Source organism: Mycolicibacillus koreensis (assembly GCF_002104795.1).
Taxonomy (GTDB): Bacteria; Actinomycetota; Actinomycetes; order Mycobacteriales; family Mycobacteriaceae; genus Mycobacterium; species Mycobacterium koreense.
The window spans coordinates 56,823-100,121 of sequence record NZ_NCXO01000009.1; the positions used below are offsets into that span (position 1 = coordinate 56,823).

The following is a 43,299-nucleotide window of genomic DNA, read 5'->3' on the forward strand; positions in this document are numbered from 1 at the left end:
TGACGGCCCAGCAACACCAGCACGCCGTAGGCCATCACCCCGGCGAGTACCAGCGACAGCGCGGTCAGGATCCCGAGCACGCGGTAGTAGATCAGTGCGTAGATCAGCACCAACACCAGCCCGATCGCGCCCGCGAGCAGCCCGGCCTCCATCGCCTGTAGCCCCATCGACGCCGAAACGGTCTGGGCCTCGGAGGCTTCGAACGACAGCGGCAGCGAGCCGTATTTCAGGGCGTTGGCCAGCTCGGCGGCGTCTGATTTGGTGAAGTTCCCGGTGATCTGGGTGCGCCCGCCGGGGATGGCTTCGCGGATCACCGGGGCGCTGACCACCTGGGAGTCCAGGGTGAACGCGGTGCCGGTGCCGATGTTCTGGGCGGTGAACTTCGCCCAGGTGTCGGCGGCCTCGCTTTTGAAGCTGACGTCGACGACATTGCCGCCGCCCTGCGGATCCATGCCGGAGGTGGCGTCTTTGATCTGGTCGCCGCTGATGATCGACGGGGCCAGCAGGTAGGCGGTCTGCCCGTCGGTCGAGCAGGTCACCAGCGGCAGCTCCGGGTCGTCGTTGCCGGCGAGCACGTCCTCTTCACCGCAGCGCTGCGCCTGCGCGAGCAGCGCCTGGATCTGGATGAACTGGACGTCGCTCTGGCGCACCTTCTTTTCGATCTCGATGCGTTTGGCCAGCGCTTCACGTTTGTTACCGGGGGCCGCCGGCTCGTCGGTCGGTTGATCGCCGGGGTTCTTCTCGTCGCCGGGCTGCTTCTCATCGCCGGGCTTTTCACTCGGCGCCGGGCTCTCCGCGCTCGGCGACGGGCTCTCCGCGCTCGGCGACGGGGTGGGGGTCGGCGGCGGCGGATCGGCCGGGAAGGGCCGCGGCTGCGGAGCGGGGGTCTCCGCACCCGGAACTGCCGGGATCGTCGGGGTGTCGGCCGGGGCCTTCTCGGCCGGGGCGGTGTCGGCCGGGGCCTTCTCGGCCGGAGCGGTGTCGGGCAGCTCCGCGGCCGGCACATCGGCGTCGTCGGGCAACTCAGCCGGTGGCCCACCCGGCATTTCCTGGCCCTCACCCTGGCCCTCGCCCTGGTCCTCGGCGTTGCGTGCCGGGATCTGCTCCATCACCGGACGCACATACAGCCGGGCGGTCTGGCCGAGGTTGCGGGCCTCGTCGCCGTCGGTGCCGGGCACCGTGATCACCAGGTTGTCGCCGTCGATGACCACCTCGGAGCCGGAGACACCGAGCCCGTTGACGCGGGCTCCGATGATCTCTTGGGCCTTCAGCAGCGCGTCACGGGTCGGTTTGGACCCGTCGGGGGTGCGCGCGGTCAGTGTGACGCGGGTGCCGCCCTGCAGGTCGATACCGAGTTTGGGTTCGGGTTTTTTGTCACCGGTCAGGAACACCAGCAGAAAAGTGCCGATGAGCAGCGCCAGAAACGCCGACAAGTAGCGGGCAGGATGCACCGGCGCCGAAGGCGATGCCACGTTTTGCGTCTCCTCGCTTGACGATCAGTTCGACAGCACCCGCAAACAGTACGGGGCGCTGAGCCGGTTCTCAGTCCCTGGTCGACGGTTCGGCGTCGGAGTCGCTGAGTTCAACGGCCTCCGGGGCGGCGTCGGGCTCGATGCGGTCCCGGATCGCCAGGGTCATCCAGGTGGTCACGACCCCGGGAGCGATCTCCAGGTCGACGGTGTCGTCGGCGATCCCGGTGATGGTGCCCTCCAGCCCCGAAGTGGTGTGCACCCGGTCACCGATCCGCAGCGATTCGTGCAGATCGATGGTGGCCTGCATGGCGCGCTTCTGCCGACGAGACGCAAAGAACATGAACGCGCCCAGCACGACGAATATCGGCAGGAAGATGACCAGTTGATCCATGACGGCGACAATCTTTCAGGGTTGCTCTATTTCGACAGGTCACCAGTGTGCCATTACCGTCGGGCTCCGCCTGCGGGGACCGGCAATTCCGACGACCGCTACGCAGACGCGGCGGCGAGCTCATAAGCTGGTGCCACCACGGTAACCCTGGTTGGAGGCCCCCGATGACGCGATCACCGAAGCACGCCCCGTCCCGTACGCCGGTCTTGGCGGCCCTGGCTCCCCTGGTCATGGCGGTGCTGGCCCCGTTGGGCACAGTGGCCGTCGCCACGGCGCCCACCGCGTCGGCCGCCCCGATGAACTGCGCCCCCGGCGAGTGGTGGGACCCCACCGCCAACGTCTGCCGGCCCCTCGGCGTCGGCCCGCAACCGCTCAACTGTGCCGCCGGCGAATGGTGGGACCCCACCGCCAACGTCTGCCGGCCCCTCGGCGTCGGCCCGCAACCGCTCAACTGCGACAACGGCTGGTGGTGGGACCCGACGATCAACGAGTGCGCCCCGCCGGTGGTGCCGCCCAACTGATCCCCGCTCGGGCCGCGCACCCCGCACTGTGACGCGGGACGCGGCGTCGCACTGCGGTGGTGCAATTCACAGACGGCGGCGCCGGCGCCGCCGTTTCCAAATTAACTTAGTTTTGCTAACGTAGTTTTTGTTGGGCGCAGTGCAGAGCCCACCTACTTGCCCTTTGATCATGTTGAGGTTTTGTTATGTCTGTTGACGCTCACGACGAGGAACAACTCCGTCGCATCACCACCCTGGCCGACACCGACCCGCAGTTCGCCGCGGCCCAGCCGTCGCCGTCGGTCGCCGCCGCCGTGGAGGAGCCGGGCCTGACGCTGGCACAGACCATTCAGACGGTGCTCGACGGCTACGCCGACCGGCCCGCGCTCGGGCAGCGCAAGGTCGAGTTCGTCACCGACGCAACCGGGCGCACCGGTGTCGCCGCGCTACCGGAATTCGAGACCATCACCTACCGCGAACTCTCCGACCGCGTCGCGGCCGTTGCCGCGACCTGGCGCGCCGAGTCGGTGGCGCCCGGCGACCGGGTCACGGTGCTGGGGTTCACCAGCGTCGACTACACCGTCGTCGACATCGCCCTGGCCACGACGGGTGCGGTCTCGGTGCCACTGCAGACCAGTGCCGCGCCGGCCCAGTTGGCGCCGATCGTCGCCGAGACCGAACCGGTGGTTTTCGCCGCCAGCGTCAACAACCTCTCCGACGCGGTGCCCCTCGTGCACGACGCGCCGAGCGTGACCCGACTGGTCGTCTTCGACTACCTCGACCGGGTCGATGAGCACCGTGAGGCCCTGGAGTCCGCCCGCACCGGACTGGCCGACACCACCGTCGTGGTCGAGACGTTGGCCGACGTCGCCGCGCGGGGCGCCACCCTGCCGCCGGCACCGGCATCGCCCGCCGATGACTCCGATGATTCGCTGGCGCTGCTGATCTACACCTCCGGGTCCACCGGCGCCCCCAAAGGCGCGATGTACCCGGCGCGCAACGCCGCCAAGATGTGGCGGCGCTCCAACAAGGACTGGTTCGGCCCGAGCGCGGCGTCGATCACCTTGAACTTCATGCCGATGAGCCACGTCATGGGCCGCGGCATCCTCTACGGCACCCTGGCCAACGGCGGCACCGCCTACTTCGCGGCCCGCAGCGACCTGTCGACCTTCCTCGAGGACCTGGCGCTGGTGCGGCCCACCGAGTTGAACTTCGTGCCCCGTATCTGGGAGATGCTCTACCAGGAATTCCAGTCCGAGGTCGACCGCACCCTGGCCGCCGGCGGCGGGGAGCGCGCCGAGGTCGAGGAGCGGGTGCTTGCCGCCCAGCGAAAGGATCAGCTCGGCGGACGGTTCATCTTCGTGATGACCGGCTCGGCGCCGATCTCCGACGAGCTCAAGGCGTGGGTGTCGGCGCTGGTCGAGCAGCCGGTGCTCAACGGCTACGGCTCGACCGAGGCCGGCATGGTCACCTTCGACGGTGAGGTGCAGCGCCCGCCGGTGCTCGACTACAAGCTGGTCGACGTCCCGGACCTGGGCTACTTCGCCACCGACCACCCGTTCCCGCGCGGTGAGCTGCTGCTCAAGACGGAGAACATGTTCCCCGGCTACTACAAGCGCCCGGAGGTCACCGCCGAGGTCTTCGACGCCGACGGGTTCTACCGCACGGGCGATGTGGTCGCCGAGGTCGGACCGGACCAATTGGTCTACGTCGACCGCCGCAACAACGTGCTCAAGCTGGCCCAGGGTGAGTTCGTCACCGTCGCCAAACTCGAGGCGGTCTTCGGAAACAGTCCCCTGGTGCGCCAGATCTACATCTACGGCAACAGCGCCCAGCCCTACCTGCTGGCCGTGGTGGTGCCCACCCCGGAGGCTCTCGAGGCCCACAGCCTCGAAGACCTCAAGCCGATGATCTCCGCGTCGTTGCAGGATGTGGCGCGCGAGACCGGTTTGCAGTCCTACGAGGTGCCGCGGGACTTCCTCATCGAGGCCACCCCGTTCACCCTGGAGAACGGACTGTTGACCGGGATCCGCAAGCTGGCGTGGCCGAAACTCAAGGCGCACTACGGTGAACGGCTCGAAGCGCTGTACGCGGAACTGGCCGACAGCCAGGCCAACGAGCTCAACGAGCTGCGCCGCAACGGCGCCGACGCGCCGGTGCTGGCCACGGTCGGCCGGGCTGCGGCGGCACTGCTCGGCGCAGCCAGCGCCGACATCTCCCCGGATGCGCACTTCACCGACCTGGGCGGGGATTCGCTGTCGGCGTTGACCTTCGCCAACCTGCTGCACGAGATCTACGACATCGATGTTCCGGTCGGTGTGATCGTCAGCCCGGCAACACATCTCGCTGACCTCGCCGCTTACATCGAGACCGAGCGTCAGGGCTCTCGCCGGCCCACGTTCGCCTCGGTGCACGGCCGCGACGCGGTCGAAGTCGCTGCCGCCGACCTGACCTTGGACAAGTTCCTCGACGAGGCCACCCTGGCCGCCGCGCCGAGCCTGCCCGGCCCCGCCGAGCAGGTGCGCACCGTACTGCTGACCGGAGCGACCGGATTCCTCGGCCGCTACCTGGCGCTGGAGTGGCTGGAGCGGCTGGACTTAGTCGACGGCACCCTGATCTGTGTGGTGCGGGCCAAGTCCGACGAGGAGGCACGCGCACGGTTGGACGCCACGTTCGACAGCGGGGATCCGAAGTTGTGGGCCCGCTACACCGAGTTGGCCGCCAAGCACCTGCAGGTGCTGGCCGGCGACAAGGGAGAGGAGAACCTCGGGCTGCCGGTGGCCACCTGGGAACACCTGGCCGACACCGTCGACGTGATCGTCGACCCGGCCGCCCTGGTCAACCACGTGCTGCCCTACAGCCAGCTGTTCGGGCCGAACGCCGCCGGTACCGCGGAGCTCCTGCGGTTGGCGCTGACCGGCAAACAGAAGCCCTACACCTATGTGTCGACGATCGGGGTCGGCGACCAGATCACGCCGGGTGAGTTCACCGAGGACGCCGACGTGCGGGTGATGAGCCCGGTGCGTGCGATCAACGACGGCTACGCCAACGGGTACGGCAACAGCAAGTGGGCCGGTGAGGTTCTGCTGCGCGAGGCCCACGACCTGTGCGGCCTGCCGGTCGCGGTGTTCCGCTGCGACATGATCCTCGCCGACACCAGCTACGCCGGCCAGCTCAACCTGCCCGACATGTTCACCCGGACCATGTTCTCGTTGGTGGCCAGCGGGATCGCCCCCGGTTCGTTCTACGAGCTCGACTCCGAAGGCAACCGTCAGCGTGCCCACTACGACGGGCTGCCGGTGGAGTTCATCGCCGAGGCGATCACCACGCTGGGTGCCGGGCCTGCCGCCGGCGGGTTCTCCACCTACCACGTGATGAACCCCTGGGATGACGGCCTGGGCATGGACGAGTTCGTCGACTGGCTCATCGAGGCGGGCTACCCGATCACCCGGATCGCCGAGTATGGCGACTGGCTGCAACGGTTCGAGACCAGCCTGCGGGCGATGCCGGAACGGCAACGCAACGCCTCGCTGCTGCCGTTGCTGCACAACTACCAGAAGCCGGAGCCACCGATCCGCGGATCGATCGCCCCGACCGATCGGTTTCGGGCGGCGGTGCAGGAGGCGAAGGTCGGCGCGGACAAGGACATCCCGCATGTCACCCGGGCGGTCATCGTCAAATACATCACCGATCTGGAGCTGCTCGGACTGCTCTGAGTCCCTCACGAGCTCACACGGGCCCACGCGCCCCGATTCGGCGTTGAATCGGGGCGCGCGGGTCTGTTGGTGCGAGACGGACGCTGCGATCCGGGTCGGTGGGCGCCTCGTGGCGGGGTCGCTGCTGAAATCGACGCTAGATCCGGCGTTTTAGCCCGTTTTTCGGGCCTCTGTGTCCACCAGCGTGTCGATCTCAGCAGCCATCGCGCCGATTTTGGGCGTCCGCCTACTCGAATAGGCCCTGCTGGCCGGCTCCGGCCGGGGGCACCAGCCCCAGATGCGTCCAGGCCGCCGGGGTGGCCACCCGCCCCCGGGGCGTTCGGGCGATCATGCCGGCCCGCACCAGAAACGGCTCGCACACCTCCTCGACGGTGGCGGCCTCCTCCCCCACCGCCACCGCCAGCGTCGACACGCCCACCGGGCCGCCACCGAAACTGCGGGTCAGCGCTGTGAGCACCGCGCGGTCGAGGCGATCAAGACCGAGCTCATCGACGTCGTAGACCTCCAGCGCCGCCTGGGCCACCCCGCGGGTGATCACCCCGTCGGCGCGCACCTCGGCGTAGTCACGCACCCGGCGCAGCAGCCGGTTGGCGATCCGCGGGGTGCCCCGCGACCGCCGGGCGATCTCCGCACCGGCCTCGGTGCCCAACTCAATACCCAGGATGCCCGCCGAGCGGGCCAGCACCCGTTCCAACTCCGCGGGCTCGTAGAAGTCCATGTGGGCGGTGAAGCCGAACCGATCGCGCAGCGGGCCGGTCAACGCCCCCGAGCGGGTGGTCGCCCCCACCAGGGTGAACGGCGCCACCTCCAACGGAATCGACGTCGCCCCAGGGCCTTTGCCGACCACCACGTCGACCCGGAAGTCCTCCATCGCCAGATACAGCATCTCTTCGGCGGGGCGGGCGATGCGGTGGATCTCGTCGATGAACAACACGTCGTGTTCGACCAGATTGGACAGCATCGCGGCCAGATCACCCGCTCGTTCGAGCGCCGGCCCGGAGGTGACCCGCAACGAGGAGCCCAGTTCGGCGGCGATGATCATCGCCAGTGAAGTTTTCCCGAGACCCGGCGGCCCCGACAACAGGATGTGATCCGGTGTGCCGCCGCGGTTTTTGGCCCCCTCGATGACCAGTTGCAGTTGTTCCCGCACCCGCGGCTGGCCGATGAACTCCCCGAGCGAGCGGGGCCGAAGCCCGGCGTCGATGTCCCCCTCGCCGACGGTCAACGCCGGGGAGACATCCCGGTCCTCGGAGTCGGTGGGTTCGCTCATTTCTTGCCCAACAACGACAGCGCGGCGCGAAGCGCACCGGAGGTGGTGACACCCTCGGGGTCGTCACGCCAACTCGCCAGCACCCGATCGGTGGCGCTCTCCGCCTGTTTCGCCGCAAAGCCCAGGCCGACAAGAGCTTCCACCACCGGGGCGCGTACTCCGTGTGCCTCCGCAGCGGCGGGTTCACCGGCGCTGGGGACAGCGCCGACCTTGTCGCGCAACTCCAGCACCATCCTCTCGGCGCTGCGTTTGCCGACCCCGGGCACCCGGGTCAACGCCGCGATGTCACCGTCGGCCAAGGCCTGGCGCAGCGCCGTCGCATCGTGCACCGCCAGGGTCGCCAGCGCGATCTTCGGCCCGATGCCCGACACCGACAGCAACGTCTGGAACAGGTCACGGTGTTCGAGGTCGGGAAAGCCGTAGAGGGTCTGGGAGTCTTCCCGCACGATCAACGCGGTGATCAACCGGGCCTCGGTTCCGCGGCGCAGCGTCGACAGGGTCGCCGGAGTGGCGTTGACCTGGTAGCCGACCCCGGCGGCCTCGATCACGGCGTGGTCCAACGCGATCTCGAGCACTTCACCGCGCACCGAGGCGATCATGCGCGCGCCGCCTTAAGCCGGGCCTGGTACTTGCGGCGCTGCTCGGCGGCCAGCGCCTCCGCCGCCGCCATCCGGGCGATCATCGGGGCCCGCCAACAGTGGCAGATCGCCAACGCCAGCGCATCGGCCGCATCCGCCGGGGTGGGCTTTTGCTGGAGTTCCAGGATGCGGGTCACCATCGCAGTGACCTGGGCTTTGTCGGCGCGGCCGTTACCGGTGACCGCCGCCTTGACCTCGCTGGGGGTGTGGAAATGCACGTCGATGTCGCGACGGGCCGCCGCCAGGGCGATCACCCCGGCGGCCTGGGCGGTGCCCATCGCGGTGTTGGCGTTGGCGTTGGCGAACACCCGCTCCACCGCAACGACGTCGGGGCGGTGCGTGTCGAGCCAGTGATCCACGGCGTCGCTGATGGACAGTAGGCGCCGGTGCACCGGATCGGCGGCCGGGGTGCGCACCACGTCGACGTCCAGGGCGATGACCGCCCGGCCACGGCCGCCCTCGACCACCGAGAGCCCACACCGGGTCAACCCGGGGTCGACACCCATCACCCGCACGCAGCATCCCTTCACAAACCCGAGCCGAACACTCGTTCGAGAGTTTAGTGGGTATCGCCGACGACACCGGGCAGGGACACGCACCGGCGTGCCGGGTGATCGGTCACACCGCCCGCAGGGCCACGATCGTGCCGAGGGCCGCCGCGGCACACAACACCGGCCAGTACCAGATGTGCCGGCGCCTCCAGTGGCCCAGCCCCATGAGCAGGGGGTTGACCAGGCACAGCGCCAGGGTCAGCGCCTCCCAAGCGACGACGTCGCCGGCGGCCTCGGCACGATCGGGAAACGCCCCGGAAAAACTGATCGGCACCAGGGCCGCCACCCCCAGCGCGGCCGCGACGAGGGTGCTCGCCACCCAGCCGATCCAACTGAACGCCGTTTCGGCGCGACCGGGGCGGCGTCGGGCGGGCTCCCGCGCGGGCGGGCCGCCGAGGGTCACCTCACTGCTCGTCGAGCGCGGCGGCCACCTCGTCGGAGATGTCGACGTTGGTGTAAACGTCCTGCACGTCGTCGGCGTCCTCCAACGCGTCGACCAGTTTCAGCAGCTTGCGCGCGCCATCGACGTCGACCGGCACGGTCACCGACGGGGTGAATCCGGCCTCCGCGGAGTTGTAGTCGATGCCGGCGTCCTGCAGGGCGGTGCGCACCGCCACCAGGTCGCCGGGTTCGCTGATGACCTCGAACGAATCCCCCAGGTCGCTGACGTCCTCGGCGCCGGCCTCGAGCACCGCGGTGAGTACGTCGTCCTCGGTGAGGCCGTTTTTGTCCAGGGTGACGACGCCCTTGCGGGTGAACAGGTAAGCCACCGAACCGGGGTCAGCCATGTTGCCGCCGTTACGGGTCATCGCGACGCGCACCTCGCTGGCAGCGCGGTTGCGGTTATCGGTGAGGCATTCGATGAGCACCGCCACCCCGTTGGGGCCGTAGCCCTCGTAGGTGATGTTCTCCCAGTTGGCCCCGCCGCCCTCCTCGCCGGCGCCGCGCTTGCGGGCCCGCTCGATGTTGTCGTTGGGCACCGAGGACTTCTTGGCCTTTTGGATGGCGTCATACAGGGTCGGGTTCCCTGCCGGGTCGCCACCGCCGACACGGGCCGCGACCTCGATGTTCTTGACCAACCGGGCGAACATCTTGCCGCGGCGTGCGTCGATGACGGCCTTCTTGTGCTTCGTGGTCGCCCACTTGGAATGACCGGACATCGTTTTCCTGCCTCGCTCCGTGTGATGTTGCGTGACGAGTCTATAAGGAGCGCTGAGGGCCCATCGATCACGGCAGCTCAAAATGCTGGTAGTCGATCGGCGAGTGCCAATGCCCTCCCCAGACCCACCCGCGGTCGGTGAACGCCCGCACCGCCGGGTCCCCGTCGTGCAGCACACCAGGGTCCCTGCGGTCCCGGTCCAGGTACTCCGCGGCGTTGCCCGGCTGCACCCCGTCGCTGTCGATGTAGGGGTTGAGCAGCGGGTTGACGTCGATCGCCCGGCCGTAGGCGTGCAACGCCCAGTTGCCCGACCCGGGGATGCGCCGGCAGTTGAACGCCGAGGTGTTGTTGTCACGCATCGAGGCCTCATCGTCGGCGCCCGGATAGTTCGCGACGTTGCGCATTTTCTCGATCGGATAACCGATCCGGTACAGGTCGGCGAAGATCGCGATGACCTGTTCGACGAGGTCACGGTGCACGATCAACTCACCGCGACCGGTGTTGGCGTCGAAGTCCAGATAGTCGACCGTGACCCGGCGAAGCTGCGCGGGGTCGACCGGGCAGCCCGGCGCCCAGGTCGGGCCCAGCTCGGCGGCGTCGACCGCGGCGACCTCTGCCGGAGCCGGAGCCGGCGACGGTGTCGAGGAGAGCGGCGTCACCGGTGATCGCGGCGGGGGTGGCGTCGCGGGCGCCTCGCCCGGTGCGGCCGGGGTGCAGTGCACCGCGGCTGTCGCGCTCAGCGCCAGCACCGCTGCCAGCACGGCCCGACGTGGCCCGGTCCCCCGCATGAACGGGCCCCTACGGCGTGGGCACCGGATCGGAGTCGCCGCCGGTCTCCGCGCCCGCCGGGGTACCGCCGGGCGGGAAGAAGCCGGGCACCCACCGTTCGATCAGCGCCGCATAGTTGAGGGTGGCGTCGAGTTGCACCGCCACCCCGAGCAACCCGCCCAGGGTGCGCAGCAGCATCACGTAACCAGAGGGGATCGTCATCTGGCGGGCCATCTTGAACCGGTCGTTGAATCCCTCGTTGAACGGATCGGTGGTCGCCAGCGCGGACCGCTGGAACCAGGCGCGGGTGAAGTGGAACTCCCCGGCGCGCAACGGGTCGATGTAGGCCCACAGCGGCCCGAGGTATTCCTTGAGTTGGTCGGCGCTCAGCTCGTAGTGCTCGGGCATGAACTTGAGCTGCTTGAGCAGCCGGATCACATCGTCCCAGCGTTCGTCGCGGCCGCAGCACAGCAGTTCGCAGAACTCCGGGGGGATACCGCCGGGGTGAGCCGAGACCGCGCCGAAGTCGATGACGCCGAGGCGCCCGTCGGCCATGATCATGAAGTTGCCCGGATGCGGGTCGGCGTGGACCAGTCCCACCCGCGCCGGCGAGCTGAGGGTGAATTCCAGCAGCCGCGTGCAGGCCTCATCACGCTCCTGCTGGGAGCCGTCGGCGATGATCGCCGAGAGCCGCCGCCCCTCGGCCCACTCCGAGACGATGACCTTCGGGGCGCTGGCAACCACCAGCGGGACCAGGAACTTCTCGTCGTCGGCGTAGGCCTTGGCGAACGCCCGCTGGTTGTCGGCCTCCTGACGGTAGTCCAGTTCCGCCTCGAGTGTGTCGTTGATCTCGTTGACCAGCCGGTCCACGTCGGCACCGGGCGCGAGCTGTTTGAAGACCCAGGAGAACCGCTTGATCAGTTTGAGGTCGGCACGCAGCGCCTCGTCGGCGCCGGGGTACTGGATTTTGACCGCGACCCGCCGGCCGTCCTTCCACACCGCCCGGTGCACCTGGCCGATGCTGGCCGAGGCGACCGCGGTGTCGTCGAACGACTCGAAGCGGTCCCGCCACCGGGTGCCCAGCTGCGCGTCGAGGACGCGGTGCACCTTGGCCGCGGGCAACGGCGGGGCCTCGGCCTGCAGCTTGACCAGCGCCTCGCGGAACGGCTCGGCGAACTGCGGGGGGATCGCCGCCTCCATCACCGACAGCGCCTGCCCGACTTTCATCGCGCCGCCCTTGAGTTCGCCGAGCACCTTGAACAGCTCGTCGGCGGCCTTCTCCAGCATCTCCGCGTTGACCTCATCGCGGGACTTGCCGGTCATGCGTTTGCCTACGCCGAGCGCCGCGCGCCCGGCCACCCCGGCCGGCAGCCCGGCCAGCTTGGTGGCGCGCCGGAATGCTCCTCGCCTGATGTCTGCCATCCCCACATCATGCCTTGTCGGGTGACCGGCCCCACACAACGGTGGTGTGGCGCGCTCAGGCGCGCCCGGTCACGATCGCGACGAACAACGCGTGGATGCGGTGATCGGCGGTCACCTCCGGGTGAAACGAGGTGGCCAGCACTGCGCCCTGACGCACCGCGACCGGGTGCCCGGCAGCACGCGCCAGCACCGTCACGTCGGCGCCGACCCGCTCCACCCACGGTGCCCTGATGAACACCGCGTGGACCGGATCGTCGAAGCCGGCGACACTCAGGTAATCCTCGAACGAATCGACCTGGCGCCCGAACGCATTGCGCCGCACGGTCATATCGACCCCACCCAGTGGGACCGCGACCCGCGTGCCGCTGCCCGCATCCAAGATCTCCGAGGCCAGCAGGATCATCCCGGCGCAGGCCCCGTAGGCGGGCATCCCCGCGGCCAGTCGTGCCCGCAGCGGATCGGCCAGCCCGAGTTCGTCGAGCAGATAGCTGATCGTCGTGGATTCACCGCCGGGCAGGATCAGTCCGTCGACCGAATCGAGTTCGGCCCGGTTTCGCACTGTGACCGGGTCTGCGCCGACCGCACTCAACGCCCCGAGGTGCTCTCGGACGTCGCCCTGCAGTGCCAGCACACCGATGCGCGGTGCGCTCACCTGGGCGTGTGCCCGTGCGGGTAGCGGGTCAGGCCCTCCTGCATGGTGGCGGCGACCATCGCCCCGTCGCGGCTGAAGATCTTGCCCTGAGCCAGTGCCCGGCCGCCGCCGGCCGACGGCGAGGTCTGGTCGTACAGGAGCCATTCATCGGCGCGGAACGGCCGCAGGAACCACATGGCGTGATCCAGCGAGGCCACTTGCAGGTGATCGCGTTCTCCGGGGTGCGCCGACCAGGAGGTGCCCAGCAGGGTGAGGTCGCTCATGTAGGCCAGCGCGCAGATGTGCAAGACCGGGTCGTCCGGCAACGGCTCCCGGTGACGAAACCAAACTTGTTGACGCGCGGCTAATCCCGGGATCGGAGTGAGTTGATCGGCGGGAACCTGACGTAGTTCCCACTCCGCGAAAACCTTGAAGCTCTCCTCGTCGAACGATTTCATTCCGTCGAGGCCGGGCAGGTTCTCCGGATCCGGCGCGGTCGGCATGACATCTTGGTGACTGATCCCCTCCTGCGGAACCTGAAACGACGCCGACATGTGAAAGATGGTCTGACCGTGCTGAATTGCGGTGACCCGGCGGGTGCAGAACGATCCGCCGTCACGCACCCGCTCCACCAGGAACACCGTCGGCGCTTTCGCATCGCCGGGGCGCAGGAAATGACCGTGCAGGGAGTGCACACGGTAGTGCGGGTCGACGGTGCGCACCGCCGAGACCAGCGCCTGGCCGGCGACGTGGCCGCCGAAGGTGCGCTGGAAATGCTCGGTGGAGCCGAATACGGCACCCCGATAGATGTTGACCTCGAGTTGCTCGAGGTCGAGGATCTGCTCGATCGCCAATGGCTTACCAGCCGCGTTCGGCGAGACGGTGCGGTGCGGGCAGGTCGTCGACGTTGATGCCGACCATCGCCTCCCCCAGCCCCCGCGAGACCCGCGCGAGCACATCGGGATCGTCGTAGAAGGTGGTGGCCTTCACGATCGCCGCCGCACGCGCCGCCGGATCACCGGATTTGAAGATGCCCGAACCGACGAAGACCCCCTCCGCACCGAGCTGCATCATCATCGCCGCATCCGCCGGAGTCGCGATACCCCCCGCGGTGAACAACGTCACCGGCAACTTACCCGCACGCGCCACCTCAGCGACCAGCTCATACGGCGCCGCCAACTCCTTGGCCGCCACGAACAACTCGTCCTCACTCAACGACGACAACCGCCGGATCTCCCCGCCGATGGCCCGCATATGCGTGGTCGCATTCGACACATCCCCGGTGCCGGCCTCCCCTTTCGACCGGATCATCGCCGCCCCCTCGGTGATCCGCCGCAACGCCTCACCCAGATTGGTCGCCCCACACACAAACGGCACCGTGAACTGCCACTTGTCGACGTGATGGGCGTAATCGGCCGGAGTCAACACCTCCGACTCGTCGACGAAATCCACCCCGAGGCTCTGCAGAATCTGCGCCTCGACGAAATGACCGATCCGCACCTTCGCCATCACCGGAATCGACACCGCCGCGATGATGCTCTCGATCATGTCCGGATCACTCATCCGCGACACCCCGCCCTGAGCACGGATATCGGCCGGCACCCGCTCCAACGCCATCACCGCCACCGCACCGGCACCCTCAGCGACACGGGCCTGCTCCGGGGTGACCACATCCATGATCACCCCACCCTTGAGCATCTCGGCCATCCCACGCTTCACCCGCGCCGTGCCGGTTTCTGCGCCGACACCCGAGCCGTTGCGCGCTGCATTGTCCACTGTTGGTTCTCCTTGAGCCGAGTTCTGCCGACCAGTCTAGTGGGACGTTCCAACCGGGTTTTGGCCGCGCCGAACGGCCTCGCCGAAGGCGCCACGGCGCCCCGCGCGCACCCATTATGATCGCGATCACAGTCCCCCGACCGCGACGAACGGATCCCGCCAGTGTCCGCACCCGAGCCCCCCGGCGTCCCCGAACACCGCGATTGGCCGGCCGTGCTCGGCGCCTGGCGGTTTCTGGCCAACCCCGCCGGTAACCCGACGCGGGTCTTCGACCTCATCGTGGGGTTGAGCGCGCCGATCCTGGCCCGCGCCTACTACCAGGTGCGCGCACACCCCAACGGGCGGCGCCTGTTGGCCCACAAGCCCGACCTGTTGGCGGTGCTCTCCGACGACGAGTACCTGGCGTCGCTGCCGGCCGGTTCGCTGGGCCACGCCTACCGGTCGTTTCTGACCACCAACCGGCTCGACGCCGGAGTTTTCGACGTCGACACGGTGATCCGCCCGATCGCCGAACGCCGTGGCTGGGACGACGACTTCTTCTACATGGTCCGGCGTGGCACCGCCCTGCACGACATGTTCCACACCCTGGGCGGGTACGGCCCCGATCTGGGCGGCGAGTTCGGCAATCTGGGGTTCCACTGCGGACAGATGGAGCCGTCAGCGGCGTTGAAGACGCTGGCGCTGGCCACCGCCGGCACCGTCATCCCCGCGGCGCCGTGGCGCAAGCTGAGCTACTTCCGTCAGGCGGTCCGGCGCGGTCAGCGGGCCGATCTGCTGATGGCCGCCCCCTACGAGGAGTTGCTGCAACGCCCGCTGGCCGAGGTGCGCGACGCGCTCGGTGTCACACCGACCCGCGTCGCCCATCCGCAGGGACACCTGTTCACCGCGTGGATGCCGCCCGGGATGAAACCCCCGACGCGCTGGGATTACGACGCGATCCTCGCTGCGGCATAGCGACGGTTCGGCGGCGGCGCCGCAGCACCCGGCCTATCGTAGTGAGCCATGCGCACAGCGTTGGTCGTCGTCGGCGGGGTCCTCGGGTGGCTATGCGGCGCCTCGGCACTGCCGATCGCCAACGCCGACCCCGCCGCCGGCACCGACAGCGCTGTGGACCCGTATCTGCGCCACACCCCAGACGGGTCGGCGATCATCGAGTTCTCCACCCCCGACGGGGTGCGCTGCAACTTCCATCCGGCCAGCAGCCTGCCCGACGACACCAGCAGCCAGGTGCTGGTCTGCCGTGGTGAATTCCCCGGCGTCGTCACCGATCCGACGGCCTCGGAGTTGTGCGTCAAAGACGAGGTCCGGGCGTTCAACAGCCTGACCTACCGGTTCGCCTCCGATTTCTTCTACAGCGCCTGCGACGAGGAGCCGGCCGGCCCGTTGCTGCCGGTCGGCGCGACCGTCTCGGACGGCAACATCTCCTGCGCCGTCAGCCCCGGCGACGTCACCGCGTGCGTCGACACCCGCCTGGGCGAACAACACGGCTTCATCCTGCAGCCCTCCGGCAGCACCGCATTCTGACCCCCGTACCCGCGCGCCGCGGTCAGCGGATGTAGCGGGCGGGCCGCGGCGGGCCGGGCGGTTCGTCGACACGAACGTTGGCCTCGGTGAGCAGCTCGCCGAGCTGAAGCGGGTACACGGTCTCGCCGCAGGCGTTGAGTTCGGTGATCGCCGCGGCATCACACCAGCGATGCGCGTGCAGATACCGGTGTTCGAGTTCGGTGCGCTGCGCCGGTGACGGCTCGAAACGCTCGGTGCGGTAGACGAAGTAGAACTCCTGGCTGTTGATCACCGACCCGTTGAAGCCGAACACCGCGCTACGCCGCCAGACCGGCCCGATCAGCGCCTCGGAGTCCACCCGCAACCCGGTCTCCTCGGCGAGTTCCCTGGCCGCCGTGGCCGCGAGGGCCTCGCCGTCGCGGGGCTGGCCGCCGACGGTGAACCACCACCGCGGCGCGGCTTCGCCGCCGGCCGGGTCGGACCCGCACAGCAGCAGCACCGCGCCGTGCTCGTCGAGGAGCACCACCCGCGCGGAGGTCCGCGGCGCCAACACGCCCTGATCGCCGTGCGCGATGGCCGCCGCGCGTTCGACGATCTCGAAGTAGCCGGGTAGCGGCGCGGTTCCGGCCAGCCGCAGGGTGCGCACCAGGGGACGCTCGTGCAGTGCCCGGGTGTCGCGCACGGCGTCGTTGTGGAATCGGCGGGCCAACACCACCCGCGCCTCGGCGTCAGCCAACTCCGCCACCAACTCCGCCGGCAGCACGGTGGCATCCACCATGGCCAACGCCGCGGACAGATCGTTTTCGGCGGCTTCGCGGGTGCTGCGCGGCGACCGTTCGGCGACGTCGGCGAGCGCCGCCAGCCGTCGGCCGGCCGGCTGCCCGTGGTAGGCGTCGACGGCGACTGCACGGCTGACCACCGCGCGGCGGGCCAGCGCCGCGTCCAGCGCCTGCCAGGACAGGTCGCACCGCACGTGCAGCCGGTTGAGCCGGGTCGCCGTCTGGTAGGCCCAGGCTCCGATCCCGACCAGCACCGCGACCGCGACCGCGACCCCCAGCAGCGCCCACACCATCAACTGGCCACCCGCACCGGGCCACCGACCTGCGCCACCGTCTCGTACACGCGCATGATCTGGCTGGCCACCACCGACCAGTCGTAGCGGCCGACCGCCGCGCTGCCGGCGGCGCTGAAGTCAGCGCGCCGGATGTCGTCGTCGAGCATGCCGATCAGGCCGTCGGCCAGGGCGGCGCCGTCGCCGACCGGCACCAGCAACCCGGCGCGGCCGTCCTGCAACACCCGCCGGAACGCGTCTAGGTCGCTGGCCACCACGGCGGTGCCGGCGGCCATCGCCTCCACCAGCACGATGCCGAAGCTCTCCCCGCCGGTGTTGGGCGCGCAGTACACGTCGGCGCTGCGCAACGCCGACGCCTTTTCGGCGTCGTCGACTTGTCCGAGAAACCGCAGGCGGTCGGCGAGCGGGCCGGCCTCGGCGCGCAGCGCCGCCTCGTCGCCGCGCCCGACGATGAGCACCTGCAGGTCCGGAAAGCGGTCCACCACCGCCGGAAGGGCCTCCAGCAGCACCGCCATGCCCTTGCGGGATTCGTCGTAGCGACCCAAAAACAGCACGGTCTTGCCGGCCCGCGGATACCCGGGCAGCACCGGCGCGGTGGCGAACGCGGTCACGTCGACCCCGTTGGGGATCTCCACGGCGTCTGAGCCCAGCGCCTCCATCTGCCAGCGCCGCGCCAGATCCGACACCGCGATGCGTCCGACGATCTTTTCGTGCAGCGGGCGCAGGATGCCGCGCACCGCGTTGAGCGTCAGCGACCGAGTGGTGGAGGTGTGGAAGGTGGCCACGATCGGCCCTTCGGCGATGAGCAGCGCCAACATCGACAGGCTCGGCGCGTTCGGCTCGTGCAGGTGCAGCACGTCGAAGTCCCCGTCGGCCAGCCAGCGTTTCACCCGGCGGTGACTGGCCGGACCGAACCGTAGCCGGGCCACCGACCCGTTGTAGGGGATCGGCAGGGCCCGGCCGCCGGAGACGACGTAGTCGGGCAACCGGTCGTGTTGGTTCGGTGACGACGGTGCCAGCACACTCACGGTGTGCCCGCGCGCCCACAGCACCTCGGCCAACTGCAGCACATGGGCCTGCACCCCGCCGGGCACGTCGAAGGAGTAAGGGCAGACCATGCCGATGCGCATCAGGGCTGCTCCAGTGCGGCACGGCGGCCCTGCGGCAAGTCGGCCAGCCACTGCGGCTGCAGCATGTGCCAGTCGGCCGGGTAGGCGGCGATGTTCAGCGCGAACTGGTCGGCCAACGCCTGGGTGAGGCTGCCCACGTCGGCGCCGGCGGTGTCGATGGGTGGGAAGATCTCGAACCCCCAGTCGGCGGGGCCGGGATTCCAGCAGTGCCCCGGCATCAGCGCCGCGCCGGTCTCCAGCGCCAATTTGGCCGGCCCGGCCGGCATCCGACTGGGCTCACCGAAGAAACTCACCGGCACCCCGCGGCGGGTGAGATCGCGTTCGGCCATCAGACACACGACCCGGTTGTCGGCGAGCCTCTCGGCGAGCACCTCGAACGGCGGGCGCTCTCCCCCGGTCAGCGGCAGCACCTCGAAACCGAGGGTCTCCCGGTAGTCGATGAACCGCTGGTAGAGCGACTCGGGTTTGAGTCGTTCGGCCACGGTGGTGAACGTGCCGTAGGTCTGGGCCAACCACACCCCACCCATGTCCCAGTTGCCGCTGTGCGGCACCGCGATAACCGCGCCGCGACCGGCGGCGAGGGCGGCCTCGAGGTTCTTCCGGCCCACGACAGTGCTGTCGAGGCGACGGGCCAGTTTCTGCTGGTTCATGCTGGGCAGGCGAAACGCCTCCCGCCAGTACCGGGCGTAGGAGGCCAGCGAGGCGCGCATCAGCGAGCCGGGGACCTGGCCGGGTTGCACTTCGAGAACACGGGCCAGGTTGCGGCGCAGCTGTTCTGGTCCGCGCCCGCGTGCGGCGACGAGAGCGCCGGCATCGAACATGTTGCGGGCGGCGAATTCCGGCATCGCGCGCACCGCCATCCAGCCGGCCGCATATCCCCAGTCGCTGAGCTGCTCAGAGCCCGGGATCCTCATTGCGGCGTCCCGTCGCCGGAGCCGAGGGGTTCGGTCGCTCCGGGTGAGATGCGCACGGTGTGCAGCCGCTGGATGAACGTGACGACGCTGGCCACTGCGAGCAGCCACATCGCCACCGGCAGCGCCCACGGTTGCGCGAAGACGGGCAGGTCGGAGAGCCCGGCGCCGACGAGCACGATGATGAGCCGCTCGGGGCGTTCGATGAATCCCCCGTCGCCGCGCAGTCCGCTGGCCTCCGCCCGCGCCTTGATGTAGGAGATCACCTGCGAGGTGACCAGGCAGATCAACGCCGCGGCGGTCAGAGCGGAGTCCCCCAGGCCGAACGCGGCCCACCAGGCCAGCCCGCCGAACACGGCGCCGTCGCTGATCCGGTCGCACGCCGCGTCGAGCACCGCACCGAACCGGGTTCCGCCCCCGGTCTGGCGGGCCATCGCCCCGTCGAGCATGTCGAACATGACGAACAGCCAGATGATCAGCGTTCCGGCGAACAGGTGCCCCACCGGGAACAGGGTCAGGGCGGCCAGCACGGTTGCGGCGGCTCCGATGATGGTGACGCCGTTGGGGGTGAATCCGAGCCGCAGTGCCGCCTTCGCCAGCGGAGTGGTGATGGCCCTGAATGTGGCCCGCGACAGGAACCGCAGTTTGCTCACGGCTGCTTCACCCACTCCTCGGCCAAAAGTCGACGGGTTTCGCGCAGCAGCTGCGGCATCACCTTGGAGTCCCCGATCACGGTGATGAAGTTGGCGTCCCCGCCCCAGCGGGGCACCACGTGGACGTGCAGGTGCTCCGACAGCGACCCGCCGGCCGCCGCGCCGAGGTTGAGGCCGACGTTGAACCCGTCGGGCCGGGAGACCCGTTTGATCACCCGGATCGCCTTCTGGATGAACGCCATGAGCTCGGTGCTCTCCTCGGCGGTCAGCTCCTCGAGCTCGGCGACCTGCCGGTAGGGCACCACCATCAGATGACCCGCGTTGTACGGGTAGAGGTTGAGCACCGCGTAGACCAGCTCCCCGCGGGCCACCATCAAACCCTCTTCGTCGTCCATCCGGGGGATCTCGGTGAACGGGTGCACCAGCGCGGTGGCGTCCCGGTTGCGGGGTGACTCCGCGAGGTAGGTCATCCGGTGCGGTGACCACAGCCGCTGCAGATGATCCGGCTGACCGACACCGGTGTCGATCATCGACTCTTCGCGGCCCGTGCTCATCCGGCACCACCGATGGTCATCAGCTCCGCTGTGGGAACTTCGTTGCGACGCTGGGTAACCCAGTCGGCGATCGCGTCGAGGGCCGCTTCGCGCGCCACCCCGTTGATCTGCGTGCGGTCGGTGAACCGGAAGCTCACCGCGTCGGCGGCGACATCACGGTCACCGGCCAGCACCATGAACGGCACCCGCTGGTTGGTGTGGTTGACGATCTTCTTCGCCATCCGGTCGTCGCTGACGTCGACCTCGGCGCGAATGCCACGTCGCTTGAGTTGATCGACCACGTCGTGGAGGTACGGCAGGTGATCGTCGGCGACCGGGATCGCCACGACCTGCACCGGTGCCAGCCAGGCCGGGAACGCTCCGGCGTAGTGCTCGGTGAGCACACCGAAGAACCGTTCGATGGAGCCGAACAGAGCCCGGTGGATCAGCACCGGCCGCTGCCGGCTGCCGTCGGCGGCGGTGTACTCCAACTCGAACCGGTCCGGCATGTTGAAGTCGAGCTGGATGGTCGACATTTGCCAGCTACGCCCCAGCGCATCCTTGACCTGCACGGAGATCTTCGGCCCGTAGAAGGCCGCACCGCCGGGATCGGGGACCAGTTCCAGGCCGGAGGCCTCGGCGACGGCACGCAGCGTCGCGGTGGCCTCGTCCCAATCTTCGTCGGCGCCAACATATTTCTCGGGGTCTTTGGTGGACAGCTCCAGGTAGTAGTCGTTGAGGCCGTAGTCGGCGAGCAAATCGAGGACGAACTGCAACAGTGCCGCCAGTTCGGCACCCATCTGCTCTCGGGTGGTGTAGATGTGCGCGTCGTCCTGGGTCATCCCGCGCACCCGGGTCAAACCGTGGACGACACCGGATTTCTCGTACCGGTAGACCGATCCGAACTCGAACAGCCGCAGCGGAAGTTCCCGATAGGAGCGCCCTCGCGACCGGAAGATCAGATGGTGCATGGGGCAGTTCATCGGTTTGAGGTAGTAATCCTGCCCCGGTTTGCGCAGTTGCCCCTCGGCGTCGTACTCGGCGTCGATGTGCATCGGCGGGTACATCCCCTCGCGGTACCACTGCAGATGTCCGGAGGTCTCATACAGTTGCGCTTTGGTGATGTGCGGCGTGGTGACGAATTCGTATCCCGCCTCGATGTGCTTGCGACGCGAATAGTCCTCCATCTCGCGCCGGACGATTCCCCCCTTCGGGTGGAACACCGGTAGGCCCGAACCGATCTCGTCGGGGAAGCTGAACAGGTCGAGCTCGACACCGAGCTTGCGGTGATCGCGGCGCTGCGCCTCCTCGATGAGCTCCAGATACCGGTCGAGGGCCTCTTGGGATTCCCAGGCGGTGCCGTAGACGCGCTGCAGGCTGGCGTTGGCCTGGTTGCCCCGCCAGTACGCCGCCGAACTGCGGGTCAGCTTGAACGCGGGGATGTACTTCGTTGTCGGGATATGCGGACCCCGACACAGATCCCCCCAGATGCGTTCGCGGCTACGGGGATTCAGGTTGTCGTAGGCGCTCAGTTCGTCGCCACCGACCTCCATGATCTCGGCATCGCCGGATTTGTCGTCGACGAGTTCGAGTTTGTAGGGCTCGTTGGTGAGTTCGGCGCGCGCCTGCTCCTTGGATTCGTAGACCCGCCGCGAGAACAGTTGGCCGTCTTTGATGATCTGGCGCATCCGCTTCTCCAGGGCGGCGAGGTCCTCCGGTGTGAACGCGTAGTCGGCGACGTCGAAGTCGTAATAAAAGCCGTCGGTGATCGGCGGGCCGATACCCAGTTTGGCGTTCGGGTAGAGATCTTGGACCGCCTGGGCGAGCACGTGGGCACAGGAATGACGGATCACGCTGCGGCCGGCCTCGGTGTCAGCGGCGATCGGGGTGACCGCGACGTCGGACTCGGGTGTCCACCCCAGATCCCGCAGCGTGCCGTCGGGGTCGGCCACCACCACAATCGCGTCGGGGGCGCCGCGGCCGGGAAGACCGGCCTCGCGCACGGCCGCCCCCGCGGTGGTCCCGGCGGGCACCCGGATCGGGGCTGCCGGACGGTCGAAGGCGGGGGCGCTCATGGGCTGGTCTCCGTGGGTGTCAAGGCGTGGACTGGCGGTCGAAACGGTCGCGACCATGCTATCGGGGCGGCCCCCGCCCCCGCGGCGAAGGCCGTTGCCGGTCGTCCTCGGCCCGGAAAAATCACCCCTGGGCCGTCACCGGCAAGCACTGCTGCCCGTCGTCAACGGTCCCCGCGGTTAGGGCTGTCCCGGCTTGAGCCGCACGAACAGCGCACGGGCTTCGGTCAGCACGGTCGCACCGTCGCAGAGCCGGCCCGAGACGAAGGTCTTGCGCCCGTCGATCTCGTCGATACCGGCATCGACCTGCAACTCAACGCCGATCGGGACGATCTGGCGGTAGTCCAGGTGCAAAAACGCGGTGCGCTGGTAGCGGTTTTTGGTCAACACCGCGGCCGTCATACCCAGCAGCGAATCGAACAACAGCCCCAGGGCGCCGCCGTGCACCGCGCCGTTGCGTCCCAGGTGGTACCGGGCGAAGCGGGCGGTGCCGTGGATGCGGTCGCCCTCCTTACGCGTCCTCAGCGGCACGGTCAGCACATTGCCGTGGTTGGGCAGGTCCATCCGGCGTCCCGACGGCGCCGACCATTCGTCGGCGTCGAACGGAGCCAGCAGCGCCGAGACCTCCTCGATCGCGGCAGCCGCGCGGGAGATCACCGCATCAGGAGCGTCCACGGCGCGGGCATGATCCTGGAGGCTGCGCACCGCCTCGATGAACCGGCCGTAATCGGGGCCACCCTTGTCGGTCGGCTCCGGCGGGTTGAAGCCGCCACCGGGGTGTCGCTGCTGGTCTGCCACCGGTTCACCGTAGGCACCGCCGGCGGTACAGCCGTGCACCGGGCCGACCGGGGCCACGGCCGTGCCAGAGTAGAGGCATGGATCTCACCGCGCTGGCGACGGCGCCGTTCACCTACTCGCAGGTGGGGGCCACAGCCGACGACGCCCTGCCGCAGGGCTACCACCACATCGATGAGCGGGCCGCCATCGGCACCGGGCGACAGCGATTCGAGCAGGCCGGCGCGGCGGTGCTGCGCTACGGCATGCAGCGCGGCGCGGGGTTGACGGTCAGCGCCAGCAGTCCCGTCGCCACCCCCGGTGCGGTCGTGGTCGTGCACCTGGGTCCGATCGCGGCGCCGTGCCGGGTCATCTATGTCGTCGAGGAACGCGATCGCCGGGGATTCGGCTACGGCACTCTCAGCGGCCATCCGGAGTCCGGCGAGGAATTGTTCTCCGTGGAGTACGACCCGGACCACGACGTGGTCTACGCCGTGGTCCGGGCGTTCTCCCGGCCTGCGACCTGGTGGAGCAAGGCTGGGCATCCGATCACGTCGCTGGCGCAACGGATCGTCACCAAGCGCTACCTGCGCGCGGTGTAACCGCCGTGGACGGCCTGGGCGAGTCGGGCCAGCGCGATGGCGGCGACCATCAGCCCGAAGTCACGCAGGGCGACGTCGTAGTAGCCGGAGAGGGTGAGCAGATCCACGATGATGCCGGCCAGCCAGGCGGCGACCACCCAGGCGCCGATGCGCGGAGCGACCGCGACGAGCACCCCGGCGACGATTTCGATGACCCCGATCAGATACATGCCCTGGTCGGCGTTGCCGGGCAGGATTCCATCAATCCAGGGCGCCAGGTACTTGCCCCAGTGATTGGTGACGGTGTCGCCGGGAACGTGCGGCAAGAAGTTGAAGAACTTGTCCAGCCCGAACAGGATCGGCGCCACCGTGAACAGCGTGCGCAACAGGAAGAATGCCTCGAACAGGGGATCTTTGATCCGCTCGGAGAGGCTCGGTGTGGTGGTGACGTGGTTGGTAGTCATGGCAACCCCTAACTCTAAAGGAGAACATCTTTAATGATAGAACGCGTAGACTGTAACAGCAAGACTTTTGCTCGATAGACGGCGGGGCATCGTGGCAGCTCAGGTGGATGATCAGGGCGGGCTGGCCCGCGACGCAGCCGGGATCGGTGCGCTCGCCGATCCGCTACGCCGGCGCCTGTACGGGTTCGTCTGTTCGCAACCGGAACCGGTCAGCCGCGACCAGGCGGCCGATGCCGTCGGAGTCGCCCATCACCAGGCCAAGTTCCATCTCGACCGGCTGGAGGCCGAGGGCCTGCTGGAGGCCAGCTATGTCCGGTTGACCGGGCGCACCGGCCCGGGCGCGGGGCGCCCGGCCAAGTTGTATCGCCGGTCGGCACGCGACATCGCGATCAGCCTTCCCCACCGCGAATACCAACTGGCCGGGGAGCTGATGGCCGCCGCGATCGCCGAGTCCGCCGCGAGCGGGACGCCGGTGCGCGAGGTGCTCGACCGGGTCGCCGCCGATTACGGCCACCGGATCGGCGCGCAGGCCGTCGGCACGCAGCCGCCGCAGAGCGCCGAGGCGGCGCTGGAGTTGGTGCTCGCGGTGCTCACCGAGCACGGCTACGAACCGCGCGCGGCCGCTGACGCACCCGGCGACGCCGACGACGGCGAGGTGGTGCTGGCGAACTGCCCGTTTCACGCCCTGGCCCAGGTGCAGACCGAATTGGCCTGCGGGATGAACCACGCTCTGATCCACGGCGTGGCCGACGCGCTGGCGCCGGTCGCACCGCGCACCCGGCTCTGCCCCGGCGATCAACGCTGTTGCGTGGTGCTCGCCCCGGCGCAGGCGAGCGAATCGCGGTGAGGAACTACTCGGGGTGCTTGGCGCTCAACGCGACCGTGAGCAGCACCGCGGAATCCTCGAACGCCTTCAATCCGTGCCGCTCGGGCGGGATGGTGACGTAGTCGCCGGCCGCACCCTCCCAGGAGTCCGCACCGACGGTCAGCGCGACACGGCCCTGCAGAACCTGCAGCGTCGCCTCCCCCGGGCTGTCGTGCTCGGCCAACTCCTCCCCGCCGCGCAGCGCCACCAAGGTCTGACGCAACTCGTGGGCGTGCCCGCCGTGAATGGTGGTCGCGGAGCGCCCGGCCCGCGAGGTGCGCGCCTCAGCGATCTTCTCGGCGGCCAACGTGGTCAGCGACAGCGATTCCATCAACACATCCTTTGGGTCGGTGGGAACAAATCGGTGGGAACAGTCAGCCGGCCAGCAGAAGCGACCCGGCAATCAGCAACGCCGTCAGCTTAATCAATTCCAGCCCGACATAGACGTAATGCGCGTGGGACCGCGGGCCCTCGTAGCCGGCCAGCACCTGATCGGATCGCTTGTTCAGCCGCGGCCGCACAGCGGCCAACTGCAACAGCAGCATCGTCATCGCCACCGCGAACGCCACCATGATCGGCGTCGCCGGCGGGGTGACGATCACCAGCACCACCAACACCCCGGCGAAGATGCCCTCCACGGTGTTCAGCGCCCGAAACACCAACCGGCCGATACCCAATCCGATCTGCAGCGTCACGTTGGGGGCCCGGAACTTCAGCGGCGACTCGATGAAGGCGATCCCGGCGACCATGCCCAGCCAAACGAAGGTGATCGCGACCGCGACCGCGGTGCCCCCGCTCACGACGCCGCCCCGTCGGCGGCAGCGGCCTTGGGCTGGGCGCCGGCCAGGCTCAGATGCGCCAGGCACATGTCCGGCTCGACGAACGCCTCGAGCCGGTCGATGGCCACCGGCGCATCCCAGGTCTCCAGCGCACCCTCCATCAGTCCGAGATGAATCGGGCAGACCACCTCCGGGTCGGCCTCGGCGAGTTCGAGAAACGGGCAGTGCCGCAGACCGACCTGCTTGTGCCCGCCGGTCTCCCGACGCTCGGGCGCGAACCCGAGTTCATCGAGCATCTCGATCAGCCGCTCGATCGACTCCTCGGCGCCGGGGGCCGCCGCACCGGGCGTGGGCGGACGCAGCCGTCGGCCCCATTCCCGCCCCGCCGCCAGCGCCTTGGCGCCGGGGTTGGCGTCAGCGGCGAACCCGATGGTCAAGATCTCGGCCAGCAGCCGGTAGCGGCGCGGGCCGCCGCGGTCCATCTGCCGCACGGCCTGCACCATCACCGGGGGCCGCCCGGGCCCGTGATGCTCGGATTTGACCCGTTCGACCCGCCCGTCGCTGATCAGGGTCGCCAAGTGGAACCGCACGGTGTTGGGGTGCACCCGCAGTTGCTCGGCGATGGCGGCGATACTCAGCGGCCCGTTGGCGAGCTTCAACGTCCGCCACACGTCGAAGCGGCGGCCCGTCAGTTCCCCCGGCGACGCGGCGATTGAGCTCACTCCCCCTGTTTGGGCAAGCTCGCCACCAGCGGTGTGTCCACCCCTAGCGGACCGAGTTTGGCCGCACCACCAGGAGAGCCCAGCGGTTCATCGCGGCCGGGCAGCGTCTCGGAGAAAAAGGCCGCGTTGTCGTCTTGATACGGCTCCAAATCCTCGGGAAGATCGTCTTCGTAGTAAATTGCCTCTACGGGGCAGACCGGCTCGCAGGCGCCACAGTCGACGCACTCGTCTGGGTGGATGTAGAGGGCGCGCCCGCCCTCGTAGATGCAGTCGACCGGGCACTCGTCAACGCAGGCGCGGTCCATGACATCTACACACGGCTTCCCGATCACATAAGTCATGCGCTAGAGTTTACACAAGCAGTTTTGTGAAAACTAGGAAGGCGAGCCTAGCCATGGTCGACGACGCGTTAAACGTCTGTGACCTGCGAAATTCTGACCGAGACCGCCAGGTGTTCGCCGCCTATGAGGCCCTGACCGTCGACGAGACGATGGTGGTCGTCGGTGACGGCGACCCGCAGCCCCTGGGCGAATCGCTGCAGGCCGAATACCCCGACAGCGTCGAGTGGGTGCGCCGCGAGGGCACCGCCGACGACCGGCCCGGCACTTACCGCGTCGCGATCACCAAACGCACCGCGACACCGCTGCCCCGGGTATTGGTGAACACCGCCGAGATCGCCGCCGAGGAGCCGCAGGCCAGCGGCAATCTGTGGAAGCTGGACCTGCGCGAGCGCGGCCTGGACTCCAACATCATCGCGCTACCGCCACACGGAAGCATCGGCGCCCACACCGGCGCCGAGGTCGACGTGCTGGTGCACGTACTCGCCGGCAACGGCACATTGACCACCGAGCAGACCACCGTGACCCTGCGTCCCGGTGCCTTGCTGTGGATGCCGCGACGGTCCCGTCGCGCAATCGACGCCGGCCCAGATGGGCTGCGTTATTTGACCGTGCATCAGCACCGTGAGATCAGCGGACTGATGCCTACCGTGAGGCAGGCCGTCTAATGACCGAGATCGACAACATCCCCCACTCCGACCACCCGCTGCCCGGTTCGGACCGCGACGCCGAACACGCCCAGGGCCACTGGCTGTTGGCCCGGTTGGGCAAGAAGGTGCTGCGCCCGGGCGGTATCGAGTTGACCCGGTCGCTGCTACGGCGGGCCAAACTGGCCGACGCCGACGTCTTGGAGTTCGCCCCCGGGATGGGCCGCACCGCCACCGAGATCATCGCCGCCAAGCCGCGCTCCTACATCGGCGCGGAGCAGAACGCCGACGCCGCCCGCCTGGTCACCGAGATCGTGGCACCCGCCCACGGCGAGGTGCGTGTGGCCGACGCGGAGGACACCGGCTTGCCCGACGCCAGCCGCGACGTCGTCGTCGGCGAGGCGATGTTGACCATGCAGGGCGAGAAGTCCAAGAACGCCATCGTCGCCGAGGCGGCCCGGGTGCTGCGCCCGGGCGGGCGCTACGCGATCCACGAGTTGGCCCTGACTCCCGACACCCTCGACGAGGGGGTGAAGAACGAGGTGCAGCAGGCGCTGGCCCGGTCGATCAAGGTCAACGCCCGCCCACTGACCGTCGCCGAGTGGACCGCGCTGCTGAGCAACCACGGCCTGGTGGTCGAGGAGGTGGAGACCGCGCCGATGGCGCTGCTGCAGCCGCGTCGCCTCGTCTCCGACGAAGGGCTGGCCGGTGCGCTGCGGTTCGCCAAGAACCTGCTGGTCCAGCACGATGCGCGCCGCCGGGTGCTGACGATGCGCGGCGTGTTCCGCAAGTACAACAAGCAGATGGCCGCCATCGCGATCGTGGCGCACAAACCGGCCGCGAACTGACCGGGGTACCGGCATGTCCGATCGCTACGCCGACTTCCCCACCCTGCGATTCGAGCACGCCGACGACGGTGTGCTCCACCTGATCCTGGAGGCGCCGGGGCTGAACTCGGTGGGTCCGCGGATGCATCGTGATCTGGCCGACGTGTGGCCGGTGATCGACCGCGATCCGCAGGTGCGCGCGGTCGTGGTCCGCGGCGCCGGAACAGCGTTCTCCGCCGGCGGCAGCTTCGAGCTGATCGAGGAGACCATCGGCGACTACGACGGCCGGGTGCGGATCATGCGGGAGGCGCGGGATCTGGTGTTCAACCTGATCAACTTCTCCAAGCCGCTGATCTCCGCGATCCGCGGCCCGGCGGTCGGCGCGGGCCTGGTGGTGGCGCTGCTGGCCGACATCTCGGTGGCCGGGCGCAGCGCGAAGATCATCGACGGGCACACCAAGCTGGGTGTGGCCGCCGGCGATCACGCCGCGATCTGTTGGCCGCTGCTGGTCGGGATGGCCAAGGCCAAGTACTACCTACTGACCTGCGAGCCGTTGCGCGGCGAGGAAGCCGAGCGCATCGGGCTGGTCTCCACCTGCGTCGATGACGACGATGTGCTCGACACCGCGAACCGGATCGCGACGAACCTGGCCAGCGGCGCCCAGCACGCGATCCGCTGGACCAAGCACAGCCTCAATCACTGGTACCGGATGTTCGCGCCGGTGTTCGAGACGTCGATGGGGTTGGAGTTCTTGTCCTTCAGCGGTCCCGACGTGCACGAGGGCCTCGCTGCCGTCCGGGAGAAGCGCCCGCCGCAGTTCGGTGTCCCTCCCCCGGATTACACCGCGCCCTAGTCAGTTGTCGCAGCCGTTCACCCCGGTGCGCTGACCCGATCAATGCTCGGCCACCGACGGTGATGACTCAGTGATGGGCGATCAGATCGGCGACGTGGCCTTGCTCACTCTTCCGAAGCCGGCCGGCAGCAGCGGATTTCAGCCGCCATCGGGTGACCCGACCGTCCGGCCCGATCAGTTCCTCGGTCGCGAGCGCCTCGCCGATGAGCCGGCGGATGCGTGGTTCGTCGGCGGCGTCGGCGGCAAACAGTATCCGCAGCGATACATCCTCACCGATGACGTTATTCGCGGTGTGATGCGACGCCAGCGGGCACGGCGGTGGATGATCCCAACTGCCACACAGCGCCAGCGTGATCGCCGCACCGAGGGCGTTCGGACTGCCGCCGGGATACACTTGCACCACAGCGTCGTGGGCGTAGCCGAGACGAGTCATGTCTGGCGATGCTACGGCGCCGCGGCGCGTCAAGCCCACGATCGTGGAGTACGGCGGCGGCGGTTGCACTTTCCGAATGGCAGGTCGTTCCTGCTGGGCAGCGCAGCGTAATGGCGTTACGCATGGCTGAGGCGGCCAGGGTGGATCGCGTGTGATCGGTGATGGAGTAGTCGAAGATCTTGTTGGAGAAGCAGTCCTTTGACCGCGGCACAAGTACAGCTTGCCCTCACCGCGGAATCACCTGCTCAGTTTTGGACCTGAACGGACGGCGCGCGCGCAGGTTCTCACGTTCGACTGCATCTGGAACTGCCTGTGACCTGCGGGTACCGGCCGTGTCTCACGCCGACTGCACCGCCGGCGCCTAAGCCTGTTCGGCCGGCAGGGGCGGCGGCGGTGGCGGAGGGGGTGGCGGAGGCCCGGGGGCGTCCAAGCCGATCTTGTCGCCCGGCTGCGGGTTGGGGCACAGGTGACGCAGCGCGGGGCCGATCGCCTCGCCCTGCCAACCGCTGGCCCGATAGTGCTCGAGGTCCATGCCGTCGCGCTTGGCTCGGCAGATCGTGTAGCCCAGGTCCAGGCTGAGCCGGTCGTTCCAGGTGATGATCGGCACCAACGGGACCGCCTGGTGGAATTCGTCGAGGAACGCGCGCTCGGCGGCGGGGTCACCGGCATGCGCCGCCGGTGCGCCGACCAGGGCTGCGGACACCAGGGCCGCGCCGAGGGCGGCGAGGGTGGACTTGATCATGGCGGTCCTTCACTGTCGGAGAGCCTGGGAAAACTTTGGCACATTTTGCTGCCGAATGGGACCGAAGTGCCGGTGTCGGCTGCGGCGACCGCCCGGCCAACGCCCCACAGCCCGTTCGGCGGCATCGCGGGCGTGCCACACTGAACCATGGCCAACTCGCTCAGCCACCACGTGTCCACCGTGTTCGACCAGGTCGCCCGGGTCTACGACTTCCCGCTGCTGCAGCGGCTGGCCTACCAGCCGATCCAGGACGTCGTGCTGGCCCGACTGCGCGCCGCGGGCTCGCAGCGCATCGTCGACGTCGGGTGCGGCACCGGAATCCTGAGCACCCGCATCGCCGACGAACTGGCCCCGACCGCCGTGTACGGCTGCGACATGTCCGAGGGCATGCTGGCCAAGGCCCGCGCCCGCTCGAGTGCGGTGCAGTGGAAGCGCACCCCGGCCGAGGCGTTGCCGTTCGACGACGCCTCGATCGACGCGGTGATCTCCACCAACGCGTTCCACTTCTTCGACCAGCCCGCCGCGGTCGCCGAGTTCCACCGGGTGCTCGCCCCGGGCGGGCTGATGATGATCGGGGTGGTCAACCCGGTCAGCACCGGTCGTCGGCTGCTGCTGTGGGTGGGCACCGGCGGTGGCTCGGTGGGCAACTTCCCCACCCCCGACGAGATGCGGATCCTGGCCACCCAGGCGGGATTCTCCTCGGTCACCCACCACACGGTGCGCGGCTGGACCGGCGAGGGGCTGACCGTCGCCGCCAAGTAGCGGCGACCGTCGGATCGGTGCGATGGCGACCACAACCTGGACCCTGCACGCCGGCGACGACCCGGCGAACACGCTGACCCTGCGCACCGGGGTTGCCGGGCGCGCGGCTCGGATGGGTCACCGGCTGACCCTCACGATGGCCTCCTGGCAGATCACCGTCGACTCCGACGGCGAGCGTCCGGTGAGTGCCGCGGTGATCGTCGATGTCGATTCGTTGGCGGTGCGCTCCGGGGAGGGCGGACTGACGCCGCTGTCGGGGCCGGAGAAGGCCATGGTGCGCACCAATGCGTTGAAAACGCTGAACGCCAAGAAGTTTCCCACTGTCGAATTCCGGCCCGAGACGATCACACATGACGCCGATGGCGGCGATGGCGGGGTCTACGCGCTGCGCGGACCGTTGACCGTGCACGGGGTGAGCCGCCCGATCGAGGTCGCCGTGACGGTCTCCGACAACGGCGACCACTGGGAGCTGAGCACGCACAGCGAGGTGTCGCAGGCGGCGCACCACATCAAGCCGTATTCCATGGCAATGGGGGCGATGAAAGTCGCCGACTCGGTGGGCGTGGAGTTCAGCGCGCGTCTGCCCAAGAGCTGATAGGCGGGTGCCCGCCGACGGCGAAGACCGGTTACCGTCGTGCGCTGTGATCGTGTTGCTGCCGCCCTCGGAGACCAAACACCCCGGCGGTGACGGACCCCCGCTGGCGTTGGACCACCTGGATGCTGCGGCACTCAACCCGCTGCGCGGCGAGCTGCTCGACGAGGTGACGGCGTTGGCCGCCGATCCCGACGCCAGCCGCCGGGCGTTGGGGCTATCGGAGCGCCAGGACGGCGAGATCGCGCGCAATGCGGTGTTGCGCAGTGCCCCGACCGTGCCGGCGATCCACCGCTACACCGGGGTGCTCTACGACGCCCTGGATGTGGGGTCGCTGCGCGGCGCCGCCGCCGAACGGGCACGGGCGCGCCTGCGGATTTCCTCAGCGTTGTTCGGTCTGCTGCGTGCCGACGATGCGATTCCGGCCTACCGCCTGTCGGCGGGATCGAAGCTGCCGAACCGACCGACGCTGGCCGCCCGATGGCGTCCCCTGTTGGAGCCCGTCTTCGACCGACTCACCTCCGACCACCTGATCATCGACCTACGCTCGGCCCCGTATGCCGCACTGGCCCGGATCCCCGGGGCGCTGCGGGTCGGTGTGGTCGCCGCGGACGCCGACGGTCGTCGGGTCGCGGTCAGTCATGCCAACAAGTCCCACAAAGGCCGGTTGGCGCGGGTGCTGGCCGGCAGCCGCGCTGAGCCCAACGACGCCGCTGCGGTAGCCGCCGTCGCTCGACGGGCCGGTATGCGCATGGAATACCACGGCTCCGACCTCACCGTGGTGGTGTCGGGCTGACGCCCTGGATCCATCACGGCCGGCGGGGTCGCTCAGCGCAGCGGTCACCCGAGGTGGAACACCACCTCCAGCGCCAGGAAGCTGAAGACCAACGCCCCCATGATGGCCGAGACGGCCGCGATCAAAACCACCGGATCTTTGACGTTCATGGTCAAAGACGCTAACGCCGACAGCTGCAAGACCGAATCGAAACATGTTGGCAATCACGGCTTTTAATATTTGTGAGCCACGCCACTGCCGACTTCGGGCAACGCAGTGGTGACAGTGTCGGTCCGGCCGGGCGTCGTCGGGAACGTGCGAGTCGCCGACGGTCGCTAGTCTGGTTTGCCGACCCGCGAGGTCGGTCGACTGGATCCGGAAATGCTGCGCTCGGCCATACAGCTGATGCGCAGCCTCGCCACGGACCGATTGTCGACAGTCGACGTCGCCGAGCATGCGGGGTACAGCCCCTGGCATTTCATCCGTATGTTCTCGGCGAGCACGGGGATCTCCCCCGGGCTGTACCTTGCCGCCCTGCGCGTCGATGCGGCCAAACGACTGTTGCTGGCGGACAGGGCCCCGATCATCGACGTCGCAGCATCGGTTGGATATGACTCCCTGTCCAGTTTCACCCGGCGTTTCCGGGCCATGGTGGGTACGTCCCCGGGCATGTTTCGGGAGTTGGCCGACACCGTCGCCGCGGGCAGCGTCACGCCCTTCACCCTCGGCGACGCACGCCAGTCGGTCGTTTGGGTCCGCCCGCACATCCCGGTTTCGCTGCGGCCGGGCCACAACGTCGCGCTCTGGATCGGCTGGTTCCCCAAGCCAGCGCCCATTGGGCTACCCACCTCCGGGGTCTTGACCACCTCGCACGCGGACGTTGCCGTGCCATTGAGTCCGGGCAACCCGTGGCTGCTGTCGTTTGCGGTCTCGGCGCACGCGGGCGCTGAGGATCAACTCGTGCCTACGCGGCCGCTTGTGGCCCGCTTCCCCGCTCCGCTGATCGTCCCGACGACGGTGGACCTGCACTATCGACAGGCAACCGACGTCGATCTTCCGCTGCTGAGCGCACTGCCGGCCTTGAAACGGGCCCCGTGATCTCCGCAATTTCGGACCAACCTCGACAGGGCGTCCGCCGGTAGCGTCGATCACGGCATATATCCCGGTATGAAGGAGACCCTCGATGGCTGTCCGCCTCCGTCCCTACCTCGCGTTTGCCGACAACGGTGCGGAGGTCATGGCGTACTACGCCGATGTTTTCGGCGGATCACTGAACATGATGAAATACGGTGATTTTCCGATGGAGCTGCCGTTCACGCCGCCGGCGGATGCCCTGGCCCACGCCCACCTGGACAGCGGCGACGTCCAGATCACCGGTGGTGACGCGGTGATGTGTCAGGACCAGCAGAGCCGGTCCCTGGCGAGCCAGACCTACTCGTTTCTGCTGGAAGCCGATTCCATCGGCGAGGCGACCGCTCTCATCGACAAATTCTCCGCCACCGGTGGCACCGTCACGATGCCGTTCGAGAAGGCCCCCTGGGGCGACCACTACGGTCAGGTGACCGACAGATACGGCGTGCTCTGGGCGTTCAACGTGGCCGCCGCGAACACATGAACGCTGCGCTTTTCCGGTGGTCCCGACTGGGATCGAACCAGTGACCTTCCGCGTGTGAGAGAGACGTTGGTGCGTTCGCCCTGGACACCGTCTGCCTTCGAGTGCTGTGACCTGCCGGTTCAGGCCGTCGAAACCGTCTCCGGCGCGTCGAATGGGTCATCCGTGGGTCATTTTCGTGGGTCAGCCGTGGGTCAGCCGTGGGTCAGCCGATATGGCCGCCGACTCGTCCGCCCGCTTCGGTCACTGGTGTACGTCGCGCCGCGAGGGGCACGTACATGCACACAACTATCGACGACTCGACACGTTTGTGTCCATATCGGTGCCCGGCGGTGGCGGTCCCGCGCCGACTCGGGTTAGCAGCGGTGGTCCCCGATAGGGTGTGAGTATGAGAGCCAAACTCACCGCGTTCGAGCGGGCATATATCAGCAGTGAGGCCCGCGGCGTCGTCGAGCGCAGTCGCGCGAATCCGAAGGGTCGCCGGAAATGGTCCCGGCGGCAGTGACAGGCCACCTTCCCTCGACCGAGCGTCTCGCTGCGCAGATCATCGTCGCAGCCGAGGGCGACGGCACACTCGTCGAGCGGACGGCCGAGGTGCTCCCGTGGGTTCGCGCGCTCTCGCCGCAGGATCAGGTCGCTTGCGCCCAGCAACTCCTCGACGCCGCTCGCACCTCGCGCTCCAGCGGACCGCTGCGCCTGGTTGACGCGCTCATCATGTGGCGGGCGACCGCGGCCGCCATCGCCGAGGGCCTCGATCAAGACGACCTCGACTGGCTGGATGTCCCTACACCCGTCGAGCGGCCGTAGCGGCGGCGGGCAATCGCGGCACCCGGCTGCGAACCGGCCGACGCGGTCACCTCAGCACGGCGCGCAGCGCCTCCGCGATCGTCCGATCGGCCACTCCCGTGGAGCCCGCACGGTAGTGCGATTCGCGTAGATAGGCCCGCTTACGAAGCTCCGCGATGAGCCTGTCGGGCTGGGTTGCCACGTCGTGGTCCGGCCATATTGCGACGCCAGCGCCGGTGTTCATGGCTTCTCTTGCCAGGGCGGTCTGTTCGTCGTTTCGTGCGTGTGGGTACGGCACGAACACCGCCGGGGCACGCAGCTCCAACACCTCGTTGACAAAGCCTGCCCCTGAACGCCCCAGCACTAGATCGGCCCGACGCAGCGCCGCGTTAACCTGTCCCGCATTGAGATATGCCGCCACGACGTAGCGGTCTCTGAGCCGTCCTGGAAGCTCGTCGCGCAGCCGTTCCAGCGCCTCGGCGGTGGTTGTCAGCCCGGAACCTCCCCCGGCCTGGTGCACAATCTGCCAATCAGCGAGCAGCGTAGGAAGGTTGTCGGCGACGAACCGGTTGAGGCTTTCTGCTCCGCCGCCTCCACCGGCCACGAACAGCATCGGTGCCGTCCGGCTGATGCCGAGCAGTGCCGACGCCTTCTCGGCCGAACATTGCTCGCGCAGCTCCCCGCGGAGCGGAAACCCTGTGACCACAGTGCTTCGCGGCCAGCGCAGGTGCGCCGCCGCACCGGGGAACGTCAACCAGGTGGAGCGTGCGAACAATGACAGCAGCGATGTAGCGCGCCCTGGGATCAGCGTCTGCTCGTGGCATACCAGCGGGATGCGCAACGAGACAGCGGCCAGAGCGACCGGCGCGCCCACCCAGCCTCCAGTTGCGACGACGAGATCGGGGCGAATGTCGCGCAGAACGCTGCGGACCCGGCGCAGCACGCGCAGGTAGCTCATCGACGCGGTCGGCCGGGCCATCTCCGCCGCGATGAAGCGGTGCCCGGATTCGGCTGCGACGCGTTCCTCAAAGCTGGTCGGCCGCCCGACCCACACAGTGTCGAACCCCTCGGAACGAGCCACGTCACCGATCACGCGAGCGGCGACCGTGTGGCCGCCGGTGCCGCCGCCTGCTAGGACGATGCGCGTCATCATCCGACCTTGTAGTAGCGGTTGCATGACCTGCAGAACGCGATCAGCTCACTTTCCGACGGCCAATCAAGTATCTCGGTCTCATTGCCGCAGTATCGGCACTTGCTGTATTCACCGGTGGGCTCCTTGTCCCGCAAGAACTCGGCTACCTCGTCGTCGTCGGTCATGTCGTCAGTTTCCCATCGTCTAGCCCACGGCCTCTGTCGGCATTGAATGCACCCAATATATACTTTTAATGATGGTGTGTATATGCTCGGGCAGCGAGAGAATGGGTCGACACGGCGGAGGGACCATGACGAAACGGCTGATCGAACTCGACGACGAGCTGCTCGAAACAGCGCGCCGCGAACTCGGAACGGACACCATCGCCGACACCGTGCGCACCGCGCTGCGCGAAGCCGCGGCCCGTGGCGCACGCGCCCGACAGATCGACTGGCTCGCTGGCGGGGGCCTGGCGGACATGGCCGACGCGAGCGAGCGCGAGACAGTATGGCGATAGTCGCGCGCTACCTGATCGACACCAGCGCCGCCGCTCGCATGAACAACGTCACGGTGGCGGCGCGCCTTACCGAGATCATCGACCACGGACTAGTTGCCACCACCGCAGTCCTCGACGCCGAAGCTCTCTACAGTGCACGCAGCCCGGACGAATACGAACAGCTGTGGCGCGACCGTGGGCTGGCCTACGAGTACCTGCCCACCGGTGACGAACACTGGCAGGCCGCGCTCAACGCCCAGCGGAGCCTTGCCCGACGTAGCCAGCATCGCTCCGTCGGTATCGCCGACCTACTCACAGCCGCCCTGGCGGCCGATCACCGCGTCACCGTAATCCACTACGACGGCGACTTCGAGACCGCCGCGACCGTCATCGACTTCAACCACGTGTGGGTCGCCCCTCGCGGCACCCTGTAGCGCGACGACGACGCAGCCCGCGAACCGACGTAGACGTTTCGGCGTGTCGTGGCGCTCGAAACGCCCATCCGCCGCAAAGGACGCATAGTCAGTGCTATGCGAGATGCACGACCCAGCTGGGCAGCCCAGACCGGCTCGACACCGAGACGCCAGGAGCCAGCCATGTCACGAAGCCGTAGTCACCGTCACCCCGAGGGCCAACTCGACCTCGGCGCGCTCACCGTGGGTGGGATCACACCCAGCTTCGTCTCCGTGGACACCGCCGCGCAGCTGATGAGTGTGAGCCACTGGACCGTCCGCCGCTGGATCGACAATGGCCACCTTCGAGCCCGCAAGATGCCAAGCGGCTGCCTGCGCATCGCGGTGGCCGATCTGGAGCTGGTCGGGGAGCCGGTGCGATGAGGACGCGCCCAGCAGACGGATTCTCCGCTGAGCGCGGCACCATGAGGCCCACCGCGCAGACAGAGACTCTCCGGCACAGCACTGCAATTTCCGCCCCAGAACACGGAACGGACTGAGAACAGATGAACGACCCGCGATCTGCACCGCCCCGCCGCGACCGACTCACCGAAGCTCTCGAAGCGATCATCCAAGCGGAGGTCGATCGCCGCGTGGCTGAGCTTGTCGGCGTCACCAAACCGCTCACGGTCAAGGACGCGGCCGATCGTCTCGGCCTAGCGACCAGCACGGTCTACGGCCTTGTGCGGGAGGGTAAATTGCGCGCCATCGAAACCGGAACCAGCCGCGTGTTGATTCCGTCCTCGGAGGTCGACCGGCTGCTGCGCGGAAGCGTGGCCTGATGCCCAGCGTCAACGTCTACCGGTTCGGCGAGTTCGGCAGCTGCGATGTGCACGGCCGCGAAGTGTCCGAAGCCGACGCAGCAGCGGTTCTCGAATCCGAAACCACCGGCTCCGAACGGCGTCTCGGCCGCAAGCGGGTGCCGCACGAGGAGCCGGGCATCGGACGCGGGTTCAAGGTGGGGACCAACCTCGACGCCGCCTACGAGCTTATTCTGGTCGAGAAGTATTGACGCCGTTTGCTGCTCGAAATAGAGAAGCCGCGACAGGTGACTGTCGCCGCTTCTCTTATCCCACCGACCATGAAGGTCATCGCCCATCGTAGACGTAATAGGCTCATTTGCCTAACGCGGTGCGCGCCGCGCGATTCCAGTAGCTGGCCGGAAGCATCCGTGCCGAGCCCAGCGCGCGCACCACGGCGGGGCCGTGTTTGTCGGGATCGAAGTCCGACGCGGCGATCACTACGTCGTTGGGCGACAGTGCTTTGGTGCCGTCGATGCGCACTCGGACAACTCTCAGGCCGCGCGCGGCGTAGAAGCGGTTGCGCATGATGTCCTCGGCCACCTTCTCCGGTGCCCCGTGCCAGTGGGCGGGGTCGACCTCGACCACAGCGAACGGGCGGCGCACCAGGATGTCGGGGGTGAAAAACCGCTTCTTGCCGTCACTGTCGCGGCCCATGCACATCAGCGTGCCCTGCGGGTAGGTGCGGTATCCGGCGCGTTCGATCACGTCGCGCACTCGCTTCTCGGTCTTGCTGGTGGCTGCTGACCCGCCGAGCGACAGGTCGCCGGGGCGCGCGGACTTGCGGTTCATCTGCGGCAGCAGCGGCGGAGTTCTGCGCTGAGTCCACCACACCCAGGTCCAGACGACCAGCAGCGCCGACGGAACAGCCGGGTGCAGCAGGAACTCCGTCATGACGGCCACCGTAGGGAGAAACCGCTGGTGGGCCGGTCTCGGGCGCGGACGCAAGCATCTGTCACGTCCTTTGCGCCCGTGACGGTTTCGGCGTGTCGCGCCGGGTGGGGTCGCGGTGGCGGGTTACGCGGTTACGGTGGGGGCAGCACGATCACAACTGAATAGAAACGGGCGTTGTCACGGGTATCGGTGCAGGTCAAGAAGTCTCCTCCCCGCGCAAGCGGGGGTGTTCCCAAATTCGTGGCAGGGCTGCGCCCCGTGACATTCTCCTCCCCGCGCAAGCGGGGGTGTTCCCCCCGGTGCCGCACCGCTGCACGCGAGGCACCTCTCCTCCCCGCGCAAGCGGGGGTGTTCCCCCGCACCGTCGACATGCCGTGCGGCCCGGCTACTCCTCCCCGCTCACGCGGAGGTTCTCCGACGAAATACTCGGCGTGTAACCGGATGCCCGCTGCAGCAACCGCGGCCGCTGCTGTCACGTCGCATGTGGCGCGCCGCGGGGGCACAGTCGCGTCTCGGGATGGTGCACTGGTAGCCATGCGCGCACTCGAAGACGTCACCTACGCCGACATCGACTGGGGCCGAACCCCTACCACGCACCACGGCGTCACCCTGAGCGGTGTGCGTCGCATCGCGCAGATTGCCGGGGTCTCGTGGCCTCACGAGCCAGAGACCTGCGGCGCGGGGCCTCTGGAGACGGTGTGGGTGTGCGGCGGGCAGGTTCTGCTGTGCCGCGGCTGTGGGCTGGACGCCACCTGACGGGCGGCGGCTACCGGTAGACGGCGCGCACGATCCCGTCGGCGTCGACCTCGTAGGCGCGGGCGCGAGTCAGGCGGCCATCCACCCAACCACGATGCGCGACACCGTGGCCGGTCCGCGGCCGAGGCGGTCGTTGGTCTCGTGGACGTAGTGCCGCCCCCACTCGCGGTCGGTTTTCACCGGGAACAGCGCGGTGTAGGCGGGTTCACCCTCGACGAGCTGGACGACGCCGAGGCGGTCGTCGAACCATAGGCAGCTGTGGTCGCCGCCGCTGTAGACCTGGGCGGTCTCCAGGTCCGCGCACTGGCGACAGATGGCGGTTCGGCCGTCCATGCGGGTCACCGCGTCCAGGTCGGTTTTGGCTGCGCACAGGGGGCAGATATTCATCGCGTCGCCGCCCTCACTCCGATGCTCTCGGCGCTGATGGCGTACCCGAGACCATTGGCGGCGTCGGCCACGGCCTGCGGAATCTGCGACAGCGTCGGCGCCTCGGCCAGCAGCCCCTGCAGCTTGGGGACGATCGCCACCCACGTCCCGCCTGGGGCGGGGTGGGCCTCGGCGATCACCGCCGGTGCTCCTTTGGTGTGTGCGCTCATCCGTACACCGCCTCTCCGAACACCCCGAACTGCAGAATCTGGTCAGCCACTTCGGCGTCGTAGTCGCCGTCGTCTCCGTCGCTGGCCTCAGCTTCGAGGAACTGGTTCCAATAGTGATCCGCATTCAGCGGGCGGCGGTCCTGGGGCGCGATGTCGCGGCCGTGGTAGTCGATCTCGCCGCGGCAGTAGCGCGTGAACAGGTCCACGCCGCGGTTCATGGTGTCGATGTCGACCCGGTGCGTCTGGTCGGACTCGAACTCATGGATCACAGCGTGGAAGCCGTCGAGGTCTTCGCAGCCCCGCGGGTAGCCGCCTTGGCCGCGGAACTCCGGCTTCATCCAGCGGTAGGTGGTGACGTCAGCCCAGTAGCTGATTCCACCTTCGACGGCGGTGGTGAAGATGGTGTGCAGGAAGGCTTTGCGTGCGGCAGTGAGGGTGCTCATGTCCCCACCATAGTCTCTGGTTTAGAGACATGCAACTGCCGATATCTGCTGTCGGGAAGCGGTCCTGATCAGTAACTCAGAATCAGTTTCAAGTCGTTGTCTTCGAGCACCGGGTACAGGTACGTGGCGTAGTTGAGCGTGTCGGTGGGTCCGCTACTGAGCATCCCCACCGCCATCGCATCGCCGTCGGCGTTGACCACGAACAGCGGCGCTCCGCTGTCGCCGTGCACCGCGGTGCCATGCCACTCGAAGGCATCGGAGTATGCACGTGCGAACGGCCCGCAACTGAGTCCTGACCGGGCACCGTTCATGCACATCGGCGTGCCTGGCGCGAGCCGTGAGACCTCACCGACGGTCATCACACCGCGGATCGCCACTCCGGGGGCGACTTTGGGGTCGTCGATGGGTGCGCCGTACGGCAGGTAGAACCGCGCCGAATCATGGTAGATGCCGCTGGCATCGGTGTACTTCTCCCGGTCCCACAGCCGCGGCAGCGCGACGGTCTCATCGTCGCGGGTGCGAATCCACAGCTGGTCCTCGCCCTCGTCGACGCAGTGCCCCGCGGTGAGGAACGCTTCGTCGCCCTCGGCGTCCTGCACCGGCCAGGACACCGTGCACTGGCCGCGCTCGTCACTGCCGGAGGCGCTGGCGAAGATACTTGCCCCGGTGTGCGGGTACGCCGAGGGCCGGTACTCCAGCGGCGGGCTGTACTGCGGGCCGTCGTGGATCGACACCCACGGCCCGCTCACCGCGGCGTCCGCCGGTGCCGCGGTCGCGGCGGCCGTCACGGTCGTGGCGGCGGCGATGATCACAGCGGCGGCCGCGCTCCATGCCTTGTTCATTCTCGGAGCCTAAAGCGCCGCACCAGCATCGGGCCAGCGTGGCGCGGCCAGCGGCTGTCACGTCCTCGGTCGAGGCGGACGCGCCGCGGGCTGCCACCGTCTGCGGGCGCACCTACCGTTGCGGTGATTGTCCCGTCCGAGCGAGAGGCCGCCGATGAACGAGGAGCAGCGCCGCGCCGATGCAACGCTGACGCAGTACCTGCAGAAGTGGCAGAGCTATAACGCCTCGCAGAAAAACTCCCCCGACGGAATGGAACTCCGGGGGAACATCCATGCACTGGTTCGTGTCCGCAACGGCGGTGACGCTGCTGATGAGGTTCTCAAACGCATCCAGACCGGCAAGAACGTCACCACCGACATGATCGACGACCTGTTCCCCCGCATCGACGGTGACGAGCCCAAGCCGCAGACCGACGACAACGAGGCCCCCACCGAGAAGCCGTCGCCATCGCCGCATTCGCCCGCCGACGTCTACGCCGCCGCGCCCGGTGACGGCCGCAAGTGGCTGCCGTCGAACGAGACGCTTCCCAAGCTCAGTGCCGACGACGAGTCCGCGCTCAACGCCACCGACGCCCAGATCGAGGAGATCAACCGCACGGACTTCCACGTCGACCCGGCGCTGGCATGGAAGCCCAGCGGTGCGGAACTGCCCAGCACCGGCACCAACATCTCCACTCTCGGCGACACCTACACCGCCGCGCAGAAGGCGCTGCCGAAGCTGCAGGCCGCCGCGGACAAGCTGTCTGCGGCGTTCGGCAGCAGCGGCGAGCAGCTCATCGACAACCAGCACGCGCGCATCAAGTCCGCTCTGCGGTCCATGACGGACGCGGTGGGGGCGTCGAAGGGTCTCGACGGCATGGTCGCCAACTGCGGGGTCGCCGCCAACGATGCCTTCCACCACCAGCTTCGGGGATCGGACCTGGCCGCCCGCGACGCCATCGGCACCGCGATCAAGGCGATGTACGTCCGAACCCGGCTCGACGCCGGGCGCATCGGCCTGCCCCGAGACGTGCCCGACGAGTACCTGTCGCGCTACGTGACGTCGTCCGGGGAGTTCGCCAACCTGTCGCAGGCGCTGCAGACCGGCGCACCGGCTCCCACGGTCGAATCCGAGGCGAGCAAAATTCACCATCTCGCCGAGACCATCACCGCTCCCGCGGCGGTGTCGCGCGAACACGTCGGCACCGATGAGGGCAAGGAGGAGAAGAAGAAGGAGAAGTCCACTTCACCGGCGGCCACCAGCCCCGACAAGTCCCCTTCCGGGCCGAAGCCCACCACCCCCAGCTCCGTTCCCGGATCGTCGCCGGGCAGCTCGCCGGGCAAAAGCTCGCCGAAGAACGCCAACGACCTGAGCAAGCTGCTCTCCCAGCTGGGCCAGGCGGCAGCGCCGATGGCCGGTATCCCGCAGCAGGCGGCGGCGGTTCCGCAGCAGGCGGCGCAGGCCGCGCAGCAGGCGGCCAAGCCGCTCACCGACGCGGCCAACGACATGCAGAAGGTGCCCCAGTCGCTGATGGACGCCTTGAAGGGCAAGACGCCGGAGAACGAGAAGTCCAACGCGGTGCCGAAGAACGACGCCGCCGATGCGGACCGCCGCGCCGCCACGTCACCGACGTTCACCAAGCCCGGACAGGCCAATCCCGACAAACTGGGCACCCCCGGATCGCCCGCGCGCCCGAACCAGCTCGACGCCGAGGGCAAACCGGCCGACAAGGACCGCGACGGCAAGGTGGACAAAGATGCCAAGCCGCTGGCGAAATCCACGGTCAAGCCGTTCAACCTCAAGCTGGACCCCCACGGCCAGCACGCCGAGGTCAAAGACGTTCCCGACCCACGCATCGGCGAGATGATGCTCAACATGGCCGACGCCACCGCGGACTCTCCGGTGTCGGTTCTCGACGCCGCCGGTGGTGCGGGGATGGACATCGAATCGCTCGGCGATCCGGTCGACCCGGCGCAGGCGAAAGTGGGCGACGCGGTGATCGGCGACGAGGAGTCCGGCCTCTACATCGGTGACGGGCAGGTGCTCACCTCGACCGGCGACATCGAAAGTATCGAGGACGTGACAGGAGAGACCGGATTCGTCTCCGAGGTGCCGCTTCCCGAGCTTCCCGACGACGTTCCCGCCCCTGAACCCGCCCCTGAACCACCGTCCGAACAAGCACCTGCGC

General features: G+C 68.4%; 55 protein-coding genes (1 of these 55 cut by a window edge). 22 read left to right on the forward strand and 33 right to left on the reverse strand.

All coding sequences use genetic code 11. The features are described from left to right. Together secD and yajC are read right to left on the reverse strand one after the other, a co-directional pair. Nucleotides 1–1,472 carry the 5' portion of a protein translocase subunit SecD gene (gene secD / locus B8W67_RS06240; RefSeq protein WP_085302978.1) on the reverse strand. Its footprint begins 457 nt before the window's first position, so only the first 1,472 of its 1,929 coding nucleotides appear in the window; it begins with the start codon at nt 1,470–1,472; its stop codon lies beyond the left edge, outside the window. A 70-nt stretch (nt 1,473–1,542) separates the two neighbouring features. After that, a complete protein-coding gene (yajC, locus tag B8W67_RS06245) occupies nt 1,543–1,863 on the reverse strand; it encodes a preprotein translocase subunit YajC (protein ID WP_069392853.1) in 321 nt (106 codons plus the stop codon). Between the two features lie 230 nt (nt 1,864–2,093). Here yajC and B8W67_RS06250 point away from each other — a divergent pair, with 230 nt between their 5' ends. Then, nucleotides 2,094–2,384: a hypothetical protein gene (locus tag B8W67_RS06250; RefSeq protein WP_069392854.1), complete on the forward strand. Its 291-nt coding sequence runs from the start codon at nt 2,094–2,096 to the stop codon at nt 2,382–2,384. 185 nt (nt 2,385–2,569) lie between these two features. Beyond that, on the forward strand, nt 2,570–6,079 hold the full coding sequence (gene car / locus B8W67_RS06255) for a carboxylic acid reductase (RefSeq protein WP_085302980.1): 3,510 nt from the start codon (nt 2,570–2,572) through the stop codon (nt 6,077–6,079). Between the two features lie 226 nt (nt 6,080–6,305). Here the strand turns inward: car and ruvB are convergent, their stop codons facing one another. The 10 genes from ruvB to pdxS form a co-directional block, all read right to left on the reverse strand. Continuing rightward, nucleotides 6,306–7,349 carry a Holliday junction branch migration DNA helicase RuvB gene (gene ruvB / locus B8W67_RS06260; protein WP_069392856.1) on the reverse strand — a complete coding sequence of 348 codons (1,044 nt, stop codon included), beginning with the start codon at nt 7,347–7,349 and terminating at the stop codon, nt 6,306–6,308. Beyond that, nucleotides 7,346–7,948 (reverse strand): Holliday junction branch migration protein RuvA, encoded by a 603-nt coding sequence (ruvA, locus tag B8W67_RS06265; RefSeq protein WP_085302982.1) that lies wholly within the window; start codon nt 7,946–7,948, stop codon nt 7,346–7,348. The genes ruvB and ruvA overlap by 4 nt, the downstream gene beginning before the upstream one ends. Then, nucleotides 7,945–8,502 carry a crossover junction endodeoxyribonuclease RuvC gene (ruvC, locus tag B8W67_RS06270; RefSeq protein WP_069392858.1) on the reverse strand — a complete coding sequence of 186 codons (558 nt, stop codon included), beginning with the start codon at nt 8,500–8,502 and terminating at the stop codon, nt 7,945–7,947. The genes ruvA and ruvC overlap by 4 nt, the downstream gene beginning before the upstream one ends. A gap of 103 nt (nt 8,503–8,605) precedes the next feature. Then, nucleotides 8,606–8,857, reverse strand: a complete 252-nt coding sequence (locus B8W67_RS06275; protein ID WP_234806676.1) for a hypothetical protein — start codon at nt 8,855–8,857, stop codon at nt 8,606–8,608. 85 nt (nt 8,858–8,942) lie between these two features. Beyond that, nucleotides 8,943–9,698: a YebC/PmpR family DNA-binding transcriptional regulator gene (locus tag B8W67_RS06280; protein WP_069392860.1), complete on the reverse strand. Its 756-nt coding sequence runs from the start codon at nt 9,696–9,698 to the stop codon at nt 8,943–8,945. Between the two features lie 67 nt (nt 9,699–9,765). Beyond that, nucleotides 9,766–10,458: a M15 family metallopeptidase gene (locus tag B8W67_RS06285; RefSeq protein WP_234806677.1), complete on the reverse strand. Its 693-nt coding sequence runs from the start codon at nt 10,456–10,458 to the stop codon at nt 9,766–9,768. 37 nt (nt 10,459–10,495) lie between these two features. After that, nucleotides 10,496–11,887, reverse strand: coding sequence for an ABC1 kinase family protein (locus tag B8W67_RS06290; RefSeq protein ID WP_085302988.1), 1,392 nt, complete (start codon nt 11,885–11,887; stop codon nt 10,496–10,498). 55 nt (nt 11,888–11,942) lie between these two features. Further along, nucleotides 11,943–12,539: a pyridoxal 5'-phosphate synthase glutaminase subunit PdxT gene (gene pdxT, locus B8W67_RS06295; RefSeq protein WP_069392863.1), complete on the reverse strand. Its 597-nt coding sequence runs from the start codon at nt 12,537–12,539 to the stop codon at nt 11,943–11,945. Continuing rightward, nucleotides 12,536–13,372, reverse strand: coding sequence for an acyl-CoA thioesterase II (gene tesB / locus B8W67_RS21255; RefSeq protein ID WP_069392864.1), 837 nt, complete (start codon nt 13,370–13,372; stop codon nt 12,536–12,538). Before tesB ends, pdxT begins: the two co-directional genes overlap by 4 nt. Nucleotides 13,373–13,376: 4 nt before the next feature. Continuing rightward, nucleotides 13,377–14,294, reverse strand: a complete 918-nt coding sequence (gene pdxS, locus B8W67_RS06305) for a pyridoxal 5'-phosphate synthase lyase subunit PdxS (protein ID WP_069392865.1) — start codon at nt 14,292–14,294, stop codon at nt 13,377–13,379. Nucleotides 14,295–14,456: 162 nt separating this feature from the next. Here pdxS and B8W67_RS06310 point away from each other — a divergent pair, with 162 nt between their 5' ends. Together B8W67_RS06310 and B8W67_RS06315 are read left to right on the forward strand one after the other, a co-directional pair. After that, nucleotides 14,457–15,248, forward strand: coding sequence for a Coq4 family protein (locus B8W67_RS06310; protein ID WP_109561724.1), 792 nt, complete (start codon nt 14,457–14,459; stop codon nt 15,246–15,248). Nucleotides 15,249–15,296: 48 nt separating this feature from the next. Beyond that, complete coding sequence (locus tag B8W67_RS06315; protein ID WP_085302992.1) at nt 15,297–15,818, forward strand: hypothetical protein; 522 nt, start codon at nt 15,297–15,299, stop codon at nt 15,816–15,818. 22 nt (nt 15,819–15,840) lie between these two features. Here the strand turns inward: B8W67_RS06315 and B8W67_RS06320 are convergent, their stop codons facing one another. The 7 genes from B8W67_RS06320 to B8W67_RS06350 form a co-directional block, all read right to left on the reverse strand. Further along, complete coding sequence (locus B8W67_RS06320; protein WP_085302994.1) at nt 15,841–16,869, reverse strand: NUDIX hydrolase; 1,029 nt, start codon at nt 16,867–16,869, stop codon at nt 15,841–15,843. After that, nucleotides 16,869–17,999 (reverse strand): glycosyltransferase family 4 protein, encoded by a 1,131-nt coding sequence (locus B8W67_RS06325; RefSeq protein ID WP_069392869.1) that lies wholly within the window; start codon nt 17,997–17,999, stop codon nt 16,869–16,871. Before B8W67_RS06325 ends, B8W67_RS06320 begins: the two co-directional genes overlap by 1 nt. Beyond that, nucleotides 17,999–18,913: a phosphatidylinositol mannoside acyltransferase gene (locus tag B8W67_RS06330; RefSeq protein WP_085303008.1), complete on the reverse strand. Its 915-nt coding sequence runs from the start codon at nt 18,911–18,913 to the stop codon at nt 17,999–18,001. The genes B8W67_RS06325 and B8W67_RS06330 overlap by 1 nt, the downstream gene beginning before the upstream one ends. Beyond that, nucleotides 18,910–19,563, reverse strand: coding sequence for a phosphatidylinositol phosphate synthase (pgsA, locus tag B8W67_RS06335; RefSeq protein WP_085303010.1), 654 nt, complete (start codon nt 19,561–19,563; stop codon nt 18,910–18,912). The genes B8W67_RS06330 and pgsA overlap by 4 nt, the downstream gene beginning before the upstream one ends. Continuing rightward, the gene (locus B8W67_RS06340; protein ID WP_069392872.1) at nt 19,560–20,117 is read right to left on the reverse strand and encodes an ATP adenylyltransferase; all 558 of its coding nucleotides are present in this window, start codon (nt 20,115–20,117) and stop codon (nt 19,560–19,562) included. The genes pgsA and B8W67_RS06340 overlap by 4 nt, the downstream gene beginning before the upstream one ends. Beyond that, complete coding sequence (gene thrS / locus B8W67_RS06345) at nt 20,114–22,171, reverse strand: threonine--tRNA ligase (RefSeq protein WP_069392921.1); 2,058 nt, start codon at nt 22,169–22,171, stop codon at nt 20,114–20,116. The genes B8W67_RS06340 and thrS overlap by 4 nt, the downstream gene beginning before the upstream one ends. Before the next feature lie 177 nt (nt 22,172–22,348). Continuing rightward, entirely contained in the window at nt 22,349–22,966 is a 618-nt protein-coding gene (locus B8W67_RS06350; RefSeq protein WP_069392922.1) for a PaaI family thioesterase, read from the reverse strand. Nucleotides 22,967–23,043: 77 nt separating this feature from the next. Between B8W67_RS06350 and B8W67_RS06355 the strand changes: the two genes are divergently transcribed. Next, nucleotides 23,044–23,544, forward strand: coding sequence for a DUF1990 domain-containing protein (locus tag B8W67_RS06355; RefSeq protein WP_069392873.1), 501 nt, complete (start codon nt 23,044–23,046; stop codon nt 23,542–23,544). Here the strand turns inward: B8W67_RS06355 and B8W67_RS06360 are convergent. Further along, complete coding sequence (locus B8W67_RS06360; protein WP_085303012.1) at nt 23,526–23,987, reverse strand: hypothetical protein; 462 nt, start codon at nt 23,985–23,987, stop codon at nt 23,526–23,528. The two genes, B8W67_RS06355 and B8W67_RS06360, sit on opposite strands and share 19 nt — an antisense overlap. A gap of 103 nt (nt 23,988–24,090) precedes the next feature. Between B8W67_RS06360 and B8W67_RS06365 the strand changes: the two genes are divergently transcribed. After that, on the forward strand, nt 24,091–24,834 hold the full coding sequence (locus B8W67_RS06365; protein ID WP_085303014.1) for a helix-turn-helix transcriptional regulator: 744 nt from the start codon (nt 24,091–24,093) through the stop codon (nt 24,832–24,834). 4 nt (nt 24,835–24,838) lie between these two features. Here B8W67_RS06365 and B8W67_RS06370 read toward each other — a convergent pair whose 3' ends face one another. Genes B8W67_RS06370 through fdxA form a run of 4 tightly spaced genes read right to left on the reverse strand, consistent with a single transcriptional unit; the run spans nt 24,839 to nt 26,694 of the window. Continuing rightward, a complete protein-coding gene (locus tag B8W67_RS06370) occupies nt 24,839–25,183 on the reverse strand; it encodes a cupin domain-containing protein (RefSeq protein ID WP_069392876.1) in 345 nt (114 codons plus the stop codon). Between the two features lie 43 nt (nt 25,184–25,226). Beyond that, complete coding sequence (locus B8W67_RS06375) at nt 25,227–25,652, reverse strand: hypothetical protein (RefSeq protein ID WP_069392877.1); 426 nt, start codon at nt 25,650–25,652, stop codon at nt 25,227–25,229. Continuing rightward, nucleotides 25,649–26,353: a helix-turn-helix transcriptional regulator gene (locus tag B8W67_RS06380; RefSeq protein ID WP_069392878.1), complete on the reverse strand. Its 705-nt coding sequence runs from the start codon at nt 26,351–26,353 to the stop codon at nt 25,649–25,651. The genes B8W67_RS06375 and B8W67_RS06380 overlap by 4 nt, the downstream gene beginning before the upstream one ends. Continuing rightward, on the reverse strand, nt 26,350–26,694 hold the full coding sequence (gene fdxA, locus B8W67_RS06385) for a ferredoxin (RefSeq protein ID WP_069392879.1): 345 nt from the start codon (nt 26,692–26,694) through the stop codon (nt 26,350–26,352). Before fdxA ends, B8W67_RS06380 begins: the two co-directional genes overlap by 4 nt. Before the next feature lie 53 nt (nt 26,695–26,747). Here fdxA and B8W67_RS06390 point away from each other — a divergent pair, with 53 nt between their 5' ends. Genes B8W67_RS06390 through B8W67_RS06400 form a run of 3 tightly spaced genes read left to right on the forward strand, consistent with a single transcriptional unit; the run spans nt 26,748 to nt 29,018 of the window. After that, complete coding sequence (locus B8W67_RS06390) at nt 26,748–27,359, forward strand: DUF2249 domain-containing protein (protein ID WP_085303016.1); 612 nt, start codon at nt 26,748–26,750, stop codon at nt 27,357–27,359. Continuing rightward, on the forward strand, nt 27,359–28,186 hold the full coding sequence (locus B8W67_RS06395; protein ID WP_085303018.1) for a class I SAM-dependent methyltransferase: 828 nt from the start codon (nt 27,359–27,361) through the stop codon (nt 28,184–28,186). Before B8W67_RS06390 ends, B8W67_RS06395 begins: the two co-directional genes overlap by 1 nt. Nucleotides 28,187–28,199: 13 nt before the next feature. Next, nucleotides 28,200–29,018: an enoyl-CoA hydratase/isomerase family protein gene (locus B8W67_RS06400; RefSeq protein WP_085303020.1), complete on the forward strand. Its 819-nt coding sequence runs from the start codon at nt 28,200–28,202 to the stop codon at nt 29,016–29,018. Nucleotides 29,019–29,085: 67 nt separating this feature from the next. Here the strand turns inward: B8W67_RS06400 and B8W67_RS06405 are convergent, their stop codons facing one another. Together B8W67_RS06405 and B8W67_RS06410 are read right to left on the reverse strand one after the other, a co-directional pair. Further along, a complete protein-coding gene (locus B8W67_RS06405; RefSeq protein WP_234806679.1) occupies nt 29,086–29,490 on the reverse strand; it encodes a hypothetical protein in 405 nt (134 codons plus the stop codon). A gap of 322 nt (nt 29,491–29,812) precedes the next feature. After that, nucleotides 29,813–30,193, reverse strand: a complete 381-nt coding sequence (locus B8W67_RS06410) for a hypothetical protein (RefSeq protein ID WP_085303024.1) — start codon at nt 30,191–30,193, stop codon at nt 29,813–29,815. Between the two features lie 147 nt (nt 30,194–30,340). Here B8W67_RS06410 and B8W67_RS06415 point away from each other — a divergent pair, with 147 nt between their 5' ends. The 6 genes from B8W67_RS06415 to B8W67_RS06440 all read left to right on the forward strand — a co-directional run bounded on the left by B8W67_RS06415 (nt 30,341) and on the right by B8W67_RS06440 (nt 34,741). Next, nucleotides 30,341–30,955, forward strand: a complete 615-nt coding sequence (locus B8W67_RS06415) for a class I SAM-dependent methyltransferase (RefSeq protein ID WP_069392885.1) — start codon at nt 30,341–30,343, stop codon at nt 30,953–30,955. Nucleotides 30,956–30,977: 22 nt separating this feature from the next. After that, complete coding sequence (locus B8W67_RS06420; RefSeq protein WP_085303026.1) at nt 30,978–31,550, forward strand: YceI family protein; 573 nt, start codon at nt 30,978–30,980, stop codon at nt 31,548–31,550. Between the two features lie 46 nt (nt 31,551–31,596). Beyond that, on the forward strand, nt 31,597–32,343 hold the full coding sequence (gene yaaA, locus B8W67_RS06425; RefSeq protein ID WP_085303028.1) for a peroxide stress protein YaaA: 747 nt from the start codon (nt 31,597–31,599) through the stop codon (nt 32,341–32,343). A gap of 360 nt (nt 32,344–32,703) precedes the next feature. After that, a complete protein-coding gene (locus B8W67_RS06430; protein ID WP_085303030.1) occupies nt 32,704–33,420 on the forward strand; it encodes a helix-turn-helix transcriptional regulator in 717 nt (238 codons plus the stop codon). 85 nt (nt 33,421–33,505) lie between these two features. After that, nucleotides 33,506–33,937, forward strand: coding sequence for a VOC family protein (locus tag B8W67_RS06435; protein WP_069392889.1), 432 nt, complete (start codon nt 33,506–33,508; stop codon nt 33,935–33,937). A 483-nt stretch (nt 33,938–34,420) separates the two neighbouring features. Further along, nucleotides 34,421–34,741 (forward strand): hypothetical protein, encoded by a 321-nt coding sequence (locus B8W67_RS06440; protein WP_085303032.1) that lies wholly within the window; start codon nt 34,421–34,423, stop codon nt 34,739–34,741. Between the two features lie 46 nt (nt 34,742–34,787). Here the strand turns inward: B8W67_RS06440 and B8W67_RS06445 are convergent, their stop codons facing one another. Further along, a complete protein-coding gene (locus B8W67_RS06445) occupies nt 34,788–35,870 on the reverse strand; it encodes a UDP-N-acetylglucosamine--N-acetylmuramyl-(pentapeptide) pyrophosphoryl-undecaprenol N-acetylglucosamine transferase (RefSeq protein ID WP_163797036.1) in 1,083 nt (360 codons plus the stop codon). Beyond that, nucleotides 35,870–36,037 (reverse strand): hypothetical protein, encoded by a 168-nt coding sequence (locus B8W67_RS20780; protein ID WP_163797038.1) that lies wholly within the window; start codon nt 36,035–36,037, stop codon nt 35,870–35,872. Before B8W67_RS20780 ends, B8W67_RS06445 begins: the two co-directional genes overlap by 1 nt. A gap of 125 nt (nt 36,038–36,162) precedes the next feature. On the opposite strand from B8W67_RS20780, the gene B8W67_RS06450 reads away from it, so the two are divergent. The 5 genes from B8W67_RS06450 (at nt 36,163) to B8W67_RS06470 (ending at nt 37,812) form a co-directional block, all read left to right on the forward strand. Beyond that, the gene (locus tag B8W67_RS06450) at nt 36,163–36,369 is read left to right on the forward strand and encodes a DUF2191 domain-containing protein (RefSeq protein WP_085303036.1); all 207 of its coding nucleotides are present in this window, start codon (nt 36,163–36,165) and stop codon (nt 36,367–36,369) included. Beyond that, nucleotides 36,360–36,782, forward strand: coding sequence for a PIN domain-containing protein (locus B8W67_RS06455; protein ID WP_085303038.1), 423 nt, complete (start codon nt 36,360–36,362; stop codon nt 36,780–36,782). Before B8W67_RS06450 ends, B8W67_RS06455 begins: the two co-directional genes overlap by 10 nt. A 162-nt stretch (nt 36,783–36,944) precedes the next feature. Beyond that, nucleotides 36,945–37,184 (forward strand): excisionase family DNA-binding protein, encoded by a 240-nt coding sequence (locus tag B8W67_RS06460; RefSeq protein WP_085303040.1) that lies wholly within the window; start codon nt 36,945–36,947, stop codon nt 37,182–37,184. Nucleotides 37,185–37,306: 122 nt separating this feature from the next. Continuing rightward, nucleotides 37,307–37,582 (forward strand): helix-turn-helix domain-containing protein, encoded by a 276-nt coding sequence (locus B8W67_RS06465; protein ID WP_085303042.1) that lies wholly within the window; start codon nt 37,307–37,309, stop codon nt 37,580–37,582. Then, on the forward strand, nt 37,582–37,812 hold the full coding sequence (locus B8W67_RS06470; RefSeq protein WP_085303044.1) for a hypothetical protein: 231 nt from the start codon (nt 37,582–37,584) through the stop codon (nt 37,810–37,812). Before B8W67_RS06465 ends, B8W67_RS06470 begins: the two co-directional genes overlap by 1 nt. 103 nt (nt 37,813–37,915) lie before the next feature. On the opposite strand, the gene B8W67_RS06475 is transcribed toward B8W67_RS06470, so the two are convergent. Then, nucleotides 37,916–38,494: a putative endonuclease domain-containing protein gene (locus B8W67_RS06475; RefSeq protein WP_085303046.1), complete on the reverse strand. Its 579-nt coding sequence runs from the start codon at nt 38,492–38,494 to the stop codon at nt 37,916–37,918. Between the two features lie 534 nt (nt 38,495–39,028). On the opposite strand from B8W67_RS06475, the gene B8W67_RS06480 reads away from it, so the two are divergent. Continuing rightward, the gene (locus tag B8W67_RS06480; protein ID WP_085303047.1) at nt 39,029–39,250 is read left to right on the forward strand and encodes a hypothetical protein; all 222 of its coding nucleotides are present in this window, start codon (nt 39,029–39,031) and stop codon (nt 39,248–39,250) included. 69 nt (nt 39,251–39,319) lie between these two features. On the opposite strand, the gene B8W67_RS06485 is transcribed toward B8W67_RS06480, so the two are convergent. From B8W67_RS06485 to B8W67_RS21260, 4 genes are all read right to left on the reverse strand, one after another. Further along, nucleotides 39,320–39,583: a hypothetical protein gene (locus tag B8W67_RS06485; RefSeq protein ID WP_133056070.1), complete on the reverse strand. Its 264-nt coding sequence runs from the start codon at nt 39,581–39,583 to the stop codon at nt 39,320–39,322. A gap of 50 nt (nt 39,584–39,633) precedes the next feature. Continuing rightward, entirely contained in the window at nt 39,634–39,846 is a 213-nt protein-coding gene (locus B8W67_RS06490; protein WP_133056071.1) for a hypothetical protein, read from the reverse strand. Next, nucleotides 39,843–40,289 (reverse strand): hypothetical protein, encoded by a 447-nt coding sequence (locus tag B8W67_RS06495; RefSeq protein ID WP_085303053.1) that lies wholly within the window; start codon nt 40,287–40,289, stop codon nt 39,843–39,845. The genes B8W67_RS06490 and B8W67_RS06495 overlap by 4 nt, the downstream gene beginning before the upstream one ends. A 68-nt stretch (nt 40,290–40,357) precedes the next feature. Beyond that, on the reverse strand, nt 40,358–41,131 hold the full coding sequence (locus B8W67_RS21260) for a chymotrypsin family serine protease (RefSeq protein ID WP_234806680.1): 774 nt from the start codon (nt 41,129–41,131) through the stop codon (nt 40,358–40,360). A 154-nt stretch (nt 41,132–41,285) separates the two neighbouring features. On the opposite strand from B8W67_RS21260, the gene B8W67_RS06505 reads away from it, so the two are divergent. After that, nucleotides 41,286–43,299, forward strand: a 2,014-nt coding sequence (locus B8W67_RS06505) for a hypothetical protein (RefSeq protein WP_085303055.1), incomplete at its 3' end; no start/stop codon positions are given.

Coding starts and splice junctions, on each gene's coding strand:
- B8W67_RS21260 (WP_234806680.1), bottom strand. CDS start 41,131: ATGAACAAGGCATGGAGCGCGGCCGCCGCTGTGATCATCGCCGCCGCC.
- B8W67_RS06420 (WP_085303026.1), top strand. CDS start 30,978: ATGGCGACCACAACCTGGACCCTGCACGCCGGCGACGACCCGGCGAAC.
- B8W67_RS06410 (WP_085303024.1), bottom strand. CDS start 30,193: ATGATCAAGTCCACCCTCGCCGCCCTCGGCGCGGCCCTGGTGTCCGCA.
- B8W67_RS06315 (WP_085302992.1), top strand. CDS start 15,297: ATGCGCACAGCGTTGGTCGTCGTCGGCGGGGTCCTCGGGTGGCTATGC.
- fdxA (WP_069392879.1), bottom strand. CDS start 26,694: ATGACTTATGTGATCGGGAAGCCGTGTGTAGATGTCATGGACCGCGCC.
- B8W67_RS06280 (WP_069392860.1), bottom strand. CDS start 9,698: ATGTCCGGTCATTCCAAGTGGGCGACCACGAAGCACAAGAAGGCCGTC.
- B8W67_RS06330 (WP_085303008.1), bottom strand. CDS start 18,913: ATGAGGATCCCGGGCTCTGAGCAGCTCAGCGACTGGGGATATGCGGCC.
- ruvA (WP_085302982.1), bottom strand. CDS start 7,948: ATGATCGCCTCGGTGCGCGGTGAAGTGCTCGAGATCGCGTTGGACCAC.
- B8W67_RS06395 (WP_085303018.1), top strand. CDS start 27,359: ATGACCGAGATCGACAACATCCCCCACTCCGACCACCCGCTGCCCGGT.
- B8W67_RS20780 (WP_163797038.1), bottom strand. CDS start 36,037: ATGACCGACGACGACGAGGTAGCCGAGTTCTTGCGGGACAAGGAGCCC.
- B8W67_RS06475 (WP_085303046.1), bottom strand. CDS start 38,494: ATGACGGAGTTCCTGCTGCACCCGGCTGTTCCGTCGGCGCTGCTGGTC.
- B8W67_RS06290 (WP_085302988.1), bottom strand. CDS start 11,887: ATGGCAGACATCAGGCGAGGAGCATTCCGGCGCGCCACCAAGCTGGCC.
- B8W67_RS06480 (WP_085303047.1), top strand. CDS start 39,029: ATGCGCGCACTCGAAGACGTCACCTACGCCGACATCGACTGGGGCCGA.
- B8W67_RS06450 (WP_085303036.1), top strand. CDS start 36,163: ATGACGAAACGGCTGATCGAACTCGACGACGAGCTGCTCGAAACAGCG.
- B8W67_RS06415 (WP_069392885.1), top strand. CDS start 30,341: ATGGCCAACTCGCTCAGCCACCACGTGTCCACCGTGTTCGACCAGGTC.
- B8W67_RS06460 (WP_085303040.1), top strand. CDS start 36,945: ATGTCACGAAGCCGTAGTCACCGTCACCCCGAGGGCCAACTCGACCTC.
- thrS (WP_069392921.1), bottom strand. CDS start 22,171: ATGAGCGCCCCCGCCTTCGACCGTCCGGCAGCCCCGATCCGGGTGCCC.
- yajC (WP_069392853.1), bottom strand. CDS start 1,863: ATGGATCAACTGGTCATCTTCCTGCCGATATTCGTCGTGCTGGGCGCG.
- B8W67_RS06370 (WP_069392876.1), bottom strand. CDS start 25,183: ATGGAATCGCTGTCGCTGACCACGTTGGCCGCCGAGAAGATCGCTGAG.
- B8W67_RS06340 (WP_069392872.1), bottom strand. CDS start 20,117: ATGAGCACGGGCCGCGAAGAGTCGATGATCGACACCGGTGTCGGTCAG.
- B8W67_RS06320 (WP_085302994.1), bottom strand. CDS start 16,869: ATGGTGTGGGCGCTGCTGGGGGTCGCGGTCGCGGTCGCGGTGCTGGTC.
- B8W67_RS06490 (WP_133056071.1), bottom strand. CDS start 39,846: ATGAGCGCACACACCAAAGGAGCACCGGCGGTGATCGCCGAGGCCCAC.
- B8W67_RS06435 (WP_069392889.1), top strand. CDS start 33,506: ATGGCTGTCCGCCTCCGTCCCTACCTCGCGTTTGCCGACAACGGTGCG.
- B8W67_RS06445 (WP_163797036.1), bottom strand. CDS start 35,870: ATGACGCGCATCGTCCTAGCAGGCGGCGGCACCGGCGGCCACACGGTC.
- ruvB (WP_069392856.1), bottom strand. CDS start 7,349: ATGAGCGAACCCACCGACTCCGAGGACCGGGATGTCTCCCCGGCGTTG.
- B8W67_RS06325 (WP_069392869.1), bottom strand. CDS start 17,999: ATGCGCATCGGCATGGTCTGCCCTTACTCCTTCGACGTGCCCGGCGGG.
- B8W67_RS06400 (WP_085303020.1), top strand. CDS start 28,200: ATGTCCGATCGCTACGCCGACTTCCCCACCCTGCGATTCGAGCACGCC.
- B8W67_RS06250 (WP_069392854.1), top strand. CDS start 2,094: ATGGCGGTGCTGGCCCCGTTGGGCACAGTGGCCGTCGCCACGGCGCCC.
- B8W67_RS06495 (WP_085303053.1), bottom strand. CDS start 40,289: ATGAGCACCCTCACTGCCGCACGCAAAGCCTTCCTGCACACCATCTTC.
- B8W67_RS06465 (WP_085303042.1), top strand. CDS start 37,307: ATGAACGACCCGCGATCTGCACCGCCCCGCCGCGACCGACTCACCGAA.
- B8W67_RS06470 (WP_085303044.1), top strand. CDS start 37,582: ATGCCCAGCGTCAACGTCTACCGGTTCGGCGAGTTCGGCAGCTGCGAT.
- B8W67_RS06455 (WP_085303038.1), top strand. CDS start 36,360: ATGGCGATAGTCGCGCGCTACCTGATCGACACCAGCGCCGCCGCTCGC.
- B8W67_RS06390 (WP_085303016.1), top strand. CDS start 26,748: ATGGTCGACGACGCGTTAAACGTCTGTGACCTGCGAAATTCTGACCGA.
- B8W67_RS06440 (WP_085303032.1), top strand. CDS start 34,421: ATGGTCCCGGCGGCAGTGACAGGCCACCTTCCCTCGACCGAGCGTCTC.
- B8W67_RS06485 (WP_133056070.1), bottom strand. CDS start 39,583: ATGGACGGCCGAACCGCCATCTGTCGCCAGTGCGCGGACCTGGAGACC.
- car (WP_085302980.1), top strand. CDS start 2,570: ATGTCTGTTGACGCTCACGACGAGGAACAACTCCGTCGCATCACCACC.
- B8W67_RS06430 (WP_085303030.1), top strand. CDS start 32,704: ATGCTGCGCTCGGCCATACAGCTGATGCGCAGCCTCGCCACGGACCGA.
- B8W67_RS06360 (WP_085303012.1), bottom strand. CDS start 23,987: ATGACTACCAACCACGTCACCACCACACCGAGCCTCTCCGAGCGGATC.
- B8W67_RS06355 (WP_069392873.1), top strand. CDS start 23,044: ATGGATCTCACCGCGCTGGCGACGGCGCCGTTCACCTACTCGCAGGTG.